Genomic DNA, 57,671 nt, shown 5'->3' with positions numbered 1-57,671 from the left:
GCTTCATCGTCGAGCGCAAGCTGCGCGAGCGGCTGAAGATTCCGGTGTTCCACGACGACCAGCACGGCACCGCGATCATCGTGGGCGCTGCGATCGTCAACGCCCTGGAAGTGGCCGGCAAGCGCATCGAGGATGTCAAGCTGGCGACCACCGGCGCCGGCGCGGCCGGCATCGCCTGCCTGGACATGCTCGTCGCCCTGGGCCTGAAGCCCGAGAACATCCTCGCCTTCGATCGCGACGGCGTGATCCACACCGGCCGCGACAACCTCGATGAGGCCAAGGCCCGCTACGCCCGCGACACCCCGGCGCGCACGCTGGCCGAGATCGTCGCCGGCGCCGACGTGTTCCTGGGCCTGTCGGCCGGCGGCATCCTCAAGCCCGAGATGGTCGCCACGATGGCGCCGCGCCCGGTGATCCTGGCGCTGGCCAACCCGTACCCGGAGATCATGCCCGAGGACGCCAAGCGCGCCCGCCCGGACGCGATCATCGCCACCGGCCGTTCGGACTACCCCAACCAGGTCAACAACGCGGTCTGCTTCCCCTACATCTTCCGCGGCGCGCTGGACGTGGGCGCCACCGGCATCAACGAGGCGATGAAGCTCGCCTGCGTGCACGCCATCGCGCAGCTCGCCAAGGAAGAAGCCAGCGACCTGGGCACCGCCTATGGCGAGGAAATCCCCAGCTTCGGCGCCGAGTACATCATCCCGCGCCCGTTCGACCCGCGGCTGCTGACCATCGTCGCCCCGGCCGTCGCCCAGGCCGCGATGGCCTCGGGCATCGCGCTGCGCCCGATCGAGGACATGGGGGCCTACCGCGAGAAACTCGGCCAGTTCATCCACCGCACCGGCCTGGTCATGAAGCCGGTCTACGACCGCGCCCGCGGCGACCGCCAGCGCGTGGTCTACGCCGAGGGCGAGGAAGAAATCGTGCTGCGCGCCGTGCAGACCGTGGTCGACGAAGGCCTGGCGACCCCGATCCTGATCGGCCGCCCCGACGTCATCGACATGCGCATCAAGCGCCTGGGCCTGCGCCTGGTTGCCGGCCGCGACTTCGAACTGACCAACATCAATGACGACCCGCGCTTCAACGAATACTGGCAGCACTACCACGCCATGACCGCGCGCCGCGGCGTCACCCCCGACTCGGCCAAGAACCTGCTGCGCTCGCGCCCGACGCTGATCGCCGCGATCATGGTCGACCGCGGCGAAGCCGACGCGATGATCACCGGCATCGTCGGCCGCTTCCACAAGAAGCTCGGCTACGTGCGCAGCGTGCTGGCGCTCGACCCCGGCCTGCAGAGCACCTCGGCGATGACCGGCGTGGTCAACGACCAGGGCCTGTGGTTCTTCGTCGACACCCACGTCCAGCCCGACCCGACCGCCGAGCAGATCGCCGAGAGCACCATCCAGGCCGCCTACCGCCTGAAGCTGTTCGGCATCGAACCGAAGATCGCCCTGCTCTCGCACTCCAACTTCGGCAGTCACGACGACCCCAGCGCCCGCAAGATGCGCGAAGTGCGCGAGATCCTCGTGCGCCGCGCGCCCCGGCTCGAATTCGACGGCGAGATGATGGGCGACACCGCCTGGGACGAATCCCTGCGCCGCCGCATGCTGCCCGACACCACACTGAGCGGCCGCGCCAACCTGTTCGTGTTCCCGAACATCGACGCGGCCAACATCACCTACAACATGATCCGCGTGATGACCGGCGGCGTGGCCCTGGGGCCGATCCTGATGGGCGTCAACAAGCCCGCCCACATCCTGACGCCCTCGGCCACCCCGCGCCGCGTGATCAACATGACCGCCATCGCCGCCGTCGACGCCCAGATCCGCAAGGCCCAACAACAAGGCGCCTGACCGGCAGTCCACCTCTCCCGCACCGCGGAGGAGGTGCGCGATCGCGCGATTCAGCCACCTCCCCGCACCGTGACGGAGATCGGCACGCATCGCGCAACCAGATCACCTCCCCCGCATCGCGGGGGAGGTCGACACGCGTAGCGTGTCGGGTGGGGGCGGGGCTTTTGAGCGGAATGCCGCTTCGTCCAGTACGGCGCGAAAAGCACCCCCATCCCAACCTTCCCCCGCAGGCGGGGGAAGGAGACAAGCGCCCCGCGCGCGCGTCGTTGCACTCGCGCCGAGAACAACCGAATCGCGCAACCAGATCACCTCCCCCGCATCGCGGGGGAGGTCGACACGCGTAGCGTGTCGGGTGGGGGCAGGGGCTTTTGAGCGGAATGCCGCTTCGTCTAATAGGGCGCGAAAAGCGCCCCCATCCCAACCTTCCACCCGTAAAGGGCGCAATGCCCCGCAAGCGGGGGAAGGAGACAAGCATCAATCACCTCCCCCGCACCGCGGGGGAGGTCGGCACGCATCGCGTGCCGGGTGGGGGCAGGGGCTTTGAGCGGGATACCGCTTCGTCCAGCACCACGCGTAAAGCCGCCCCCATCCCAACCTTCCCCCCGCAAGCGGGGGAAGGAGCGAAGCGCATCGCGCGCTGATCATGCATCGCGCGAGCAGTCGCATCCTCGGAGCAGGAGAGCCAACCCCATCACGCAATCCGCCACCTCCCCCGCCTCGCGGGGGAGGTCGACACGCACAGCGTGTCGGGTGGGGGCAGGGGCTTTGAGCGAGATATCGCCTCGTCCAGCGTCGCGCAGAAAGCGCCCCCATCCCAACCTTCCCCCGCAAGCGGGGGAAGGAGACAAGCATCAATCACCTCCCCCGCATCGCGGGGGAGGTCGGCACGAGTCGCGTGCCGGGTGGGGGCAGGGGCTTTGAGCGGGATACCGATTCATCCAGCGCCGCGCAGAAAAAGCGCCCCCATCCCAGCCTTCCCCCGCAAGCGGGGGAAGGAGACAAGCATCCGTCACCTCCCCTGCACCGCGGGGGAGGTCGGCACGCGTAGCGTGTCGGGTGGGGGCCGGGGCTGTCAGCACACCCCCACCGCCCTCACTCCGCCTTGCCGTCCTCCGCCGCCAGCACCTCGGCCAGCGCCGCCGGCAGGCGGTCGAGTTGGTCCTTGTGGACCAACGCATCGCCCTCGGGCATCACGTCGCCCGGCAGGCCGTAGGCCGAGCCGGTCATGAACACCACCGGCACCCCAGGACGCAGCCGGCGGGTGAGCGCCAGCGCTTCGGCACCTGAGAACCCCGGCAGGTTGACGTCCGACAGCACCACGCGCGGCGCAAAGGCTTCCAGCGCCTCCACCAGCCCCGCCTCGCTGTGGACCCGTCGTGTCTCGACCGCCAGCCCCGCATCGCGCAGGGCCAGTTCGGCGAGCTCGGCATCGTCGCGCGAATCGTCGACGATCAGCACGCGCAGGCGTCCAGCCCGCGCGCCATGGCCTTCATCGTCCCCCATGCGGGCTCACTCTTCCTCGGGCACTTCGTTGAGCACGGCCCAGAACTTGCCCAGGGTGCGCACCGCGTCGAAGAACTGGTCGACGTCCACCGGCTTGACCACATACGCGTTCACGCCCAGGTCCCAGCTGCGCGCCAGGTCGCTTTCCTCGCGCGAGGACGACAGGATCACCACCGGCATGCGCTTGAGCGTCTCGTGGTCGCGCAACTGCTTGAGCACTTCCAGGCCGTCCATGCGCGGCATCTTGATGTCGAGCAGCAGCACCGCCGGGTCGCCCTCGGCGCGGTCGGCGTACTTGCCGCGACGGAACAGGTAGTCCACCGCCTCGACGCCGTCCTCGACATGCACGATCGGGTTGGCGAGATTGGCCTCGCGCAGCGCATCGATCGCCATCTCGGCATCGTGCGGGCTGTCCTCGGCGAGAAGGATGGTGCGGATTTCGCTCATTGCTGTTTTCCTGGTGAGGACAGAAGACCCGGCTCCTGGGCGGAGGCGGGAAGGGTGAAGAAGAACGTGGCGCCCTGGCCGGGCGCCGACTCGGCCCAGATCCGCCCGCCGTGGCGGCCGAGCACGCGACGCACGCTGGCCAGCCCGACGCCGGTGCCGGGGAACTCGCTGGCCGAGTGCAGGCGCTGGAACACGCCGAACAGCTTGCCCGCGTACTGCATGTCGAAGCCCGCGCCGTTGTCGCGCACCGAGAACTCGTAACCGCCGTCGTCCAGCCGCCGGCAGGTGACCTCGATCGTCGACGGCTCGCTGCCGCTGCTGTACTTGACCGCATTGCCCAGCAGGTTCAGCCACACCTGCCGCAGCATGTTCTCGTCGCCGACCACGATTGGCAGCGGCGCGATCGTCCACTCGATCCGGTGGTCGGGCTTCTCGGCCTTCGCATTGCTGTCGAGCATCGCGCGCGCATCGGACACCATCGTCTGCAGGTCCACGCTCTGCAGCCGCAGCGCACTGCGACCCAGGCGCGAGTACACCAGCAGGTCGTCGATCAGCGTGGACATGCGCCGCGCCGAACTGCCGATGACATTGAGGTAGTGGCTGCTCTTCTCGTCGATGTTCTCGCCCAGATGGCGGCCCAGCTTGTCGGCAAACCCGGCGATGTGCCGCAGCGGCGCGCGCAGGTCGTGGGAGACCGAATAACTGAAGGCCTCCAGCTCGCGGTTGACGTCGGAGACCTGCTCGATCTTGCCCTCGAGCTGCTGGTTGAGCTCGCGGATCTGCCGCTCGCTGATGCTCTGCGCGGTCACGTCGGAGGCGGTGATCAGCGCCACCGCATCGTCGCGGTCGGGCAGCGGCATGCGCCGGGCGTTGAGCAGCATCGTGCGCTCCACGCCGTCGACGGTGGACTGGCTCAGGCGGTAGTCCCACAGCTCGCGGTTGCGCGCCAGCACGTCGTGCAGCCGGCGCAACGTCTCGGCATCGTGCCAGGCGCCGTCGCCGATCTCGGCCAGCGCATGCCCGCGCGCATCATCGTCCACGCCGTAGAGCTCGGCGAATGCGGCGTTGTGCATCACCACCCGCTGCTGGTTGTCGACCAGCACGATCGGCTCGCGCACGCTGTCGAGCACCGCCAGCGCCCGGCTGCTGGCGCTCAGCGCCTGCCGCTCGGCGGCCACGCGGCCGGTCTGCTGGCGCAGCGCGAAGTAGCTCGCCGCCGCCAGCAGCAGCAACTGCACCACCATCGCCGCCCAGCTCGACAGCTCGGCATTGCGGTTGGCACGTGCAGCCACCGCCTTGCGGTCCAGCAGCAGCGCCTCTTCCTCGGCCACCACGTCCATCACCAGCCGCTGGATCGGGTAGAGCACGATCATCTCGTCGATCTGCCGGTTGGTCGCCGCCTCCTCGGCGGCGATCACCTGGTCGATCCGCGCCAGGCGCTGCTCGAGCATGTTGCGCAGCGCGCCCAGCCGCGCCTGCTGCGCCGGGTTGTCCCGGGTCAGTTCCAGCACCGCCTCGACATTGGGCAGGATCCGCTCGCGCGCATCGCGGATCCGCTCGCGCAGCAGCGGCGAATCGATCCCGCGGGTCAGCGCGATCGCCGCCGCCTCCAGGCTCCGGGCGTCGGCCGAAACCGACTGCACCAGGGTCTGGATCTCGCGCGTGTGCACCACCTCGAGCGTCGCCTCGTCGGCCTCGCCGATCGCCGCGCGCATGATCAGGAACGGCCCGACCACGATCAGCACGATCGCCACCCCGAGCGCGGGCAGCTGCCAACGGCTGGAACGCGAGGCGGTATGGGGCATCGGGATGGGCTCGGGCGCGGGCGGGGGGCGCAATCATGCCGCATCCTCCCCTGAACACGGGATCATGGCGGACGGCCGGGCCGCCCGCAATCGGGCAATGGCTGCCGGACCCGGTCGGCGAGCCGGACCTGGGCAGACGCACCGCTGGAACGCGCTGTCCCTCCCCCGCGGCCGGCGCGCCCGGCAGAACGCGCCTGTTAGAATCGACCGTTCGACAACGACCCCTTGCACGCGGCCGCGCGCGCCGCGCTGGAGCACATCTGATGAACTGGTTGAACGACGTCCTGCAGAACGACCCCGATCCGACCGAGACCCGCGAGTGGATCGAGTCGCTCAAGGCGGTCATCGACGTCGGCGGCCCCGAGCGCGCGCACCAACTGCTCGAGAACATGGTCGAGCTGACCCGCCGCGCCGGTGCCCACCTGCCGTTCGCGCCGACCACCGAGTACGTCAACACCATCCCGGCCCACCTCGAGCCGAAGATGCCGGGCAACAGCGACCTGGAATGGCGCATCCGCTCGATCATCCGCTGGAACGCGATGGCGATGGTCGTACGCGCCAACCGCAAGCCCGGCGACCTGGGCGGCCACCTGGCCAGCTTCGCCTCCAGCGCCACGCTCTACGACGTGGGCTTCAACCACTTCTTCCGCGCCCCTTCCGCCGACCACCCGGGCGACCTGATCTGCACCCAGGGCCACAGCTCGCCGGGCATCTACGCCCGCTCGTTCCTGGAAGGCCGCATCAGCGAAGAGCAGATCGACAACTTCCGCATGGAAGTCGACGGCAAGGGCGTCTCGTCCTACCCGCATCCCTGGCTGATGCCCGACTACTGGCAGCTGCCGACCGTCTCGATGGGTCTGGGCCCGATCGCGGCCATCTACCAGGCCCGCAACTGGAAGTACCTCGAAGCCCGCGGTCTGATGCCCAAGACCGATCGCAAGGTGTGGTGCTTCCTGGGCGACGGCGAGACCGACGAGCCCGAGAGCCTGGGCGCGATCTCGGTGGCCGGCCGCGAAGGCCTGGACAACCTGGTGTTCGTGATCAACTGCAACCTGCAGCGCCTGGACGGCCCGGTGCGCGGCAACGGCAAGATCATCCAGGAGCTGGAAGGCCAGTTCCGCGGTGCCGGCTGGAACGTCGTCAAGACGATCTGGGGCAGCTACTGGGACCCGCTGCTGGCCAAGGACAAGGACGGCATGCTCAAGAAGCTGATGATGGAGACCGTCGACGGCGAGTACCAGAACTGCAAGGCCTTCGGCGGCGCGTACACGCGCGAGCACTTCTTCGGCAAGTACCCCGAGACCGCCAACCTCGTCGCCAACCTCAGCGACGACGACATCTGGCGCCTCAACCGCGGCGGCCACGACCCGCACAAGGTCTTCGCCGCCTACCAGAACGCGATGGACACCAAGGGCCAGCCCACGGTGATCCTGGCCAAGACCGTCAAGGGCTACGGCCTGGGCAGCGCCGGCGAGGCGCTCAACCCCACCCACAACACCAAGAAGCTCGACGACGACGCGGTGCGCACGTTCCGCGACCGCTTCAAGATCCCGGTCTCCGATGCCGCGCTCAAGGACGGCGACGTGCCGTTCTACCACCCCGGCAAGGATTCGGAGGAAGTGCAGTACCTGCTCGAGCGCCGCGAAAAGCTGGGCGGCTTTTTGCCCCAGCGCCGCCGCAAGAGCACCGAAAGCCTCAAGGCCCCCGAACTCAAGGTGTTCGACCGCCTGATGCAGGACACCGGCGAGCGCGAGATCAGCACCACGATGGCCTTCGTGCAGTCGCTCTCGGTGATCCTGCGCGACAAGCAGGTGGGCCCGCGCGTGGTGCCGATCGTCGCCGACGAGGCGCGCACCTTCGGCATGGAAGGCCTGTTCCGCCAGCTGGGCATCTATGCCCCGCAGGGCCAGAAGTACAAGCCGGTGGACCGCGACCAGCTGATGTACTACCGCGAAGACGCGGCCGGCCAGGTGCTGGAAGAAGGCATCACCGAAGCCGGCGCGTTCGCCAGCTGGATGGCCGCGGCCACCAGCTACAGCACCAACGACCTGCCGATGCTGCCGTTCTACATCTACTACTCGATGTTCGGCTTCCAGCGCATCGGCGACGCCGCCTGGCAGGCGGCCGACATGCGCGCCCGTGGCTTCCTGCTCGGCGCCACAGCGGGGCGCACCACGCTCAACGGTGAAGGCCTGCAGCACGAAGACGGCCACAGCCACCTGCTCTCGGGCGCCATTCCCAACTGCCGCAGCTACGACCCCACCTTCGCCGGTGAGGTCGCAGTGATCCTGCAGTACGGCATGCAGCGCATGCTCGACGAACAGCAGGACGAGTACTTCTACATCACCCTGATGAACGAGAACTACCCGCACCCGGCCGTCACCCCCGAGGCCGCCGAGGGCATCATCAAGGGCATGTACCTGCTCTCCAGCACCACCGACGCGGCCACCTCCCCCGCCAGCAAGTCGGACACCTCCCCCGCAAGCGGGGGAGGTCGAAGCGGCACCGCCGCTTCGGGTGGGGGCAAGAAGAAAGCCTCCAACCTCCCCCACGTCCAACTCCTGGGCTCGGGCACCATCCTGCGCGAAGTCATCGCCGCGGCCGAACTGCTGGACAAGGACTTCGGCGTGACCGCCGACATCTGGTCCTGCCCCAGCTTCACCGAGCTGCGCCGCGACGGCTTCGACGCCGAGCGCTGGAACCGCTTCAACCCCGAAGCCAAGACCCGCCGCAAGCCCTACGTGACAGAACAGCTCGAAGGGCGCCCCGGCCCGGTGATCGCCGCGACCGACTACGTGCGCGCCTTCGCCGACCAGATCCGCGCCTTCGTGCCGCACACCTACACCGTGCTCGGCACCGACGGCTTCGGCCGCTCCGACACCCGCGCCAACCTGCGCCGCCACTTCGAGGTGGACCGCTACTACATCGCCCAGGCGGCGATCGACGCGCTGGCGAAGGACGGCAAGATGACCGGCAAGGATGTGGCCAGGGCGATCAAGCTGTACAAGATCGATCCGGAGAAGGCGAATCCGGTTGGGGTCTGATTTGCGATAATCCAGCCTCCGCCGATCTAGATACCTTACGCGCATTTGACTCAGGGAAGAGTTATGAGGGGCTTGGGAAAGTACGGGTCTGGTCTGCTTGCTTTAGCCAACGTGTGGTTAGCGCTGGCTTCTACCGCCAGCGTTCAGACAAAGCTTGCTGTGAGTTCTGTCGGTAAGAATCTGACTGAGCATTGGTTAGAATATTACGGCGTGCTTGTGTTGTTGGGCTTTGGGCTGTTGCTGTTGAAGTGCCGCGAGCAGCGCCTGCAGAAGAAGCAGCTTCTCAAGTACATATTGGATACGGCTGTCGAGCATGATCTTCCGGATGGCCAGTATGATGATCACGAGTGCAAGGCGACGCTCTACCGCTATCGTCGCTTCAGCCCTCTGGCCACTCTTCGGTACCGATTGTGTTGGGGGCGATGGCGGCATCCGTGGTCCGGCTGGTTGATTCCAGTGCTTCGTTCAGGGCAAAGCCGTTTGCGTCCAGCGAGTGCCACCGTGTTTAGAGCGGACACCGTCGGCGCGTCGGTTCACGGCATTACGGGTGGCGCATGGGCAAAAGGTTTCTACTACTTCAGGGCTGGCGAGAAGCCAGCTGACGGAAGAAAGCATGGGGCTTACGAAAGAAATTTGCCCAAAATGATGCTGCTCACGCAGCAAGAGTACGAGGCTCGCAAGCGTAGCGGGCACTCGTTGTCTCGTTACATCTATGGCGGACGGATAGAAGTTGGAAATCGCATTCGCTGGGGCGTACTTGTGGTTGATACCTCGGTAGAACCGGCAATTGCAAAAGGCAACAAGCCAACACGCACAGACCTTCTTATGCTAGGAATGCTATCTCGCGCCATTGAATGGGGTGAACTATGAAATGGAAGATCCTGAGCCAAACTGACCTTTTTTCCATCTATAAGCTTCCACAAAAGATCGGTTTCGAGATCGATGATAAAAAGCGGGCGCATTACCTATTCTCTTATCTGACTCCCCAAAATGGCGGAACTCGGAAAGAGATTTTCCCTGACGCTCACCTGCTCTTTGAGCCAAATTCGAACCGTGTGACTGCGGTGCATCTCAGAAGTCCTTTTAATACTGAAAGCGATGCTAACGCTGCAATGCGTTGCGCTCTCCGTGCGCACTTTGAGCGCGACGGAAGTATAGACAGCGATGAACGGCGCTTCCTCGAGCTAATCGACGCTGAAGTTGTACGTGCGAAGGCTTTTGGATAGCTCTTAGGGGGCAACTTTGCGACAGCATTGATGCTCGCTGCTTTGAGAAATTCCCTTTTCTATAGAGTGCAAGTGCAAGTGCAAGTGCTCTAGTTGCATTTTGATCGCGCCGTGGCGGGGCTCGATGCCTTTTGTGGTGAGATATGCGGCTTGGTATGCCGCTTCTCCAGAAGCGGCGCTAGAGCTATCTTTGAAAGGGATCATTGAAAGTTTCGAGCTAGGCGGGGTCTTGTGTTCGGAGTTCAAAATCCTGCAAAGATTTGAGAACGCTGAAGGCGCTGCGAGGAATGGCAATCTGCTCACGCACCCCTCCTCGCTGGCCACTATCCAGGCCTGTCGTTTGGAGTACTTTTTTAAAGCGATCTTGAGAGTTCGGTTCAATAAGAAGAACAAGCCATTCGAAGTTAGGTCCGTTGATGCCTTCCTCCAGCAGTGCGCAAGTAGGATCATTACCTTTTCCGCCTCTGCCTCGACGATCTAGTAGTACGAAATGGTGCAGCGGACATATGTCTTCAAGCAGTCGAGGGAGGATTAGCAGGTGTTGGTCAATGCCCAGGAATCCATGACGCGACGGGTACTTGCGTTTGAACTCGGTTGCGAAAATCTGGCCCGACCGATTGCGGCAGATCGCGTCTACGTCGAAGGGACGGCCTCCTGCTAGCTCTAAAAAGCAGTTGATGAAGACTCTGCTCCGTATCAGTTGGTCAATGCTAGGCTTTCCGGCTTCTTCAAGCATCCGGAGAGCGTTCATAGGGAGCTCGTCCGCTGCGAGCATGTTTCGTACCTCTCCTCGATGTACTGGCATGTCGCAAGGATTCAGTTCAATAAATTCGCGGGCGCTGACGGCCGCATTTTCGTTATCGGCGGGTGCAAGAAAAAGCTGATTGCCCTTATACCAAGATTTCCATACATGCACGTCGCGCGATATAAGTCGTTGAGAGAACGATTCGTCTAAGTCGCTCCAGCCTCTGTCGTCGGACAATAACTTGAACCAGATAGATGGGGCGCTTGGATTTCGAGGCTGGCATACATGCCAGCTCTCTGAGACTTCGTTGCTCAGCCGCAACTCGCGTACAAATAGACTTTCGAACACGAATGCTGGTACTCGTCTCGAACCCTCGGCTGCCATAAAAGCAGCTAGCGGCGCAGTGTTGCTGGGGTGTTGGCAGTCAATCAAGCCCTGATAGAAAGCGGCGGCAATGCTGCGTTGAGTGGCCTTGCCATTGACTCGAAGATCTCTGGCGTTTGCTGTCAGAAGGCGGTGCAGATCACGGTTCTGAGGGCTTTGCATCGAGCTCGCGGGAGAACAGTAGGTAGCGGGCACGCAAGATCTAGTAGCGTGTTCGGTATATCAAATTAGCAGAAGAAGATAGGTTCTGCGAAATGCACTTGGCGTAGGCGCAGGTCACCTCCAAGAACTGCATGCACGTCTTCTTTGACCTTCTAGAAGGCGAATCGGACACCCCTTGCCTCCAGACTGCGCGGTCAGCGGGAGGCCTGATCACACACGTCCACAAGTCTGCTGGATTCGTAGAGCGAGGGGAGATTTCTGCTAGCCACACGAAACTGGCTACGCTTTTTGGGCTTCGGACTGTCCGTATTGACGCCTTCCAACTTGATGCCCGGATCGTAATAGACCTTTCCCGAGTACATGGCATCGAGGAGAAGACCGAACTCCGCCCCCTCGCCCAGCAAAACCTGACGGCCGAAGCGGTATTGCTGTTCCGGTTCATTCTTTTTCTGCACCGGCACAAAGGCTGCGGCCGCGTGCTTGACTTTCCAGTGGTCCATCAGTTTGGCGAAGGACCAGGATGCGGCAACATGGTCATGTGCATCGATCAGCTGAACGGAACCGTCGGGTGCGAACTTCTTCGGTGAGACATACCCGCTCACAACGAGTCGAAGACCGGTACGTGAATGGGGAGCCCGGCCCGAGCGATGAAGACCACCGAAGTTGAGACGATCCTCTCGACCTTTCGTGTCCGGGTAGCCGTAGCGCTTCAGAAAGGTTGCAAGCCCGTCCGCCATGTATACACCGCCTGTCGGTTCGGGAGTGAACAGGGTAACGGTGCTCGCACCGGGACTGTCCACGTTGGTAACCTGTCGAGCCTTGACCTCCCAACCGCGGAAGTCGGGCAGCGAGTATCCGTTCGAACGGATTCCGAGGAGAGACTCCAGCGTATTGCCGTTGCAGTTCGATCCGCTGCAAGGAACAAGTGCGCCGCTCGGATCCAGACGTGTAGAGGGGACCCACAGAAGCCGATGGATCCTGCACAGCTCGCGCATGAGGTCGCGAAAACCATCGATGTGCGCCTCGCCAGGCATGCGCAGCACGTATAGCGCACCGTAGGGATCGTGCGGCTCCGTTGCCCGAATCTCTCTCGCAGCTGGTGATTCTGGTGGCAGAGTGAGGGCGATGATCTTGCGGTCATCTCCGATTCCCAGCACGAGGATGCGGTCCGGCTCCTGACCCCGCTTTTCCTTCACCCAAAGCGAGCTGGGAGCTGTTCTGCAGCCCCTCAGGAAGCCGGAGAACCTCACCTCGGGATACTGTGGATAGAAGATCAGCTGTGCATTCGGCGCGAGTTGCGGCAGGCCCTCGGCGTTGAGCCAATAGAACTCCAGCGGGGCACGAAAGACTGCTTCCTGTTTGCCACTCTTCTCGGAGACAGACAGATGTGCTGTCACTTCACCGGAAGGAAGCTTGCCGAGCTGCGAAAGATCCGTTCCCAAGTAGACCTGGTTCTTGCTGTTCGCATTGCGCGGCAGCACCTTGTACACGGCCTCGGTAACTCCATTGTCCCGGAGCATTTCGAAGACTGTGGAAAGCTCGAGTTCGGACAGCCATCGGTCCGTTGCATCAATCGTCATCCTTGAGTCCCCCTGATTCGTTGTTCCTGATTCTGTCTGCCAGATCCGAAAGCTCTGGCTCGCTCAGTTGGCAGGCCCACACAGTCTCGACCTGCCAGTCCATTTCCTCAAGCTGTCGCTTCACCCTCTCGTCCCGTTGCACGTTGTCGGTGAACTTCTTCTGCCAGAACTCCGGATTGCTTGCAGGCGTGGTCGCATAGCGGCAGTTTTCGTGTCGGTGCCAGAAGCAGCCGTGCACGAATACCACGGTTCGGTACTTCGGCAGGACCAGATCGGGTTTGCCGGGCAGCTTCGCATGCAGGCGAAATCGCAGCCCCACGCGATGCAGGTAGGTGCGAACCATCATCTCCGGCTTGGTGTCCTTCCCGCGGATGCCGGACATCATCCTGCTACGCGTGGCGCGGTCAACGATATCCATCGGTTCAGGCAGCGAGCTGGGTCTTCCGCTCTGCTAGCTCCGGTGTCGTCAGTTCCATCATTCGCGGCTTCATCACGCGCGCCACTTCCCGCATGACGGGCATGACCACGCTGTTTCCGAACTGCTTGTAAGCCTGCGTGTCGCTGACGGGGATGATGAAACTATCGGGAAAGCCCATAAGTCGTGCACATTCGCGAGGTGTGAGGCGCCGCGGCCGCCTGCGTGGCCCTTGGGAGACGAGGATTTCCGACCCGTCCTTGTAATAGCGGGCCGACAGTGTGCGCGAGACGCTGTCCGGGCCAACCAGACCGAAGCCGAAGCCGTTGCCCGCGGCCCGGTGTTTCGCTGCGTAAGCCTGCAGATAGGCCCACAGGTTCGGGGTGAGGGTGTAGCGGTCGGCAACCTTGGCCTTCGGGCCCACGGTGTAGTGCGACTCGGGTTCCTCGCTTCCGTCCTCGGGATGCAGGATGTCCTTCATCGTTCGCTTGTCAGACGGCAAGTTCAGATCGTCGAAGCTGAAATCCGTCTTCTCGCGGAATCCCACGATCAGAATGCGCTCCCGGTGCTGAGGCACGAAGTGCGCACCATCAACCACCTTGTAGGTGATGTGATAGCCCAGCTCTTCCTCCAAGACTTTCCTGATGACTCGGAAGGTGTTGCCCTTGTCATGGCTGACCAGATTCTTGACGTTCTCCAGCAGAAAGGCCGTAGGCCGCTTCGTCGAAATGATGCGTGCCACATCGAAGAACAGGGTCCCTTGTGTTTCGTCCGCAAAGCCGTGCGCGCGCCCCAGTGCGTTCTTCTTGGAGACTCCGGCAATGCTGAAGGGCTGACAGGGGAAGCCGGCGAGCAGGATGTCGTGGTCGGGAATCTCCGCCGCATCCACTTCGGTGATGTCGCCTGCTAGGGTGTGCGCCGACTCCGGGAAGTTGGCCAGATAGGTCTTCTGGGCCCACGAGTTCCACTCGCTGGTGAACACGCAACGTCCGCCATGTGCCTCGAAAGCCAAACGAATGCCGCCGATGCCGGCAAAAAGGTCGACGAAGCGGAAGTCGGAATCCTGCTGTGCCTGCCGACCGGCCAGCGGCATCAGCCGCTGGCGAATAGCGTCGGCGGCATAGGAGGGTGGCTCGGTTTCACCTGCTTCCCACCGGCGAAGTGTGCGGGTGGTGATTCCCAAGGCTTGGGCCAGCTCCGTCTGGTTGTACCGGCCTCGGAGCGTGGTAAGAAGCTGGCGAACATCTTGCATGGAACAGGCCTCACGGGGGGATCGAATTCGGACATTGTGTCCGATTTCCGTCTCAGCTGCTGAGATCAGTAGCATTCCCGCTTGGCTCTACGACATCCCCGCATCGTAGGGGGACAGGAGGACCTGCCGACATAGGTGCGGCAGAGTTTCGTGGAAGTAACGACCGCTCGATGTCGCCCAAGGATCCGAGTGGAGGCGCCAGCAGCCGGGGTGCTCCGTTCCCTGGCCCGCGTGTCTGGCGACCCGCCCGTGGACGGGGATCACGCGTTGCTGGCGTGAGTAGAGGATGCTCCTTCCATGCATATGCCGCCATCGGTGTCCTCCGCAATGGCATGTCGGAATTTTCCTACCTAGGTACCTAGGCCGGCTCTAGTCTTCAAATGAAGCCAGATAGCCCGAGCTGCGACTCTCTGGCTAGTGACATGCTGGGATGCTACATTTCATGAAGAGACTGCCGCGCAGGAGAGGAGCAAGGCATGCTGATAGCCCCTGTTCCAAGCATCAGATCACGTGTCGAAGGCTTCTCCCCGCGCTATCTTCTCCGCTCGCATCAAGCAGGCGCGGAAGCTGCGTGGCATCGAGAGCCAGCGAGCATTGGGTTTAATGATGGGGCTAGATAGGGAGCGCGCCAGCAGTCGAATCAACCGCTACGAGAGAGAGTCAAGCGGGGTCGACTTAGACGGGCTCGCCAAGCTTGCGGAAGCATTGCAAGTACCAATGGCTTATCTGGTAGCAGAAGACGATGCTACGGCCGATATCGTTCTGTCCCTCTCGTCGCTTTCAGCCAAGCAGCGCAGGGATCTCGCTGACTGGATTAAAGGAAAGCTCGGCGAGGATTAAGTCAGTACGCTGCAGCTCAGCTCTTGCCCTTTGACTTCAATTCCGCAGCGAGCTTCTTCTGCTCTCTTGGCGGCAGGCTTGCTGCTGCGAGGATGATGTCCGCCAGCACATCGTTGTCCGCTAGGAGATAGGCCAACGGGACGCCGAGTACCTTGGCCATCTTGCTAGTTGTCTCAAAGTCGGGCTCGGAGGTTCCGCGCTCATATCTTGTGACTCTGTTGGCCACGACATCCTCCGACAGACCAATTCGTCTTCCAAGTTCTCTTTGTGAGAGTCCCGAGGCCAAGCGCGCCTCTTTCAGCCGCTTGGTAAACATGAGTTTGATGCGAGGCGCCATGAGCCATCGAAGCCGTTCCTGTACCAATGACAGGATGGCTTCTGTACCCGCAGCATGTATGCTACAGTAAATGTAGCAGGCAAGTTATAGCTGGGCAGCCTGCTCTCGAGGAAGGCAAACCAGAACTTAGAAGGGATGTGTGCCGATGATGCGGACGCTGAGCTTTCGTCTTTTGTGCTACATTAAATGTAGCAACGCGCTTTGGTTCGATACCAATGGATGCGCCCATGCGCAGTGCGGCAGCTGCCCGTTCCGGAGAAGTAATCTGGACGGCGACGCTCTTGTACTGTCGACGTTGGAGAGACGCCCCAATGAGGGAAGCTACTTGCCGGCGAAGGCTGATACGAGTGCCGTGCCTGCACCTCGCACGAAAGTGGTTTGGCATCCTGATATGGGATTGGCGTTAGCGTGTTTGGGCGTCGCTGCTCTTTCGCTGTCGGCGCCTAACGCTTTAGCGCAGGAGACGGACGCGGCGGGTGGGTCCGATGCACCCGCAGACACCCGGGAGACCGACACCGCCGCCACCCAGCTCGACACCGTCCAGGTCACCGGCACCCGCATCCGGGGCGGCACCACGCCGTCGCCGGTGATCGCCTTTGGTGCCGAGCGGATCCAGGAAGAGGGCTTTCGGGACCTGGGCGAGGTGATTCGCAGCGTGCCGCAGAACTTCGGGGGCGGGCAGAACCCCGGGGCGGGCAGTGGCGGCTTCTCGGGAGCCGGGTTCGCCAACCAGAACGTCACCGGCGGCTCGGCGCTGAACCTTCGCGGCCTGGGGCCGGACGCCACGCTGACGCTGCTCAATGGGCGGCGCATGGCCTACAGCGGCTTCGCGCAGGCGGTGGACATCACCGCGATCCCGGTGGAGGCGGTCGAGCGCATCGACATCGTGGCCGACGGCGCGTCGGCCATCTACGGCTCGGATGCGGTGGGTGGCGTGGGCAATGTGATCCTGCGCCGCGACTACGACGGTGCAACGCTCGGTGCCCGCTATGGCGCTGCCAGCGGCGGCGGCCTCGAGACCCGCGAGTACACGGCCACGGCCGGCACGTACTGGGCCAGCGGTGGCGTCATCGCCACGTTCAAGGACGCATCCGTCGATCCGATCTATGCGGCCGATCGCGCCTACACCCGGCACCTGGGGCCGCCGACCACGCTCTATCCCGGCAGCGACCTGCGCAGTGGTCTGCTGAGTGCGTACCAGGGGCTGGGAGAGGGCGTGGAACTGCGCCTGGATGTGCTGCGGAGCCGGCGCCACCAGCAGACCTTATACGAGTACATGGGCATCAACCGCCTGACGCCGGTCACCACGACCTCGCTGGTGTCGCCGGGGGTCGAGTTCCGGCTGCCGCGCGATTGGACGCTGGCGCTGAGTGGGGCGTGGGCCAAGGACGAGCATCACGAGCGTCAGGTGCGGGAAGCCCCGGCAACAGGGGCCACCACGCCGGTCGTCAACGACTGCTTCTGCAACGAAAGCCGCAGTTACGAGGCGAGCGTGGAGGGGCCGCTGTTGACGTTGCCTGCGGGCGAGATGCGGCTGGCGGCGGGCGTGGGCTACCGCAGCAATGCGTTTCGCCAGTTCGCGTTGGGCACCGGCTTGGTCGCGACCCAAGGCGAGGAACGGGCGCGCTTTGGCTATGCGGAAATCAGCGTGCCGGTGGTCGCTGCGGGGCAGGGCGTGCCGGGTGTGCAACGGCTGGAGGCCACCGCGGCCGTGCGCAGTGAGGACTACAGCAGCTTCGGCGGTGTGACCACGCCCAAGCTCGGGCTGATCTACAGCCCCAATGCCGACTTCACGGCCAAGGCCTCGTGGGGGCGCTCGTTCAAGGCGCCGACGTTGCTGCAGGTCAACCAGGGGCAATTCGCCCAGCTGGGCTTTGCGCGCGACTACGGCGGCACGCCGGAGGCCGGGCGCGACATGGCGGTCCGCGTGGGCGGCGGCAATCCGGACTTGCAGCCCGAGCGTGCGCGTACGCTCTCCGCCTCGCTGGCGTATCACCCCGAAGCGTTGCCCGCGCTGCAGCTGGAGCTCACGGCATTCCGGATCGACTACACCGACCGTGTGGTCCAGCCGATCACCGACTACTCGCAGGTGCTGGCCAATCCTGCGTTTGCCCAGGTGATCGACCGGCAGCCCACGCTGGAGGAACTGACCCGCATCGCCAGCCTGGCGCGCTTCTTCAACTTCACCGGCCAGTCCTTCGATCCGGACCGCATCGCTGCGGTGATCTACGGCAACTACGTCAACGTCGCCCGGCAGGAGATCACCGGGGCCGATCTGTCGAGCTCGTATCGGTTAGCGTTGGGCGATGACAGGCTGACGCTGCGCGGCTCAGCCGCATGGTTGGACAGCCGGCAGCAGAACACCGGCGCGCAGGACTTCTTCGATCTGTCGGGCACGCTGTTCAACCCGCCCAAGCTGTCCGGCCGGGCAGGGGTTGTGTGGGAGCGGGGCGCCTTCACCACGTCTGCGTTCGCCAACTACCGCGGCGGCGTGACCAACACCGTGGATGGCCGGAAGACGGCCTCGTTCACCACCGTCGATGCGGCGTTGCGCTACCGGCATGCCGGCAGCGAAGGCGCGTGGTCCGGCCTGGAAATCTCGCTGTCGGCGCAGAACCTGCTCGACCGCGCGCCGCCGCTCTACACGCCGACGTCGTTCGCCGAGTACGCGCCGCCCTACGACGGCACCAACTACTCGGCGATCGGGCGCTTCATCAGCCTCGCCATCTCCAAGACGTTCTGAGGTGGCCATGGAGACGTCAGGTCGGTGTGGATGTGCGGTACGGCGTCCGGGCGTTTCGGCGCGGTGGATGCGTGCGCTGGTGGTGGGCGGTTTGCTGATGCAGGCCGGCATCGCTGCGCATGCGCGGTCCATTCCGCCGCGTCAGTTGCTGGAGGTCGTGGACTTCGGCCCGCCGGTCGTCTCGCCCGATGGCCGGCAGGTGGCCTTCCGGGTGGAGCAGGCGTCCATCGAGCGAAACAGCTACGACTCGGCGTGGTACGTGCAGGCGATGGCGGGCGGGCAACCGCCGCGCCGCGTGGCGGACGGCGGTGTCCCGTTGCGCGATGTGGCCGGGGTGGCGGTGCCGGTTGCGGCGAGTTGGTCGCCCGATGGGCGTTGGCTGTACTACACGGCGTTGCTGGAGGGCAGGATCGATGTCTGGCGTGCGGCGGCAGATGGGTCGCTCGCCGAGCGCGTCACCCATGACGCGGCCGATGTGCGCGGCTACGTGCTGGATGCGGATGGCCGGCGCCTGTTCTACCGTGTCGGTGCGACGCGCGAGGCGGTTGCCGACGCCGAACAGCTTGAGTACGACCGCGGCATTCGCATCGATGGCGATGTGCCCATTGGCCAGGGGCTGTTCCGCTCCATCAATATCGAGGGGCGGTGGGCCACGCAGCGCTATGCCGGCATGTGGTTCGGTCGCGCGCCGCTGCTGGCGGATGCGCCGGATCGCTGGAAGGTGGTGGATCTCGTCACCCTGGAGGTCCGTGACGCACCGGCGGCAGAGCGGCCGCCGATGCCGCCTGCGATCTCCGACCTGGACGCTGCGTTGCCACCGCCCTGGGCCTTGGCGGCCGAGCCGAACGGCAAGCGCTTGGCGATATTGACGCGCTCGGCGCCGCCGCCCGGCTTCCGCCACGGGCTCCATAGCGCCATGGCGATGTTGCCCGGACAGGCCGCACGTCGGGCTGTGCCTTGTACGGCTGGCGCGTGCGTGGACAAGGCGATTGGCGCGTTGCAGTGGCGGCCGCAGAGCGACGAGGTGTTGTTTACCGTCACCGATCCGCTGCAGGGGCTGGCGCAGTCCATCCATCGCTGGAATGTGCGCACTGGCGCTGTCGATCCCGTGGTAACCACGCGCGGCACCATCGGTGGTGGCCGTAGCGGGCGCCCTTGCGGCGTGTCGGCCGACGCGATGGCCTGCGTCATCGCCGAGCCCGACCGCCCGCCACGGCTGGAGCGCGTCGACCTGGAGAGCGGGCGGCGCGAGGTGCTGTTCGAACCGAATGTGGCCCTGGCGGACGCGTTGTCCGCAGTGCCGCCGGCCGAGTTGCTGCGCTGGGAGAGTGCGGACGGGCAGACGTACACAGGGCAGTTCCTCCCGCCCCGCGCCATCGGCGGAGCCCCGCCGCCGCTGTTCGTCACCTACTACAACTGCGCCGGCTTCCTGCGCGGTGGCGTAGGGGACGAGTGGCCGTTGGCCAGCCTGGCGGAGCGAGGGATTGCCGCGTTGTGCATCAACGACCCGCCGGGCTACGTGTTCGACGCGGTGCAACGGTACGGCCGCGGCGTCGCCGGTGTGACCGCGGCGGTAGCGCAGCTTGCTGCGGCGGGCCGGATCGATCCGGCCAAGGTGGGCATGGGCGGGTTGAGCTTCGGCAGCGAGGTCGCGCTGTGGGCGGCCATCCAGACCGATGTGCTGGCGGCGGTCTCGGTGACATCGCCGACGGTGGAGCCCAACTACCACCTGTTCAACGCACTGCGCAGCGATGCGTTCTTCGCGGAAATGAAGAATGCCTGGGGCCTGGGCGCGCCGGACGAGACGCCCGAACGCTGGCGCTTGCTGTCGCCGGCCTATCAGGTCGAGCGCATCCGGGCGCCGGTGCTGTTCCAGATGCCCGAGCAGGAATACCTCTATGCCTTGGGCGTTTCGCTGCCGCTGGTCCGGCAGGGGCGCGCGGACCTGTATGTGTTTCCCAACGAAACGCACCAGAAGTTCCAGCCGCGGCACAAGCTGGCCGCCTATGAGCGCAATCTCGACTGGTTCCGCTTCTGGCTGCAGGGGCACGAGGACGGGCACCCGTCCAAGGTGGGGCAGTACGCGAGTTGGCGAGCGATGCGTGCCGGCTTGGCTGGCGCAGAGCCCGAAGGTGGGACTCGCTAACGCGGGTGCCGCAGCCAGTTTTCGACCATACACAGGTCGAAGATCCGCATGAACGCGGTGTCGCGCGGATGCAGGTTCGTCGCGAAGAACGCCTCCAGGACGCGGGCGTCCAGCAGACCTTGGCGGCGTAGGTGGCCCTCCATCAGGTAGGCACGCATTTCGCGCCTTTTGCGCTGGTAGATCGCGCCGGAGTAGCTGACGAAGGTGCCCTTGCTGCGGCGCTCCAGCACCGCACGCGGTAGCCGGTCGGCAAACGCGTCGCGCGCCAGGGCGCGGTTCCTGCCGCCGGCGATCCACATCCATGTCGGTGCCTGGAGGCAGGCTTCGACGACTGGCTGGGAGAGCAGGGGAAGCCGGAGCCAGCGGGTCGCACCGCGCGGGGCGCCTTCGCGGAAGACCTGCGTGCCCGCGAGTTCGGCGATGCGCTCCAGGTCGCCGGGCAACGCGCCATTGGGCCGTGCGAACCAGGGATGGACCGGCGGTGAGGGTGACACCGCGGATGCATCCAGGAACATGGGGTTCGGCTTGCATGGCGTGCGTGCGCCACGCGCCAGCTTCTTGAGGGTCAATCGGCCGGCCTTCCAATAGGTACAGTCGTGCAACGCGGACAAATCGCGGATAGCGCGCACGCCTGCCCGGACGCCGCGCTCCTTGAAAGCATCGGCTGCGGGCACCGCGCCCGACGAGTAGCAGAACACGGTGTCGCCGCCACCACCGGAGAAGAAGCTGTTGGCGCCTTGGCTGGTCGCCACCGCGGTCATGGCCGTGTTCGCTGCCTGCTGCAGGACCGAGACGCGCGGCCTTGCGGTCTGGACTGGCAGGTCGAAGTCGATGCTGACTTCATCGATGTCGAGCATGGTGGTATGCAGTTGCGTACCGAGCATGTCCGCGACGGGCTGCGCGTATCGGCGCTCGTCGGCGCCGGGCACCGGCGTCACCAAGGTGCTGCAGGTGACGTTTGCCGAGTCGCCCTTCAGGCACGCAGCCACGATGGACGAGTCCAGGCCGCCGGACAATTCCATGAGCACGGCCTTGTCGATGCGGGCCCAGGTCTCGACTACGGTGCGGACGGCGGTGCCGATCGCCGAAGCTGCACGCTCGGGGCTGTGATGCCGATGCGGCGCCTGCGCGAATCGCCAGGGCGACCAAGCGGGCACCACGGTGGCAGTCCGGTCATGGAGCGTGAGTGCGCATCCTGGCAATAGCTCCTTGACCCCGTCGAGGGGCGTTTCCGCTGTGTTGACGTGGGTATACGCCAGCAGCCATGCGATGACGTTCCAGTCGATCTGCCGGCGGTAGAGCCCAAGACTGCTGGCGAGCGAGACATCGGATGTCACGACTGTCACGCGTTCCCCGCTGAAGTAGAAGCAGGGCACGCCGCCGGATGGTTCGCGCAACAGCGTCACCCCTTGTGCAGGCGGCGCGGCGCGGCGGATCAGCAGGTACTCGCCCCAGCACTGAGTCAGCAGGTGGTCGTCGAGCGTGCGCGGGCCGGCGGTGCTGGCGAATGTGTTTGCTTCGAGCTGGGCGCCGTCGCGCGAGAACACGTGGCCGACCACGACGCCGGCTGGTACAGGGAGGGCGGGGGTTTCCTCGCCGACGAAGAGTGTCATCGGCCAGGGGGCATCGACCTGTCGCATGCCTTGGGCACATAGGGAAGCGGACTGCTCGGGCGATAGCGCGATCCCGTTCCGTGAAGGCTCGATCGGCAGGAGGCCCAGGTAGCGGTAGCCCATCAGATCACCCGGATCGGCGTGTGCGCGAGCGCATTGCCCACGGTGTCGTTGAGCACCCAGTCGCCGTTCTGGACCCAACAGTGGGCCGCGAACGGCCTGTTCGTCACGCCGAAAACGAGGGACGCCCGGAGTCGGCGCCGGGCGAGGAAGAAGACCAGAGAGACGGAATCCAGCAGGCAGCAGGTGTTGATCGGGACGTATGGCCGCGTGCGCCGGAAGCGTTGCACTGCCTGCACCATGTCGGGATCCGACGCCTGGTCATGGTCTCCGGGCGCGCTCGAGACTCGGCGATCGCGATAGGTGGCCATGTCACCCAGCAGGCGACCGAGCGCGCGCGTCTTCAGCTGCACCTGCACGCGACAGACGATGGCGAGGACTTCCAGCAGTGCCGTCTGCTTGCCGCCGGATAAGGCCGGGGTGTGTTCGACAAGGCTTTGCGAGGGCGCTGTCACGGCTGCTTCGAGCGTGGCGTCTGCGCCTATGTGTGCGGGCACCAGAATGTTGCGCTGAAGAAGCGCTTCCAGGCCGGTGGCGCAATGGCTGCTGCCCTCCAGATGCTGGAGAAGCGCCTGCTCGAGCCGAGAACCCAGCCGGAAGTAGCGATCGGCTTCGAGGTCCAGGAAGATAAGGCCATCGTCGACGCGGCAGAACGACAGGCCTTCGCGGAGTCCGTAGCGCATGACGGCACCTCGGGGTGCGAGGCGCGCCTTTCGGCGCGCCCCGGCTGCTCACTCCTCGGAGATTCCCGGCGTGATGTTCAGCCCCATCACTTCGCCGGGGTTGAACGCGCCGCCCTGCGTCTCGACGCTCGCAACGCCGAGCTCGATCACATCGTCCTGCACCTGGGTGCGGGTGTTGTCGGTGGTGCTCATGACGGTCTCCTTGCTAAGCCATGGACATCCATGGCGGCTTCAAGCTAGGAGCCCAATGCGGTGATGCTCAAATAATATTTGATTGATGCAGAGTTGATACTTCCCGCTTTGTGACAGCGGTCGCGAACGCTGCTGTGGTGCATGACGCAAGGGCCGCAGTCAGTCAGTGCGTCTTGGCCCGTTTCTGACTCAGATGCGAGACGATCCTCGGCACCATGGCGATGCGACGCTGGTGGTAGGCGCGCACGCCGGCCTTGAGGGAGGCGACGTCCCGCGCTGCCCAATGCCGGTACAACGCGCTCAGTTCGTCGTGGGCATCGTCGAGCAAGGCGTGTTTGGCATGGCGCACTGGCGCGAGCTGGTCGTTGGTGCGTTTGAGCGCCGTGCACAGCTCTTCGTAGTCGGTGGCGTCTGCGATCGCATTGAATAGCGCCCAGGCTGCGTCCGGAATGGCGGTGGGATCAGGAGCGGCGGGCAGTTCGGCGGCTGTGCGCGCTGCGCTGCCTCCGTCGATGGCATCGAGGAGCAGGCGTTCCAGCCACGCGTAGCGTCCCTCCAGGGCGGACTCGAAGAGCATCGGCACATGGAAGCCACCGCGCGGATGCATCTCGATCAGATCCGCGCCCGCCAGTTGATGGAGCGCATAGCGGACAGGCGTCACGCTGGTCTTGAACTCGCGTGCCAGTGCAAGCGGCTCGATGTGCTGGCCTGGCAGGTAGCGGCCTTCCCGCAGCACGCGTCGGATGCGTTCGAACAGAAACGCGCTCTTGGTGTGCATCGCGTTCATCGCAGAACTCCATGTCGGCGTAGAACTGTGTTCCTGTGAGGAAATTACTACAGCCTGGTGATGCGTGCGATCTGTGACCGGGGCCGCGGATTCGAAAGGCAGTGCGTTGCGGCGTGCGCCTGCGACAGATCGCTGCGTAGTGTGATGCGGCAGGCCGAGACGCTGTCGGCCTGCCGCTGGCCTGTCATGCCGCGCTTACCGACGGGGGGGCCGGCGCTGCGGCAGGTCAGTGTCGGGCTCTGGTTCGCGCGTCTGTATCCACGCGACGAACTGGTTGAACCACAGATCGCTGGTCGTTCCCTGGGCATGCAGGTCAAAGCCGTGTCCGCCCCGCGCATACAGATGCAACTCTGCGGGGGCGCCTGCGCGTCGCCATGCGCTGTAGAGCAGGAGCGGGTCGTCTGGTTGGTAGGCATCGTCGGCGGCGCCGGCGATGAACGCGGGCGCGGCATCGGCAGGTACAGGCAGGCGCAGACCGCCGTACATCAAGCCGACGAAGTCCGGGCGCGATGATGCGGGGCCGATGGCCAGGTCCGCGGCGAGATAGGCGCCGCTGGAAAAGCCCAGCACGCCCACCTTGTCGGGTGCGATCCCCCACGCATGTGCGCGTTGCCGCACCAGTGTCATGGCGCGTTCGCCATCCTCCACGGCCTTGGGTTCGCCGGCAAACGGGGGCAGTTCGATGGGAATGCCCGTGCTGGCCCGCGACATCACCCGTGCCATCTCTTCCATATGCACCGCTGGCATACGCATCGGGCCCTCCCCGCTGCGCACCGTGCGGTGCTTGAGCACGAAGGCCGTGATCCCGCGCGCGGCCAGCGCGCGGGCCACTTCCGTGCCGGTTCGGACGTAGCCCAGGGCGACGAAGCCTCCGCCGGGCACCACGATCACGGCTGTTCCATTCCGTCGCTCGGGCGCGGGGCGGTACATCTCCAGCGTGGGTTCGCTTACGTCATAGATCAGCGTCTCGCCGGTCTCGAGCGTGTCGCGCAGCTCCTGCACGTCCAGCGGTTGCAGGCTTCCGGGCGGGTACAGCGGGATGATCTCGCCCCCCGCGCTGGGCGCCTGTGCGGCAGCGGGCTGGCACACCCATGTGGCGGCTGCGATCAGGCCCGCCGCGGCCAGTCGGTGTTTCAGTGTGGCCATCATCACAGCTCCATGCTGAGGGTGACGAACGCCGAGCGTGGCTGGTTGGGCGCCACCACCGGATAGCCCATGTAGGAATGCGGATCCCATGCCTTCCGGCCGGTGAGGTTCACCAGCGAGAGCCCGAGCGTGACCTGTCCAAAATCGTACGACGCCTGTGCGTCGAACACGGCATAGCCGGGCACAGCCACGGTGTTGGGCAGTGTCAGCTCCCGCGCGCTGACAGCGGTCACGCCCGCGCCGAAGGCCAATCCCTTGGCGGGGCCGTCCAGCAGGCGATAACGTGCGGCAACACGCCCGCTGTGGTCGGGCACGCGGGCCACGCGGTCGCCCGGCGCGAGCCCGTCATCGCGGGTGCTGGTGTGCGCGTAATTGGCCAGAAGGGAGAACGCGGGGGTCGGCTCCCACACCATGTCCACCTCCAGGCCGCGGGCGCGCTGGCGCCCGCTCTGGATGGAGAAGCCGACGTTGTCCGGGTCGGAGACCGCCACCTCTTCGCGCGTCTGCCGGAACACCGCGATGGTGCCCGACAGGCCGCTGGTGGGCAGTGCGAGCTTCAGGCCGCCTTCCACATTGGTGGAGGTTTCCGGCTCGGGCGTGGCAAGGCCCATGAAGCCGAAGGGCGCGCGGAAGGCCGTGGCATAGCCTGCAAACAGGGCGATGCCGGGCGCAAGGTCGTACGTGGCTCCGACGTGCGGCGACAGGTGACGGAAGGTCTTGTCGTTGGCGACCCCGATGTTGCTGTTCTCCACGAACTTCAGTGAGGTCAGTCGCAGCGCGCCGGTCAGGTGCAGGCGGCCGTAGGTGGCCTGATCCTGGAGGTAGCCGGCCACCGTCGTGAAGCGGTCATCGGTGTAGGCGTTGACCGGCAGCTGCGCGGTGTAGCGCAGGGTGTAGCGGGGATCGGCGAGGTTGATCGTGCCGGCGGGGCTGTCGCTGACGAACAGCCCCATGCCGCTGTAGAAACGGGTCCGGTCGTAATTGAGACCAGCCAGCAGCGTGTGCTCGCCGCCGAGCATGTCCGCCTTGACCGCGAGGTTGGCATCGAGCGTCGCTTCCTTCGTGCGGTTCACCATGGTGATCGGGAAGACGTCGTATTCGGGGGCCATCGTGGCCGTTGGCGCTAGCCCGGGGAAGACGAAACTGCCGCTTTCATCGACCTTGCCGCGAAAGTAGCGGGCTGTGACGGTCAGGTCCACGCGGTCGGTGAACGCGTGCCGCAAGGTGGCCGTGCCCATCTTGCTGTCGTTGCTGGTCAGTGGCTGGCCTTCCGGCGAGCCGGGGAAGGCGTTGCGGTCCAGCATGCCAGCCAGTGCCGCGTCGGCAGGCAGGCCCGAGTATTCAAGCCCGCGGCGGCGGTTGAACTGGCCCTGCAGCAGCAGTTCGGTGTCCTCGCCCGTCCGTATCGCAAGGCTGGGCTGCAGCGACCCGTGCTCGCCGTGGACTTGATCGATCCAGCTGTCGTTCTTCTGGTATTCGGCGCTGATCCGTGCGGCGATGCTGGGCGACAGCGGGAGGTTGATGTCCGCATAGGGGTTCCAGGTGGAGAAACTGCCCCCGCGCAGGGCGACGCTGCCGCCTGCCGCTGTTGGTTCGGGGCGCTTGCTCTCGATGCCGATGACGCCGCCCAGCGGGGTGCCCAGGCCGCCGCCGTAGCGCGTTGCGCTCGGGCCCTTGAGCACACTGATCGTGGAAACCCCCACCAGGCCCGGCGGGTCGTAGGCCTGCTGGTTGCCTGCAAACAGCGGCAGGCCATCGAGATAGACCTCGGCCGGAAAGCCGCGCACGATCGGCGGAATGAACAGGGTCTCGTCCGAGCGTGTGGGTGTGACCCCCGAGACGTTGACCAGCGCATCGCCGAGCGTACGCCGGTCCTGTTCGCGCAGCAGGGTGCTGGTGATGATCTGCACCGATTGCGGCACTTCGGTGAGGGGCGTTTCGGTGCGGGTGGCTGCGGAGGTGGAGGGGGCGGTATAGCCGCCGCGATTGGCAGTCACCTGCACGGGGGGCAGCGTCCAGCTGGGCGCATCGTCCGGTGCACGCGGCGCAAGTGGCGCTTCATCGCCTTCGGCGAAGGCCGCCGGCGCCGCGCACGCCAGTGCCAGTGCAATGGCGGCGCGGCTCAGGGTCTTGTGGGTCATGGCAAGTTTCCAGATTCGATGAAGGTGAGGAAGTCCGCGCGCATCAGGAGGCCGGCGGCGAGCGCCAGCCCCGAGTGGCGAGGGCATCGAGAAGTCCCACCAGCAGCAGGGATGCGCCCACCAGCGGAAAGAGCAGGCCGCCGAGGCACAGCAGTGCGAACACGCAGGCAACGCTGCGGCCCTGTCGTGGCAGTGGAGGCACCCCCAGGCCGCCCCGTGGACGTCGCTTCCACCACATCACCGCGCCACTGACGCACAGCAGCACGATCGCCATGCAGGCGATCAGGAGGACCAGACGGTTGGCCGTGCCGTACTCCTGCCCGAGGTGCACGTTGATGCCCCATTCCAGCGCCCGTCCCAGTGGGCCGTAGTCCGCGTAGTGCATGTCCAGCAGGACCTTGCCGCTGTACTGGTCCAGATGCACGACGCGCTGCTGGGCCAGTGCTTCGGGATAGACCGATGCGCTGTAGACCCCGAGCGCGCCGCGGGGCAGGCTGACGCTGTAGCCGGGCGCCAGGCCCAGGCGCTCGAATGTCTGGATGGCGGCATCGATGCCGATGGCACCCGGCTGCGGTGTCAGTTCCCCCAGAGCGTTGACGTCGTGCCCCGCATGTCCCTCGTGGCCGTCATTGCCGGGCCGCGCCGTGTGCTGGGCATGCGATGCATCGGAGACGGGCAAGTGGGCCTGCTGCATCGACCAGGTAGGGACGGTGGTGTCGGCCAGACGCTGGTGCGACATCGGCACGTCCACGCGCACACCCGCTGGATAACCGTTGTCGTGTCCATTGGCCCAGATGTTGACCTGCTTGCCCCATACCACCGACCACGGCATGCCGGTCAGCGCGAGGAACAGCAGCACCAGGCCCACCCCTACGCCGGTCAGCGCGTGCAGGTCCCGCCAGAAGAGGCGTTGGCCCGGCTGCCCGCGCACGGTGGTCACGCCGCCCTTCTGCCCGCGCGGCCACCACAGGTAGACGCCGGTCACCACGAGCAGGATGGCCCAGCCGGCGGCGATTTCGATCAGTGCGCTGGCGTAGCGGCCCAGCAGATCCAGGCTGTGCAGACGCCGGACGACACCGGAGAACGTCCCCTTCTCAGGCAGGTGACCCAGCACCTGCGATGTCGCAGGCGCCACGTAGTACACCGCTCGGCGTCCATCCGCCTCGATGACGCCGATCTCCGCACTGCTGTCGGCACGCTCCGGGGTGCTGTAGCGAAAGACCTCGCCTTGGGTCGCCGTGCGCACGGCGGCGATATGGGCGCTGGGCAGCGCCCTGCTCACGCTGCCCGCCTCCACCACTTTCAATCCGTGGTGAATCCAGCGATCGATCGGCTTCTGGTAGAGGTAGACCGCGCCGGTCAGCGCCAGCCAGGCGATGAAAGGCAGGACGAACAGCCCCGCGTAGAAATGCCACCGCCACACCGCACGGTAGAAGCGCAGGCGGTCCACAGGGGGCGGTGTGGCAGTGGCCGTCATCTCACAGCTCCCGGGTCCAGGTCAGGTAGAGCGCGCGGCCATCGCCGGGTGAGTAGCCCGATGCGCCGCTGTCGTACCAGGCGTACAGATAGGCGCGATCGGTGGCGTTCTTCAGCTGCAGCGCCAGTTGGTTGCGCGTGTCGAGCCGGTACGCGGCGCTCAGGTTGAGCAGTGCATAGCCGCCGTAACGCCCCAGCGTGTTGGTGCGCTCCACGTAGTAATCGCCTTGGCCGTTGCCCCAGGCGCTGAAGCTCCAGTCGTCGGTTGGAGTGAATTCCACGCCTGCGCTGGCCAGCCAGTTGGGCACGTTCTCGATCTGCCGTCCGGCCGTCGCCGGTGCGCTGGGATCGGGTACTTCGATGGTCGCCTTTTGCCGCGAGTACGAGGCCCAGGCGCGCCAGTACGCGGCAGGTTGCCAGTTGGCCTGCAGATCCCAGCCGCGGCGCCGGGTCTGGCCGACATTGCCGACCTCGTTGCTGCCGACCGTTCCGTTGACGCCCAGGATGGTCGCCACTTCGTCCGACGCGGTCTGTTCCCAGATCGCGATGCGGGTCTGCAGATGCGCAGCCGGGGACCACTTCAGTCCTGCTTCCCAGCCTTCGTTGATGGACGGCGCCAGGTTGCCTGTCTGTGTGCGATAGGCGGCATTGCCGGCGCCGATCTGGAACGTGCGCCCCCAGTTGGCATAGGCCACCACCGCTTCGCTGAGGGCATACGAGGCACTGAACTTGGGTTGCTTGATCAGCCCGTAGTCGTAGACCGGTGCCGTGGTGCCGGCCGCCACGTCGGTGAAGTGACCGTAGATGCGGTCCACGCGGTAGGCGGGCACCAGCTTCAGCCGGTCGATCGGGCGGATCACGGCCTGCACGTAAGCCCCCCGGGTATCGAGGTCGAACTCCCAGTCGCGCAGCGTGGTTTGCCGCTGTCGCCGCACGGTGCGGAAGCGCTGGGCAGTGTTGTCCTGCCATTGGCCGTCCATGCCGATGTCCATCACCAACTCGGCAAGCGCGGTGTCCGGGCGCCAGGTGGCATTGAGGATCAGGCCGCGATGGGTTTCGTCGTTGCGCCGTTCTTGCTGCGCGCCACCCTCGGTGAAGGTGACCCAGCGCTGGTTGCGGTAGTCGTTCTGATAGGCCTTGCCGGCCCAGGTCCACGCCGCGCCGATGCGGCCGTCGGCGTGCAGCGCGGTCTGCCGGGTCTCGCGTTCGCTGCGGTCATCCTTGGCGTAGTCAGGGGACTGCTTCGGATCGGAGCGGATCTCCGGATAGCTCAGGTAGCCGGCCTCCAGCGCCGCATTCTTGTAGTAGCGGGTCGTCAGACCGGCGCGCCAGGCGTCGTCGGTGGCGGTATAGAACCATTTGCCCGCGAAGCTGCGCTGGGTCGCATCGGCATGATCGCGCTCGCCATCCGACTGACGCCAACCCACGAAGTAGTTCTGCGTCCAGGGGCCCTGCTCGAACCCCTTGGCCAACTGCACATCCAGCGTGCCGAAGCTGCCCGCGGTCACGCTGAGCTGGCCGTCATTCCCGCCCTCGCGGGTAAAGACATTGACGTCGCCGGCAATGGCATTGAGCCCATAACGCGCATCGTTGGTGCCGCGCACGATCTGCACGGCGGTGATGTCCAGGGGCCACACCGCATCCAGGTAGGGCATGCCGCCCGCGTTGTCGTTGCTGGGGATGCCATCGATCAGAAGTTTGACGGCGTTGATGCGGCCTTCTCCGTTGAAGCCACGAAACGAGAACCGTCCGGCATCGGTGCCCATCTTGAACTGGGTCACCTGCACGCCGGGGGCGTTCATCAACAGTTCCCAGCTGTGTTCAACGCGCTGGGATTGCAGCAGGTCGCCGCCGATGACGTCGACAGAGCTGAATATCGAGTGGGCATTGCGCTCTCGGGCGCCTTCGGTCGTCACCTGGACGGTGCCGAGGGTGAGTGCGGTGCCGTCCTGCGCATACGCGCTGGTGGGCAGACAGGACAGGAAGCCAAGCGCAGTGGCCAGGCTGAGGAAGAGCGAGGTGTGGGTCGGTTTCTGGGTCATGGTCACGGCAAGCGGCACCATCCGGTGCATGCCGGTTGGTGCGGAATTGAGGAACGTCGGCACGCCCGCGCAAGTACGCGCGGGCATGGGGCGATATCAGGAGGCCATCCGCGCTGTGGCGCGGACCATCAGGCGCGCAGTGGCGGCCCGCGGGCTCCGAGGTGCCCGACGGTGATGCCGGCGCCCCCATGCAGCGACCAGACGCGCGCGTAGCGTGGTGGGCGCCAGCCGATCAATGCGATCAGCAGCGCCACCAGCAGAATGACCATGCGCGCTGCGATCAGGCAGTACTCGCAGCAGTCAACGCCCATGTCATGGTCGGCATGGCGGTCCTTGTCGGTCGGACTGCTGTCGTCGTGCGGGCCGTGGGCGGCGGGCGTTTCGGCCATCGCATGCTGGGGGCGGCCGCCCGACCCTGCCATTTCATGCGCGTTGCCACCGCCGTGGCGGTGATGCTTGCCGCTGTGATCGTCCTGCATCACCGCGTTGTGCTCGACCGCGTGCACCTGTTGGCCGTGCGTGCCGGCCCCGCAGTGCGCGATCCACCGGCTCACGAATGGGGCGACCACAATGAGCAGCATGGCGATGATCGCCAAGATGGTGAAGCTGCGGTGCAAGGGCAAAGGGCGCACCCGGTGCATTGTAGGGCGCGCCGGCTGACGGCCCCAGTGCGACCTTGTGTCGCACCGGGGGCGTGCGCAATCGCGAGCGCTTCGCCGCCGGAAGCGCGGATATGCACGGGGAGGCCTGCGGGCCGCAGCCTAGTGGCAGGACGTCAGGGGCGACGACGGATCGCGATGCGTGCCGAGTCGATCCACGATCGATTCGCTGGCCGCGTTGAGCCCAACGATCTCCACATCGGCGCCATGCCGTCTGAGCTTCAGGACGACCCGGTCCAGTGCGGCCACGGCGCTCGGGTCCCAGAAGTGGCTATGCGTCAGATCGATGGTCACCTTGGGCTTGGTATGCAGGTAATCGAAGCTGTTGACGAACTGCACCGCCGATGCGAAGAACACCTGCCCGGACACGCGATAGCGCTGCCCGCCGTCTGCAGTCTCCTCCTTGCTGACCGAGAGCAGGGCGCTGACGCGGCGGGTGAAGTTGAGCGCGGTGAGCAGCACACCGGTCAGCACGCCCTTGGCCAGGTCGTGCGTGGCCACGGTGACGATGACCGTCCCGATCATCACCAGATTCGCGCCCTTCGGGTGCGTCTTGAGCTCCGAAAAGCTCTTCCAGTGGAACGTGCCGATACTCACCATGATCATGACCGCGACCAGCGCGGCCATGGGGATCATCGAGACCCACGGCGAGGCGTAGACGACCAGCACCAGCAGCACCACGCCCGCGACCAGACACGACAGCCGGCCTCGGCCGCCGGATGTGATGTTGATCACCGACTGGCCGATCATGGCGCACCCGGCCATGCCGCCCAGGAAACCCGTCGCCACGTTCGCCAGGCCCTGGCCGGCGCACTCGCGCCGCCTGTCGGTGGGCGTGTCGGTCATGTCCTCGACGATCTGGGCGGTCATCAGCGATTCCAGCAACCCCACCACGGCCAGCGTGGCGGAGACGGGAAGCAGGATCTGCAACGTTGCCCACGACCACGGGATGTCGGGCACGAAGAAGGTCGGCAGGCTGTCGGGCAGCTTGCCCATGTCGCCCACTGTGCGGATGTCCACGCCCAGCCATGCGCACACGAAAGTGAGCACCACGATGGCCACCAGCGGTGAGGGGACGGCCCGCGTCAGACGCGGCAGCAGATAGATGATGGCCAGGCCGGCGGCACAGACGGCGAAGACGGGCCAAGGCATCCCGATCAACTCCGGCAGCTGCGCGAGGAAGATCAGGATCGCCAGCGCATTGACGAAGCCGATCACGACCGACCGCGACACGAAGCGCATCAGCGTGTTCAGGCGAAGGGCCGCTGCCAGCAGCTGGAGCAGGCCGGCCAGGATGGTCGCCGCGAACAGATACTGCAGGCCGTGGTCCTTCACCAGGTCCACCATGAGCAGCGCCATGGCGCCGGTTGCGGCGGAAATCATGCCCGGCCGCCCACCTGCGATGGCGGTTACCAGTGCAATGCAGAACGATGCATACAGGCCGATCTTCGGATCGACGCCGGCAATGAGGGAGAACGCGATGGCTTCGGGAATGAGCGCAAGCGCGACAAGCAGGCCCGAGAGGATGTCGCCGCGGACATTGCCGAACCACTGCTCGCGCAGGGAATAGGACGCAGACATGAATGGCTCCGCACGCATCGGCAATGGCCGGCGCGCGCCTGGATCAAAAGGATTGGCACAAGACCCTCCAGCCGCGTGGCGGCTGCGATGCAAAGCTCGAACGAGGTGTCAGGGCGGAGTCATTCGCGGGGATCGCGTCGCAGGAAAGCGCGCGCAGTCTACTGCTGGGCGCGCAAGTGCGGCAAGCGCGTCATGCGTGCAGCAGCGGCCCGGCGGTAGTTTCAGCGCGTGCGGTCGTTCGCCGCCAGCACCGCTCCGGGCCGTTCGTACCAAGCCTTGCTCCGGTTGACGATGCGCACCACCGAGAGCATGACCGGCACTTCGATCAACACGCCGACCACCGTGGCCAGGGTCGCGCCGGAATGCACCCCGAAGACGCTCACTGCCGTGGCCACGGCCAGTTCGAAGAAGTTGCTCGCGCCGATCAGCGCCGACGGCCCGGCGACGCAGTGGGCCACGCCGAGCCGGCGATTGAGCAGGTAGGCCAACCCCGAGTTGAAGTACACCTGGATCAGGATCGGCACTGCCAGCATCGCAATGATCAGAGGCTGCGCCAGGATCTGTTCGCCCTGATAGCCGAACAACAGCACCAGCATCAGCAGCAGTGCGGCAAGCGAGAGGGGCCCCAGCTTGGCCAGCCAAGTGTCCAGACGGGCTTGGCCGCCGCGGTGCATCAACCACGCGCGCAGCGCTGTGGCCATGACCACCGGCACGATGATGTACAAGCCGACCGAGATCGCCAGCGTGGCCCAGGGCACCGTGATCGAGGAGATGCCTAGCAGAAGCGCGACCAGCGGCGCGAACGCCACGACCATGATGGCGTCGTTCAAGGCCACCTGGCTCAGTGTGAAGGCGGCATCGCCGCGGCACAGGTTGCTCCAGACGAAGACCATCGCCGTGCATGGCGCCGCAGCCAGCAGGATCAGGCCGGCAATATAGGCGTCCACCTGGTCGGCTGGCAGCGACGGGGCGAAGACGTGGCGCAGGAAGAACCAGCCCAGCAGCGCCATCGAAAAGGGCTTGATCGCCCAGTTGATGAACAGCGTGACACCGATACCGCGCCAGTGCTGACCGACCTGCCGCAGCGCGCCGAAGTCGATCTTCATCAGCATCGGCACGATCATCACCCAGATGAGCAATGCGACCGGCAGGTTCACCTGGGCCCACTCGACGCGCCCCAGCTGGGCGAATCCGGCCGGGAACTGATGCCCCAGCAAGGTACCCACCACAATGCACAGGGCAACCCACAGGGTCAGGTAGCGCTCGAAGAGGCCCATGCGCGGCGCGGCGTCACGCATGGCCCGCCTCGTCCGCGTCGACGAAACCGATCTTGTCCAGGGCTGTCTTGAGCTGGTTTCGGTCCTGCCATACCGCAGCGGGCAGGGCCAGGAACGCCATCAGGCGCGCCTGGATGGTCCGATGCGCTTGCCGGAACGCCGCCGCGCGGTCCGCATCGCTGCCTTCGACCGCCGCAGGGTCCGGCAGCCCCCAGTGCGTCCGCAGGAAATCTCCGAATACCACCGGGCAGGCCTCGGCCGCGGCCGAGTCGCATACGGTTACGACCAGATCCATGGGCGGCGCGTCGGGCGTGGTGAATTCGTCCCAGGACTTGCTGCGAAGCCCAGCGGTGGACATGCCTTCGGCCTGCAGTTGTGCCAGGGCGAAGGGGTTGACGGTGCCGGTCGGCTGGCTGCCGGCGCTGAACACCTTGAATCGGTTGCCGGCCCATGCGCGCAGCGTGGCTTCGGCCAGGACGCTGCGGGCACTGTTGCCGGTGCACAGGAAAAGGACGTTGTGGGTCATGGTGGCGGGGTCGTTGGCGGGAAGGCGGTGGGCGACAGGGAGGTGGCCGCCTGGTCAGCAGCCGCATGCGGGATCGGAGGGCGGCGTGCACGCGGCGCTGGTCGAACCGGCGCAGCAGTTGTGGGTGAGGTACTCGACCAAGCCGTTCATGGCCTGGAAGTTCGCGCGATAGCAGACGTAGCGCCCTTGGTTTTCGCTCTCCACCAGGCCGGCATGCACCAGCTCCTTCAAGTGGAAGGACAGCGTGGCGCCGGGGACGCCCAGGGCCTCGCCGATCTCGCCTGCCATGCGGCCGGCCGGACCGGCCTCGACCAGCAAACGGAATGCGGCAAGCCGGGTCGCGTGGCCCAGGGCGGTCAAGGAGGCGATTGCATCTTTTGTTTCCATTTTTCTAGAATAGTGGAATGAATGAGCCCGAGCAATCCCCGTTCGATCTTCCTGACCATCTGGACGTTGGCCTGCTGCCGCCCCCCCGGCACAAGGTGCTGGGCGCCGACAGCACGCACCCACCCCGCATCCTGATCCTGTACGGCTCGCTCCGACCGCAGTCGTTCAGCCGAAAGCTCGCGTTGGAGGCTGAGCGGATCCTGCAGCACCTTGGTGCCGAAACCCGTGTGTTCGACCCGCATGATCTGCCAATCCTGGACGGCGTCGACAGCCTCCACCCCAAGGTGCAGCAGCTTCGCGCGTGGTCGCAATGGTCGGAGGGCCACGTCTGGGTCTCGCCTGAGCGCCACGGGACCGTCACCGGGGTATTCAAGAACCAGATCGATTGGTTGCCGCTGGAGGACGGCAGTGTGCGCCCCACGCAAGGTCGGACACTGGCGGTGATGCAGGTCTGTGGCGGGTCCCAGTCCTTCAATGTCGTCAACACGCTGCGCGTGCTGGGCCGATGGATGCGGATGGTCGCCATTCCCAACCAGTCCTCGGTGGCCAAGGCCTGGCAAGAGTTCGACGAGCGCGGACGCATGAAGCCCTCGCCCTATTACGACCGCGTTGTCGATGTAATGGAAGAACTGATGAAGTTCACCCTGCTCGTCCGCGGGCGCAGCGATTACCTGGTGGACCGTTACAGCGAGCGAAAGGGAGCCGCAGAGGCGCGTCGTATCGCAGCTGCGGCGGGCGTGGTGGAGTAGTCGCGGCGTCGACGCCGCCGAGGCGCCGATCGACTGGCCCAGCAAACGACTGGGCATGCGGCGGTGCGCCGACGCTTGGCTGAAGCAGCACGCAAGGTGCGACAAACTGTCGCGCGAAGGCGCGAGACGGGTGGCCTAAAATACGACCTTGCGATGCCACCGCGCCGCTGACGCGGCAAGACGAGGCGCGAATCCGCGCCTTACCCAGGTGGCATCGAGACCTGGACATCCTCCCATGTACGACTGGTTCCCCATCGTCTTCATCATCTTCAAGGTCGTCGTCCTCGGTGTCGGCATGTTCTACGCCATCAAGTGGCACCACGACCAGGCGAAGAAGGACGAGCAGGAGAAGAAGGATGCGCTGGAGCGGCAGCGGGAGGCGGGCGAGGGGTGACGCGCCAGTTGGCACCACCTCGGTCGTGATCCTTGTTCCGGCCTGGGTCAGGCTGAGGTGCAGCTTGAGTGGCGGCGGTGATATGACCGGCCAAGCGCGCTGGGTTGGCGTCGACAATGACGCTGATTCAAATGCAATCCCGCGCGCCATAGCTGTGGCTGCACTTCCTTAAGTCTGTGTTGCCTCGTTGTCGCGTGCGTGTTGCAGCCAAGCTGCATCCGTACGGGCCTCCGCAGCATGAGGAAGTCGGGTGAGCGGCAAGTAGGGGGGTAGGAATTTACCTACAGCCGATTAGGGGAATTCCTACAACGCCGCCCAGTTCAGCGGCGTGAAGATCTGTTAATGTTCATGTGCATGGCGCTGCCAGAAGTTCGCGTCGCCTGCCGTCCGGATGCTGGAGAGCATTCTTCGGGCCTGGCTACTTGCGTTACAGGGGGAATAAGAATGTGTATTGAATTCGGGCGCACGCGTGTCCGGACAGTTCCGTCTTGCGCTTTGGTTTCCGCCGGAGCGCTCGTGGAGAAGGGCGTGCACGGGATTGACACTACTTGTCAGCCTATCGCTGTCGCCTATGCGCCCAACTGCGATCACTCGCGTCAGCAGCCCACGTCCTCTGGGTCGCGCGCCCGGTAGCCTGGGATTTGTGGGATTCCCCTAATCCAGCTTGGTCTGATTGCCGGTGACGATCACCAGCGATGCCATGCCGCCGCGCGTAATTCTAGGATTATGCGGTTACGGCAATGGGGCGGAACTTGAGTTCCGATTTCGCACGAGTCGTTTCGACAGATCCTAATGTTCTGTCCATCATAAAATCGCATAGATCAGGGAAGGGGAAATGGAGTTCAAGCATCTGTCGCGCGCCCGTGTTTTTTCAATCCGCGAGAACGGATACTGCAATACCATCGCACACTCTCATTGTCGTGGACTGATCCTTGGGCGCAGGATCCGGGTCGATTCGCTTTCTCGTCGCTTCTGTCATGCAGTGGTCTTGAGCCTGGGCTTGGTACCTATCGCAGGGTTGGCACAGCAAGGCGCCGTCACGCCGTACCAGGAGTACTCGAAGCTTGTGAATTCCGCCGAGATGGTGGCGCCGCTGGGCGGAGATATTTTCGGTGACAGTACCAGTCTCTATAACGGAGAAAGCGAGTTCTCTGCCGTCGATATCGATATTCCAGGCAACAGTGCGCTGCCGGTGAGGCTGGGCAGGCGCTTGAAGATCGAGTCTCGAGAATGGATGGAGAGCGTTGGTGGATTCGGCATTTGGGATCTCGACATCCCGCATATGTCGGGCGTGTTCGATGTCAATTTCAAATGGAACGTGGCTGCCAACGGTAGCACTGCAAGATGCTCGCAAGCCTGGTATCCGCGTACAGATCCAGCTGCAGAGATTCTGGAGGTTTGGTCTGGCAACCACCTCTATATTCCGGGCGTCGGACAGCAGGAGGTCCTCTGGCTTAGCGATGTCCATCCGGTTCCCCAAGGAGCCAGCAGGACCTGGGGGACGCGGGAGGGCTATCGATTTGCCTGCCTGCCATCGATGAAGAACGGCTACGCTGGCGAGGCGTTCGTCGCAATCTCGCCAGAGGGCGTTCGTTACACATTTGACATCGGCTTGGAGCGCTTAGCGCCCATCATGGACGGAGGCAGGGCGTACTACGTAATGCGGGTCAAGGTACTTCTTCTTCCCAGTAGGATCGAAGATGTGCATGGGAACTGGGTGGCCTTCGACTATGCATCTGGGAAACTGAGCTCGATCACCGCGAGTGACGGGCGAAAGATTGATCTCTTCTACGATGGCAAGGAGATCGTTCGCGCCACTGCGAATGGCCGGTCTTGGCAGTATCACTATCTCAAGCCAGAGCCAGGGCAGGGATTCAACAATCTGCGGGAGGCGCTGCTGACAAGCGTGGTGCTTCCTGATGGGTCGAGTTGGCGCATGAGCTATCTGGGCAGCCTGGAGTCGCCCAAGCTCGCTGGAACGGCTAATGTCAATCCAAACTGTCCAGCGCCGTTGCTGAGATCTAACAACGACGTTGGGCTTGACCTTGTGCATCCGTCGGGTGCCACGGGGAGCTTTCGATTCAGGTATCTCCGGCATCTCCGAAGTGGCGTTCCAGACACCTGTTATGCGCTGGTACCAAATTGGCAGGAAATCCCAATTCAGGTGGGGGGCGGGAGGACACACGCGCTCGCTGTCCCAAACTACTTCGATAACCTGAGCTTGCTCAGTAAGCGTATCGAGGGCCCCGGACTGTCTTCGATGACATGGCAGTATGACTACGGCAGTGTCACGGGTGGCCGACTGCCTTGGAACGCGGTGCTCCCGTGTAGCAACTGCCAAAGCTTCAAGACAGTTTCCGTTACGCGACCCGACGGCCATGTCGAGGAGAGCCTGTTCGGTGTGCTCTATCAGTCCAACGATGGCCGTCTTCTGGGAACAAGGGTGCGCGATGGCGCGGGTTCGGTGTATCAGGCCCAGGAGATTGATTATGTGACAGACGCCGAGCAGCAGTCGATGCCGTTCCCAAGTGTCTACGGGGAAACATCGATTTTGGGTGCTGATCCGTCGTCTTTGAAGAATCGGCCCGTGCGGGAGAGGCGCACAACGCAGGGAGGAGTCACCTTTTCCTGGCGCGCAAATGCGTTCGATCATTTCGCTCGCCCACTCAGTGTCACCAAGTCGAGTGGCCCAATCGCGAGCTCATCTATGCAGCAAGCGGGGTCGACACCGGCCGCTCAGCCTCCCGGCCAAACGATAGATGAAAACTAAGGTTGCGGTGCAGTTGGTCAATGGTGCTGGGCGCTCAATCGCTGCCGGCGTTGAACGGAAAGGGAGTTCTATGGGAAGTATCAGTAGGTGCTGCTTGCGAATCTGGCTGGGAGCCCTGATCTGCTTGCCCTGCTTGGCGCATGCTCAGAGCTTCACGCGTACCGAGTCCATCAGTTATCGCGACGATACTGCCAAGTGGATCCTGGGGCGGGTGGCTAAGGAAGAAGTCAATGGCATCGTCGTGTCGGAAACAAGTTACGACTCGAATGCACGCCCTGTACATGTCAAGAGTTTTGGCCGGACGCTCCATGTCCTGGGGTATCACGGAGACGGGACCGTGGCCACGGTTGAGGATGGGAACGGGCACCTCACGTCGCTTAGCGGATGGCATCGCGGCATTCCGGGAAGGATCGCTCATCCGGACGGTGCAACGCAGTCGGCAACTATCAGCAATGACGGCTGGATCACGCGGGTCACCGACGAGAACGGCTTCGCCACAAGCTATAGTTACGACGCGATGGGCAGGATCTCCGGCATTGCCTATCCATCCTCAAGTGGTGGCGTGGCTTGGCACCGCACCACGCAGACGTTCCAGCAGGTCGGTAGTGCCGAGTATGGGATCCCCGCAGGCCACTGGCGGCAGGCTGTCTCAAGAGGAAACGCCCGAAAGCTGACCTACTTTGACGCCCTGTGGCGGCCGCTGCTGGTGCGTGAGTATGACGCCACCAACGAGGCGGGAACGCAGCGTTTCCAGCGATATGCGTACGACCATGCGGGCAGAACGACATTCGCGTCCTATCCCGGCGCCGTCAGTCATCCGGCGACTGGTACTTGGACAGAGTACGACCCATTGGGGCGGGTCACGTCCGTGTCGGACGACAGCGAGAACGGGCTGCTGACGACAAGGACGGAATATCTCGGAGGCCTGCTTACCAGGGCCACGAGCCCGAAAGGGACTCAGACGTTGACGCGGTACCAAGCCTGGGACGAGCCCAGCTACGATCTTCCGATCATTATCGACCAGGCAGCTGGACGACCGGAGCAATCGTCGCTCGATATCGAGCGCGATGTCTTCGGCAAGGTCCGGCTCATTCGTAAGCGCAATGCGTCGGGCAGCATCTCTGCCGTGCGTCGCTATGTGTATGACGCCCATCAGCAGCTTTGTAAGAGTATCGAGCCGGAAGTCGGTGCAACGGTCATGGCGTATGACGGCGCCGGCAATCTCGCTTGGTCCGCAGCCGGGCATCACGAACTGACGGATCCCGGGCAATGCAACCTGGCGCAAGCGCAGAGCGGTGGGCGACGTGTCGACCGTACCTACGACGCACGGAATCGTGTGTTGTCCGTTCGGTTCCCGGACGGGCTTGGCAACACCGACAACTGGTACACGCCGACGGGCCTACTGGCGCAGACGCTGGTGCGAAACGCCGAGGGGAGCCTGGCAACCACGGTGTATACGCATAACGAACTCGGCATGGTCGTTGGCGAAGCTGTGGGTGTCGGTGATATCCAGTGGGGCATTGGCTATGGGTTCGATCCTCACGGGCATCTCGCGACCAGCACGCACTCGTTGACAGGTCGCAGCATCGAATACGCGCCGAACGCATTGGGCCAGGCCACTCGCGCCGGTGCCTTTGCGCTCGGTGCGAGCTATTACCCGAACGGTGGGCTGAAGCAGTTCGCCTACGGAAATGGCGCCACGCATACATCGACGCAGAATGCGCGCGGGCTTCCCGAGCGTAGCCGGGACGTGATCGCGGGAACGACCTTGCACGACGACAGCCTGGATTACGACGGCCACGGAAACGTCGCGGCGATCAGCGACGGCCGGCCGGGAGGCCGCGGTGACCGCACCATGCAGTACGACGCCTTGGACCGCCTTGTTCAAACCGTCTCGCCGATGTTCGGGACGGCGAAGTACGCCTACGACGCACTCGAGAACATCACCTCGATGAGTGTCAGTGCCGGACCTCGAAGCCGCCAGCTGACCTATGCCTACGATGCGAAGAATAGGCTGAGTGCGCTACGTGGCCCAGGCGGTGGCGTGGTCTCTTCCCTGGCTTACGATGCCCAGGGCAACCTCGCATCGAAGGATGGTCGGACGTATCAGTTCGACTATGGCAATCGGTTGCGATCCGTGGCGGGCGTCGAGGACTACCGGTATGACGGCCATGGCCGTCGCGTGCAGTCCATCCGCGGCGGCAAGGGCATCTACTCGATCTATGGACATGACGGGGTGCTGCGCTACCAGAGGGACGAGCATCGTGGCGTCACCAACGAGTACGTCTATCTTGCCGGTAGCCAGGTTGCACGCATCGAGACCCACATTCCGCCGAGCACGCCACAGCTGGCGGTGCCGGCGAACAGCTCGAGCGGGCAGTTCACTGTGAGCTGGAGCTCGGTCCCGCTTGCATCGCGCTATGAGCTCGAGGAGTGGAAGGGGAACGGGCCGTGGACCAAGATCGCCGACAGTGCTGCCCTGAGTGTTGACCTCAGCCGGTCGGCGGGCACGTACGGCTATCGCGTGCGTGCCTGCGCGGCTGTCTGTGGGCAGTGGTCGAACGAGGGCTGGCTTGAGATCGCGCTTCCCCCGCCGGCCGCTCCAATACTGACTGTTCCGGCGACTAGCAGTACTGGGAACTACGCGGTCAGCTGGAGCACGACGGCACGCGTCCAGCGCTATGAGCTCCAGGAGCGCATTGGCTCGGGCAGTTGGGCTCAGATCTACTCGGGAACCAGCACCAGTCAGGCGCGCTCCGGCCGTGCGAATGGCACGTACACCTACCGCGTGCGGGGCTGCGCGGAGGCGTGTGGATCTTGGTCTGCGGAAGGCACGATTACAGTGCTGCTCCCGCCGCCTGCGCCCACCCTGACAGTGCCGGCCACCAGTAACAGTGGCAGCTACTCGGTGAGTTGGACCGCATCAACAGCGGCGGCCCGCTATGAGCTGCAAGAGCGTGTTGGCTCGGGGAACTGGGCGCAGATCTATTCGGGAACCAATACCAGCCAAACGCGTTCCGGCCGCGCTAACGGCGCGTACGCGTACCGGGTGCGTGGCTGTGCTACGGAGTGCGGGGCCTGGTCTGCGGAGGGCGCGATCACTGTGCTGCTTCCGCCGCCTGCGCCCACGTTGACCGTGCCAGCCTCCAGCAACACGGGCACTTACTCGGTGAGTTGGACCGCATCGGCGGCTGCAACGCGGTACGAACTGCAAGAGCGCGTGGGCTTGGGCAACTGGGCTCAGATCTATTCGGGAGCCGGCACCAGCCAAACGCGTTCCGGTCGCGCTAACGGCACGTACGCGTACCGCGTGCGTGGCTGTTCTACGGAGTGCGGGGCCTGGTCTGCGGAAGGCACGATCACCGTGCTGCGTCCGCCGCCTGCGCCCACGTTGACCGTGCCAGCCTCCAGCAACACGGGCACTTACTCGGTGAGTTGGACCGCGTCGACGGCGGCGACGCGGTATGAGCTGCAAGAGCGGGTTGGCTCGGGAAGCTGGGCGCAGCTTTACTCGGGAACCAATACCAGCCAAACGCGTTCCGGTCGCGCTAACGGCACGTACGCGTACCGCGTGCGTGGCTGTGCTGCGGAGTGCGGGGCCTGGTCTGCGGAAGGCGCGATCACCGTGCTGTTGCCGCCGCCCGCGCCCACGCTGGCAGTGCCGAGCACCAGCAACACTGGCGCCTACTCAGTGAGCTGGACCGCATCGACAGGGGCGACCCGGTACGAGTTGCAAGAGCGCGTTGGCTCGGACAGCTGGACGCAGATCTATTCGGGAGCCGACACCAGCCAAACCCATTCCGGTCGCGCTAACGGCACCTATGCCTACCGGGTGCGTGGCTGCGCTACGGAGTGTGGAGCCTGGTCTGCGGAAGGCACAATCACCGTGCTGCTGCCGCCGCCCGCGCCCACGCTGACTGTGCCGGCCACCAGTAACACTGGCAGCTACTCTGTGAGTTGGACCGCATCGACAGGGGCGACGCGGTACCAGCTTGAAGAGCAGACAGATACTTCTGGCTGGACTGCAATCTACGAGGGGGGGCTGCGACAGAAGTCCCTCAGTGGAAAGGACAGTGGCACATACCGATACCGCGCTCGTGCATGCAGTGCTCATGGGTGCGGTGATTGGTCGAGCACGAAGGTCGTCACGGTTCTGACATTTGATAGTCCCGTTGTGAGCGCACCGGAAGTGCGTAGTGCGACGCCATTTATTGTTACCTGGACTTCGATAGCGAGCGGGAGCTCCGGCTTCAACTATGAGCTGGAGGAGCAGGTCGCTGGTGGCAGCTGGAGCAGCATCTACCGAGGCACGCAGAACAGCTATACGGTTTCAGGTCGCAGCCCATACGGCGATATCCGGTATCGAGTTCGCTACTGCAACCCCGCCGGGTGCGCCCCGTGGTCGGAGCCGGCGACTGTGCAGGGAATGACGCCCTCACCAACGGATCCAGGCAGTCCAGGCGGGCCTAGGGCGTCATTGGGGACAGATGGAGAAACTTCGGAGGGATCGTCATGAGCGCACGCAAGTTCTGGAGCCGCTTCCACGGCGTTTGGCTGCTCGGATTGCTCTGCTTATGTCACGCGGCAGCCGCACAGACGATCTACTACGTGCATACCGATGCGCTGGGCAGCATCGTCGCCGAGAGCGACTCCGCAGGTCAGGTGGTGTCGCGACGCGAGTACGAGCCGTACGGCCAGCAGCTCGCCCCGACTGTTCAAGATGGGCCGGGCTACACCGGGCATGTTCAGGATGCTGCGACCGGGCTGACGTACATGCAGCAGCGCTATTACGATCCGGGGATCGGAAGGTTCTTGAGCGCTGATCCGGTGACGGCGCACAGCAGCCCTGTTGCGATGTTTAATCGCTATCAGTACGCCAAGAACAATCCGTACAGATTCACCGATCCTGACGGGCGTGAATCAGCGGATCGCGTCTATGGCGCAGCAGTCGCGTACATGCTGCGGAATGATCCGGACAAGCTACGCATCTGGGCTGGTGGTGAGGCAGCTGCGACAACGGAAGGAAGTATCGCAGAGCAAGGCGCTGCGATGGGGTTGGCGGCAGGGGAGTTCGTTGACACAGGCGACTACTCCGGCGCAGCAGTTGCTGGCGCAGCCGCTAATGCGATGGTCGGCGTTGTAACCAAAGGCAGATACACGCCTAGTGGAAGGTTCTCTCGTTCAACGAAGCGATTTGCAGCAGATCGTGCTGAACGCAAGTGTGAGTATTGCGGTGTTGACACCGTTCAGGCTAAAAGGTCCGAGCGTGGCGTTACTCCGCCCAAGAACGAGGGCGTTACAGACCATATTGAACCTCGCTCTCGTGGGGGAGACAACTCGCCTGATAACGCAGCACATGCTTGCCGGGAATGTAATGGGAGATTCTCTGATGCACCAAAGCCACATCCGCGCGATGAAACAAGAAGGTGAATGAAATGACGGGTCATAAAAAGATTGTATTCCGTTTGGAGCGCGATGAGGACGGTTATCCGCCCTCTGACTACGAGCGCTTGTGGGCTACGCCACTGCCCAGCGGTAACTATCTTATCGACAATATTCCGTTCTTTGTTATGGGGTTAAGCGCCGGCGATGAGGTCTCGGTTAAGAATGAAGGTGATGAGCTATTCTTTGATCGATTGATAAAGCCTTCCGGCGCATCCACTTTTAGAATCATCCCCGTCGACCCATCGGATAGCGAAAATTTGCGAGATGACATAAAGGCGCTGGGATGTAGCTCTGAGTACAATCAGCACGTAGGCTTGATTGCAGCTGAAGTGCCGGCATCTAGATCGATTCAGCCGTTCTTGGACTACATTGTTGAACGGCAGGAGAGGGGGATTATAGATGTTGAAGAGGGCGCGTTGCGGCACGAACTAAATTTTTAGCAAGAACGCCATTTAGTAGAATCTGAATTATGGTTCCTTGATTTTTTAGCCGAGACCGGCATGAGTTCGATGCCATTTTTGGTGGTGCGGCCTGCCATCGAAAGCGGTTATGCGTTGCTCGGAGCTGGCATGGCCTTTGAGTAGGCTCGTGCAGGCTAGAGTGCTGGGCGGCAGGAGTTACTGCGCTGCTCCATACTGCAGCCTGGATTCCGGCAAGGCGAGGGGGCGAGGGGGACGCATGCTGGGCGCTGCTTGGGCGCGGAGGCGATTGCGGCCACATTTGAGATGGCGATTGGCCTGACGCCGCCGGCTTAGATCACAGGTATCGGGCCGGCTGTGGCAGCACGAGAAAGAACGGACCTTCGCACAGCGCCCTGTCCTCGGCGGGTACAGTTCGTGCTGCCGGCTCAGAGTCAAGCAATGCGCCGCCGATCTCCACCGGGCGACCAGCGACCAGAACCGATTCGCCGTCTGCGTCGAGCACGCTCAATCCTCCGTCAACCGTACCCATACGGTAGTCGTGCGGATAGACGAGTACGACAGTGCCCCGATCGGTGGATTCCAGGCTCAGGCATCCTCGCTCCACAGTCACCGTGCCGCGAAGGGGCGCCAGTCCATATGTGATGGCGTTATCCGAAGGCGCGGTGCGTGCGAGCCGCACCTGGGCAGGATCGATCGCAGATTCAGTTCGGCATCCGGCCACCATTGCCACCACGCACGATGCGATCGTCAGGCGGTTGCCGACCAGCTGGAAGCCCATCATGGCGCTCCCGCATGCCGTTCTTGGCCGCCGTGTCTGATCATATGGACGCCTTGCCCGCCGATTGCCTGCCAGAGATGATATCGAGTTCGCCGACGTGGCCGCATACGCTCGATCCTGTAGTCGCACGCTGACGAACGTTCATGAAGATGCCTGATCGCCGTGTCTCAAGAATCATGACCGCCGCGGCGCTGGCGGTCGGCGCGGCAGCATTGCTGTACTTCAGCTTCACGGCACCCAGGTCGGTGAATGCCGCCGAGGCTGCTCAGGCATCAGTGTCTACAGGGGCCGGCCTCGCGGCCCACGACCGCCGACAAGGCGCTGAAACGACGTCTTCGCTGTCGCCGAACGCGGCGCATCTCCGTCCCGATACCGCGTTGCTTCAGCTTAGACGCTCTGCCGCGAAGGATTTCCAAGACGCGAATCAATGCGTGATGGCGATGCGGAAGATTGCGTTGGCTGAGCACCAGCTTGGGATGTGTAACAGTGTGGGGGCGGAGGGCGATGCGGATCTGAAGGCGTTCTGCGAACGGCGCAAAGCCCTTATCCTGGGGTCAGCAGCTGCCGACAACGCGCGACTGTCGTCATGCAGCTCGCTGGACCCAGGCGAGGCGGAGCAGAAGAATTTCGAGTACACCTCACGAGCTGCAGCGTTGGGGGATGTCGACGCTCAGCTTTGCTACGTCAATGCGGACTTCAAGTTGCCAAGGCCTTGGACAGCGCAAGAGCACACGGACTACGCGGACCGCGCGCCGCAGTACGTGGAGGCCGCCTTGTCGAGAGGCGATTGGCGGGTCGTTGAAATCCTGAGAGTGGCCAGCCGAGGCGTCGCCGAAGAACGAGGTCTTGTTTACCAGCTGACGACGGTTGACCAGCTCACGATCTACAGGATGAATCGCCTTCTGAGGATGGGTGCGGTTGGCAACTACGCCCGCTACTTGGATAACGTCATGGAACGGCCGGTCTTTCCCCATGACGAGGAAGAGATCGCCCAGGCCGATCGTTGGGTGAGGACGGTCTTTGATGATCACTTCAGGACTTCGCCCAGCCTGAGGACCGCGCCCAATACCTGTCTGCAGAATAGGCCTTAAGGCTGTCTGCGTTCATGCAGGAAGCGAAACTGCCTGGCTCGCACGTCGCCTCTTCCGTTTCTTGCATCTGGCAGACGACATCTATTCAGCGCATCAAACATGACGTAATTGATATCGGCTTCTGAGTCGCGGTCATGGCGCTGCGCAGGCAACGCTCGCTACAGCCTCACCGTCACCGACACAAACGCACTCCGCCCCGCCGACGGCGAGAACATGGGCCGGGCCTCTTCCCAGAAGAAGCTGTCGTACCAGGCGTAGACGTACTCGCGTCCGGTGACGTTGCGCAGTTGCACGTCCACGCTGGTCCTCGGGGTGAGGCGGAGCTTGGCGCTCAGGTCGAGCACTGCGAAGTCGCCGAACTTGTCGGTGAGGTTCCGCTCTTCGAGGTAGTAGTCGCCTTGCGCCCGGCCTTGCAGCCCGAACTGCAGGGCATCGGTGGCGCGGTAGTCGAGGCCGAGGTTGCTGATGGTGCGGGGGGTTGCGGCGACTTCATTGCCTTCGATCGACACGCCCGGCGCACGGCCGTCACGTTCGATCTTCGCCTCCTGGTAGGCGTGCGAGGCCCACAGCGTCCAGCGCTCGCCGATCTGCGCATCGAACTGCAGGTCCACGCCGCGGCGGCGGGTCTTGCCCAGCACCACGGTCGTGCCGGTGGCGGGCATATTGGAGACTTCGTTCTCGGCATCCTGCTGCCACACCGCCACGCGTCCGCGGGTGCCGGCGAACGGGCTGAAGCGCAGGCCTGCTTCCATGCCGGTGTTGGTGGAGGGGCGCATCGCTGCCTGCCCGGGCGTGAGGTAGGCCGGTGGCGTGCTGCCGGTGAGCACCTGGAAGGTGCGGCCCCAGTTGGCATAGAGGTTAGTGTCGGCATCGAGCCCGTAGACCACGCTGAGCTTGGGCTGGCCGATCGTGCCGTAGTCCTGCAATGGGGCGCGCACGCCGCCGGGCAGTTGGGTGGCGCCGTCGAAGCGGTCGATGCGATAGGCCGGCACGATCTTCAAGGACGCGGTCGGTTGCCAGATCGCCTGCAGGTACGCGCCTGCGTTGTTGAAGGTGTGGTGGTCGTCGTTCTGGATGCGTGCGGGCGTGGCATCGAAATCGGTCGGCACGCTGTAGGCGAAGCGTTCGCGCACGTAGCCGTTGTGCTGCTGCTCGTAGTTCGCGCCGGCTTCGAGGGTGAGGGCCGGGTGGGCCGCCCAGGTGAGTGTGGCGAGCAGGCCCGACTGCGCCTCGTCCCAGACGCGGCGTTGGCGCGGGGCGTTGCCGGTGGGCATGTCGCTGAAGGTGATGCGGCGGTCGTCGTGGTAGCGGTTGTGGTAGAGCTTGGTGCCCAGCATCAGCTGTTCGGTGAGCGCCAGGTCCATGTGCAGGCCGAACTGACGCATGCTGCGGTCGTCGCCATCGTGAGCATTGCGCGGCGCCGAGCGCCGACGGCCGGCCTGCAGTTCTTCGGCGGTCATGAAGCCGGGTTCGTCGGCCTGGTGTCGGTAGGCGCGTGCGGTGAGGCCGATGCGCATGCCGTCCTCGAGGCTGCCGTAGAACCATTTGCCGCCCAATGCGTACTTCTCCGAGCGGTCGTGGTCGCGGTATCCGTCCGAGGTCTGGACGCCGACGAAGTAGTTCTGCGCGAAGTCGCCGTGTTCGCGGCCCACGGCCAGTTGTGCCTGGCGGGTAGCGAAGCTGCCGTAGGTCAGCCGGCCATCGGTGTAGGTGCCGCCCTGGCGCGTGCCGAAGTTGATGTTGCCGCCGATGTTGTGCAGGCCGTAGCGCGGGTCGTTGGTGCCGCGCACGACTTCGATGTAGTCGATCTCCAGCGGAAACAGCATGTCGATGAAGCGCTGGTTGCCGCTGTTGACGTTGCTGGGAATGCCGTCGATCAGGGTCTTGATGGCGTTGAGATAGCCCTCGCCATTGAACGCACGGAAGCTGACCTTGCCCGACTCGGCGCCCTGGCGGGTCTCGGTGAGCTGCATGCCCGGCATCTGGCCGAGCAGTTCCCAGCTCTGTGCCACGGTCTGGTCCTCGATGCGTTCGGCCCCGAGCACGTCGACCGAGGTCAGCACTTCGTGTGCGGTCAGCTGGCCGCGGGCCTGGTGCACATGCAGGGTGCCCATCGTGGTGTCGACCGATTGGGCGTGGGCGGCGCCGCTCGTCAGGGCGGCGATCAGGGCGAGATGCAGGGGGTGGGCGGGCATGGGAATGGCGTGGGGATGGGGGAGATGCCGACCTCGGGGCCGGCGCGGGCGCGCAATCTATCATGTAATAACATTACATTTCACGCGCATCCAGGCCGTAGGTGCGCGCTCACGGCCTGGTAGCGCGCACTCACTGCAACCACCGCAACAGGGCCACACGCGGCCGCACCCAGCGGTCGAACGCCAGCACCACCAGCAGCAAGGCAGCGAGCAGCGGCAGCGCGATGGCCGAGACCAGCGGCAGTGCGAGCAGGGCGCGGGTTGGCATGCGTGTGCTGCCGGGTGCGCCGATGCGGCCAACTGGGCGTCGGCGCCACCTTCAGTCTCCCGGACGCCGTCCCAAGGCAGATGTCCGCCGCAGGACTGCGAAGCCGGCGAGGCTGACCGTGGGCATGACCAGGCCGTACGCCACCAGCGGCCAGGGCGTCGCGCCATTGAACATCAGCACCGACAGGGTCCCCACGCCGCTGACGATCAGGCTCTGGATGGCGTAGTACAGTGCGACGGCGGTGCCGGCAGCATCCGCGAAATCGGCAAGGGCGCCGTTCGCGGTGACGGACACGATCATCACGATGCCCACGCACATCAGCCACATCGGCATGACGAAGGTGACGAAGCTGGGCGCAGTGCACGCGGATAATGCGGCCAGCACCATCGCGCCGGCGGCCAGGGTGCCGCTTCCCCGCACAAAGCAGCCCTGGATGCCCCACCGCTTGACGCAGTGCGGGATGACGCGCGTGGTGAGGATCATCGCCAGTGCCGCCGAGGCGAAGGCCAGGCTGAACTCGATCTGGCCCCAGCCTGCGCCGTCGATCAGCACACGCGGCGCGATGGAGAAGAACACGAAGAAGCTGCCCATCGCGGTGCCAAAGCCGATCGTGTAGACCCAGAACGCCCCGTTACGCAGGATCGATGCAAGGCGCGGCCCCGGCTTTGATGCGGCCTTGGGGCGGGTTTCATGCCAGCGTGGCCATGCACGGACGAGCGCAATCACCGCGATCACGCCAAGCAGGGCGAAGATCGCCCGCCAGCCCAGGGTCAGCGCCACCACTGCGCCCAGGATCGGGCCCAGCGCCGGCACGAACGCCAGGATCGCGCTGAACAACCCGTAGATCGTCGTGCTCTCGGGCCGGTCGGCATACACGTCGCGCACGGTGGCGAACGTGCCGACAAGCGCGGCGGAGGCGCCCAGAGCCTGAATCACGCGCAGCACGAGGAACTGGCCGCCACTGCTGGTAATGGCCACCAGCAAGGAGGCCAGCGCAAAGACGCCTGCACCGCCCAGCACGACGGGGCGTCGCCCGATCCGGTCGGAGAGTGGGCCGAAGATCAGTTGGCCCAGGCCGAGGATCAGCATGTAGGCGCTGAGCGTGAGTTGGATGATCGTCGGCGAGGTGGCCAGCGCGGCCGGCATCTGCGGCACCACCGGCAGATAGACATCCATCGCCAGTGAGGCGAGCAGATCGAAGGGGACCATCAACAGCAATGTCGATGGCAGGGAGTAAGCCCAGTTGGGAGATTTAGTTTCGGACATGGCAAAGCACCCGCGCAGAATGGAATCTGGCGGCGATCTGCCTGCTCGGTGATTCGAGATCGAGGAAAGACCGCCGCAACGACTGGTGGAACACGTCGCTGCGGCTTAGCGATCTGTGGACGGGCCTGCTGCCATGTCGGAATGCTGGAACGCACGGTTGATCTGCAGACTCTAGTCAACCTCGGCTGCGAACGCCAGGCAGGCGCAAAGCCGTGTCGCCAGCCGCCTGTCGAGGACAACGGTGGAATGGTGGTGATTCAACGCCGCGGTCGGTGTGAGGCAATTCCACTAGAGTGAGCGTCAGGTATCGCGCGACGCGGTGGACACGTGAAGAGAGTATCCAAGTGGGCTCGACTACTGCCGGTGCTACTCCTGGTGCAATCGTGCTCGGAGGTCGCACTTGAAGACGTCAGTGATGAGCCTGCGTATAGAGCTCTGGTCGTAGTCGATACGAAATCGTGGGCGCCATCGATGCGTACGGGGTCAGGGCGCACTCCGGCGCTGCTACGAGTTATGTCACCCTGATTCCCCCGCCCGGCATCGGCGGCTCGGAGGTGGCATATCGGCGGCGGCTGACGCTTGGCTCGCAGATCCAAGTTGAAAAGATCCTCGAGACGAATCGTTGGTTCGATTGCGGAGTTGCTCTGCGCGTGCGTCTCCAGGAGGGGCCGGACTTTAGCGAAGGGGTCAGGGTCGAGTTGAACCGGGGCAATGAAAGCGGGTCATGCCGAGACCTCAATCCTGCGATTTACAGGAAGTTGGGTTGACCGCGTCGGGGTCGCGGGTGGCCTGGTACTCAGAAGACGTCGCCCCGTCCGCCCCCAACAACGGCCATCGTCTCCCGGGTGAAATCGAACAGGCGACTGGGCGCCGTCGGCTGGCCCCGACGCGCATGCTGCTGATGCAGCATGCGACATTGGAGGATGCAGGCGCCAAGCAGCGCCTGCCTTAACCGAGTCATGCAGCGGTCTTCATTTTCCGGACTTTGGCGGGCTGCACTGTCCCTGGTGCAGTTCGGCTGTGTCTCGGCGGGCATTGCGCCAGGGATCGATCACACACCCGCCTCCGCGGTTCGGTGCTCGCGTCGATGCGCCCAGCGGTACAGCACGGGCAGTACCAGCAGCGTCAGCAGGGTCGAGGAGACGATGCCGCCGATGACGACGGTGGCCAGCGGGCGTTGCACTTCCGCGCCGGCGCCGACGTTGAAGGCCATCGGCACGAAGCCGAGCGAGGCGACGAGGGCGGTCATCAGCACCGGGCGCAGGCGGGTCAGGGCGCCGTCGTGGATCGCGGCCGCGAGCGGCAGGCTGTCGGCGCGCAGCCGGCGGATGAAGCCCACCAGCACCAGGCCGTTGAGCACGGCCACGCCCGACAGCGCGATGAAGCCGACGCCGGCCGAGATCGACAGCGGGATGCCGCGCGCCGCCAGCGCCAGCACACCGCCGGTCAGCGCCAGCGGCACGCCGCTGAACACCACCAGCGCATCGCGCAGCGAGCCGAACGCCAGAAACAGCAGCACCAGAATCGCGGCCAGCGTCGCCGGCACCACCAGGCGCAGGCGCTGGCCGGCCGAGACCAGTTGCTCGAAGGTGCCGCCGTAGTCGATCCAGGTGCCGGTCGGCAGGGGCACGCGCGCGCGCACCTGTGCCTGCAGGTCTTCGACGAAGCCGCCGAGGTCGCGGCCGCGCACGTTGGCGGTGACGACGATGCGGCGCTTGCCGTTCTCGCGCGTGATCTGGTTCGGGGCCAGCCGGGTCTGGATCTCGGCGACCTCGCGCAGCGGCACCGTGCGCGGAGCGCCTGCGGTCCAGGTGTCGTCGCGGCCGGCCTCGTCGGGCGAGGGCGCCGTACCGAGCGGAATCGGCAGGTCGGCGAGCGCGGCCGGGTCGGTACGCCGGTCCTCAGGGAGGCGCACGACGATGTCGAAGCGGCGGTCGCCTTCGAACAACTGCCCGGCGGTCTGGCCACCGATCGCGGCGGCGACCACGCGCTGCACGTCGCCGGGGTTGAGGCCGTAGCGGGCCATTGCGCGCGGGTCGGGGGCGATCTCCAGCAGCGGCAGGCCGTCGACGGCTTCGGTGCGTACGTCGGCGGCGCCGTCGATGCTGCGCAGCACGGTCTCGACCTGCCCGGCCAGGCGTTGCAGCACGTCGAGGTCGTCGCCCTGGATGCGCACGGCCACGTCGCTGCGCACGCCGGAGATCAGCTCGTTGAAGCGCATCTGGATCGGCTGGGTGAACTCGTAGTTGCTGCCGGGCATCGCTTGCGCCAGCGCTTCGATCTCGGCCACCAGCGTGGCGCGCGGTTTGCGCGGCTGTGACCAGTCGCTACGCGGATGCAGGATGACGAAGGTGTCGGCGACCGAGGGCGGCATCGGGTCATTGGCGACTTCGGCGGTGCCGATGCGCGAGAACACGTGCGCGACCTCGGGCGCTTGCAACAGGCGCCGTTCGAGCGCGCGCTGCATCGCCACCGATTGCTCGATGCCGGTGCCGGGGATGCGCATCGCATGCAGCGCGATGTCGCCCTCGTCCAGACTCGGCACGAACTCGCTGCCCAGGCGGGTGGCCAGCCAGCCGCAACCCAGCACCAGCGCCGCGGCGCCGGCGACCAGCCAGCGGCCATGGCGCAGGGCGGCGTCGAGCAGCGGCGCATAGCCGCGACGCGCGGCGCGCATCGCGCGGTTCTCGTGCTCGGCCACACGGCCGCGCAGCAGCAGGGCGATCGACGCTGGTACGAAGGTCAACGACAGCAACATCGCGCCGGTCAGCGCCAGCACCACGGTGATCGCCATCGGGTGGAACATCTTGCCTTCGACGCCGTCGAGCGCGAACACCGGCACGTAGACCGCGGCGATGATGCCCAGGCCGAACAGGCTTGGGCGGATGACCTCGGCGGTGGCGCTGGCCGCCAGGGCATGGCGCTCGTCGGTGTCGAGCAGGCGGCCCAGACGCTGTTGTGCCTGGCCGAAGCGGCGCAGGCAGTTCTCGACGATGATCACCGCGCCGTCGACGATCAGCCCGAAGTCGAGCGCGCCCAGGCTCATCAGGTTGCCCGAGACCCCGCCCTGGCGCATGCCGATGACGGTGAACAGCATCGTCAGCGGAATCACCAATGCGGTGAGCAGGGCGGCGCGTGCGTTGCCCAGCAGCAGGAACAGCACCACGATCACCAGCAGCGCGCCTTCGATCAGGTTGCGGGCCACGGTGCGGACCGTGCGGTCGACCAGGGCCGTGCGGTCGTACACCGCGGTGGCGTGCACGCCGTCCGGCAGGCTGGCATTGGCGGCCTCCAGCCGCGCGGCCGCGGCGCGTGCGACGGTGCGGCTGTTCTCGCCGACCAGCATGAACACCGTGCCCAGCACGACCTCGCCGCCGTCCTTGGTCGCAGCGCCCGTGCGCAGTTCGCGGCCTTCGCCGACCTCGGCGACATCGCGCACGCGCAGCGGCACGCCGTCGCGCCGGACCAGCACGATGTTGCCGATCGCCTCGAGGTCGGCGACCTGCCCGGGCACGCGTACCAGCAACTGTTGGCCGTTGCGTTCGATGTAGCCGGCGCCGACGTTGCGGGTGTTGGCCTCGATGGCGGCGACGATGTCGTCGAAGCGCACGTCGAGCGCGACCAGCCGCGCCGAGTCGGGCGTGACGTGGATCTGCCGCTCGAAACCGCCGACGGTGTCGACCTCGGTGATCCCGGGCACGGTGCGCAGCTGCGGACGGATCACCCAGTCCTGCAGCGTGCGCAGGTCGGTCGCGGTGTAGGCGCTGCCGTCGGGCTTGCGCGCGCCGGCCTCGGCCTCGACGGTGTACATGAAGATCTCGCCAAGACCCGTGGCTGCGGGGCCGAGCGTGGGCTCGATGCCGTCGGGCACCTGGCCGCGCACCTGTTGCAGCCGTTCGGCCACCTGCTGACGTGCGAAGTACAGGTCGGTGCCGTCCTCGAACACAACGGTCACCTGCGACAGGCCGTAGGCCGACAGCGAGCGGGTGTGGTCCAGCCGCGGCAGACCGGCCAGTGCGGTCTCGATCGGGAAAGTGATGCGTTGCTCGGTCTCCAGCGGCGCGTAGCCGGGCGCGGCGGTGGTGACCTGCACCTGCACGTTGGTGATGTCGGGCGTGGCGTCGATCGGCAATCGCAGGAAGCTCCAGACGCCGGCGGCGATCAACGCGAGCGTGGCCAGCAGCACCAGCCAGCGATGGCGGATGGCCAGGCGGATCATCGACTCAAGCATCCGGGCATCCTCCGTGCGGCGCGGGTGCGGCGGCGTGCGGTCCTGTGCATGCGCACAAGGCGGCCGCAGGCGCGCGATGGGCATGTCCGCGGGCGCGGCACAGCGTGGGGAACGTCATGTCAGTGCGCATGGGTCGCGCCCGCTTTCTCGAGTTCGGCCTTGAGCGTGTAGCTCTGCGCGATCACCACGTCGTCGCCAGCGGCGATCCCATCGAGGATCTCGACCTGCTGCGCATCGCGGCGGCCCAGCGACACCGGCCGCGCTTCGTAGCGCTCGCCTTTGCGCACGAACACCACATCGCGCTCGTCCATGCGCTGCAGCGCGCTCAGCGGGACCACGAGGGCGGCCTGCTGCAGCGAAACGGTGACCTGCGCGCGGACCGCGGCGCCGGGGCGCCATTGGCCATCGGCGTTGTCCAGGCGCGCGCGCGACACCGTGCTCTGGCTGGCGGTCGCGGTCGCGGGCAGCACGCGCTCGATGCGCGTCTGCGCGGTGGCGCCATCGCCCAGGCGGGTGATCGTGACCGGCGAGCCGGGCGCCAGATGCTCGGCATCGCGGCCGTAGACGTGCAGGTCCACCCAGAGCGTCGACAGGTCGGCGATCTCGTAGAGCACCGCGCCTTCGCCGGCGACCTGGCCGACTGCGGCGTCGCGCGCGAGCACGGTGCCTTTGATCGGCGCGGTCACGGTGTAGGCCGACAGACTGAGATTGCTGTCGATGGTCGCCAGCGGCTGGCCGGCCCGCACGACATCGCCCAGTTCGGCATGCAGGCGGCGGATCGGCCCGGGAAAACGGGCGGTCACGCGGGCATTGCCGGTCTCGAGCGTGGTCAGCAGACCCTGCACTTCGTGCTGGTCGGCGATCGTGCCCGGCCCGGCGGGCGCGGTGCGCAGGCCGATGTCGCGCGCGATCGCGTCGGGCACGACGACCGCGGTGTCGTGGCCGTGTGCGTCTTCGTCGCTGTCGGCATGTTGATCGCGCTGGTCTGCCGTGGCAGGCGTGCTGTCGGGCGCGCCGCAGGCGGCCAGCGCCGTCAACAGCAGCAGGGCCAGCGCGCGGGCGGGGAGGTGGATCGTCATGGGGTGTCTCCGGTCGTGGTGGACCGCGCGAGCGGCTCGCCGGTCAGGCGTTGCAGTTCGATCAGCGCGCGCTGGGCGGCTTCGGCGGCGTCGAGCTGCTGGCGCAGCGCGTCGCGGCGGGCGTCGAGCAGTTGCGCCCATTCCAGGTAGGTCGCGGCGCCGGCGGACCAGGCGCGTTCGGTCTGGGTCAGCGCGCGTGCCAGCTGCGGCAGCACGTCGGCCTGCAAGCGCTGCACCTGCGCGCGCTCGACCAGATAGCGGCCGTGCGCCTCGGCGAGTGTGGCCTGCAGTGCGAGATCACCGGCCTCGCGTTCGACCGAGAGCAGCGCCAGTTCGGCTTCGGCGGCGCGGATCTCGGGCTGCGCGCGCGCGCGGCTGCCCAGCGGCACGGTGATGCCGCCCAGCAGCGAGACATCGCGGCTGTCCTGGTCGTGGCGAACGCCCAGTCGCCAGCCGATATCGGGGGTGCGTGCGCTGCGTGCCAACTGCACACGGGCCTCGGCGATGCGGCGCTGGTCGCCGAAGCGGCGCAGTTCGGGGGTGCGCTCGAGCAGCGCGCGCAGTTCGGCGAATGTGGCGATCTCCGGCAGGGCCAGCGGGTCGGCGTCGGTCACCGCGAAGTCGGTTGCGGGCGTGCCCCAGAGCATCGCCAGGCTGCGTCGTGCGGCCTCGCCTTCGGCCTGTGCGCGCGCGCGGCGCAGTTCGGCCTGGGCCTGCATCGCTTGGGCGGCGAGCGCGACCGCTTCGGGCGCGGCGCCGGCCTCGAAGCGACGGCGCGCGGCCGCGACCACGCGGGCCTGCTCGGCGATCTCGTCGTCGGCGAGACGCTGGTGTCGCGCGGCGACCACGGCGTCCAGGTAGCGGCGTGCGGTTTCGGCGAGCAGGTCCACACGCGCGGCTTCGCGCTCGAGTGCGAGCGCATCGATCCGGGTCTGCGCCAGCGCGCGACGTGCGTCCGGCTTGCCGCCGCGCTCGAACACGCCGGCCAGCGACAGGGTCGCTTCCAGCGTGCGTCCGGGCGCGTCGGGCACCAGGTTCTCGAGCTCGAAGCCGGCTTCCAGCGGCGGGCGCAGCGCGGCGAGGTCGCGCTCGGCGGCGAGCACCGCGCCGCGGCCATCGACCAGGCGCAGGCCGGGGTGGGCCTGCGCAACGCGCACGAACGCCGCGTCCAGGGTCAGGACCTGCGCTGCCGTCGGGGCGGGCGACATCGGCACAACGGGCACAGCAGGGGGCGCCGCCTGCGCCGGCACGAGGCACGGCGCGACGGCGAGGGCGGCACAGGCCGCCAGTCGCAACAGCATGGGACACACTCCGATCGTGGTCGCCGCCGGCGATCGGCCGGCAGCAGTGCGAGGGTCAGGACCGGCTCCGCGCGGACGCGCGCCGGGCCTCAGCAGCGCTGGTGGGCGCGTCGGGCGCGTGTCGGGACCGGGACGGGTGCGGACGGATGCTCAGCTCGGCACCGTGTGCGTGCGCACGGTGAGCTGCGATGGCGCGGCCTGGCGTCGGTCGTGGCCTGGCCTGTCGGCCTGCCTCACGACGCCGGACGGCGACGTGTGTCGGGCACCTGCGACCGTCCGGCACGCGATGCGCGCGGACGCCAGCGGGCTCAGGCGGCGATCGGGGGACGCAGCAGGCGTTCGTGCCGGCGGGTCGGGGCGTCGCCGGGGTGCGGATAGGCGGGCCGGACCAGGACCAGTGGCGCCAGTGCCGGCAGCACCGGCGGCAGCGCCGGGGTGTGCGCGCCGCAGCCGGCGCAGTGGGCGACCGCATGCAGCAGGTCGCCATCGTCGGCGTGCGCATGCGCCGTCGCGTCGTGCTCGGCGGCAGTCTCGCCGCGAACGAGTTCGTAGGTGTTGCCCATCGCC

General features: G+C 65.4%; 44 protein-coding genes (2 of these 44 cut by a window edge). 15 read left to right on the top strand and 29 right to left on the bottom strand.

Annotated elements, in window-relative coordinates; genetic code table 11:
* A protein-coding gene (locus tag WAF18_RS08415) for an NADP-dependent malic enzyme (RefSeq protein WP_337244698.1) crosses the window boundary here: on the top strand, window positions 1-1,856 show its 3' portion. The gene continues 430 nt to the left of window position 1, outside the view; only the last 1,856 of its 2,286 coding nucleotides appear in the window; its start codon lies off the left edge, out of view; the stop codon is at window positions 1,854-1,856.
* Between the two features lie 1,092 nt (window positions 1,857-2,948).
* Here WAF18_RS08415 and WAF18_RS08410 read toward each other — a convergent pair.
* From WAF18_RS08410 to WAF18_RS08400, 3 genes are read right to left on the bottom strand one after another with little or no spacing between them, the layout of a single operon-like run.
* The gene (locus WAF18_RS08410) at window positions 2,949-3,359 is read right to left on the bottom strand and encodes a response regulator (RefSeq protein WP_337244697.1); all 411 of its coding nucleotides are present in this window, start codon (window positions 3,357-3,359) and stop codon (window positions 2,949-2,951) included.
* A gap of 6 nt (window positions 3,360-3,365) precedes the next feature.
* Window positions 3,366-3,806, bottom strand: coding sequence for a response regulator (locus WAF18_RS08405; RefSeq protein ID WP_183427208.1), 441 nt, complete (start codon window positions 3,804-3,806; stop codon window positions 3,366-3,368).
* Window positions 3,803-5,611, bottom strand: a complete 1,809-nt coding sequence (locus WAF18_RS08400; protein WP_337244696.1) for an ATP-binding protein — start codon at window positions 5,609-5,611, stop codon at window positions 3,803-3,805. Before WAF18_RS08400 ends, WAF18_RS08405 begins: the two co-directional genes overlap by 4 nt.
* Before the next feature lie 263 nt (window positions 5,612-5,874).
* On the opposite strand from WAF18_RS08400, the gene aceE reads away from it, so the two are divergent.
* The 3 genes from aceE (at window position 5,875) to WAF18_RS08385 (ending at window position 9,881) form a co-directional block, all read left to right on the top strand.
* The gene (gene aceE, locus WAF18_RS08395; protein WP_337244695.1) at window positions 5,875-8,655 is read left to right on the top strand and encodes a pyruvate dehydrogenase (acetyl-transferring), homodimeric type; all 2,781 of its coding nucleotides are present in this window, start codon (window positions 5,875-5,877) and stop codon (window positions 8,653-8,655) included.
* Between the two features lie 72 nt (window positions 8,656-8,727).
* On the top strand, window positions 8,728-9,525 hold the full coding sequence (locus WAF18_RS08390) for a hypothetical protein (RefSeq protein ID WP_337244694.1): 798 nt from the start codon (window positions 8,728-8,730) through the stop codon (window positions 9,523-9,525).
* On the top strand, window positions 9,522-9,881 hold the full coding sequence (locus WAF18_RS08385; protein ID WP_337244693.1) for a hypothetical protein: 360 nt from the start codon (window positions 9,522-9,524) through the stop codon (window positions 9,879-9,881). Before WAF18_RS08390 ends, WAF18_RS08385 begins: the two co-directional genes overlap by 4 nt.
* Before the next feature lie 217 nt (window positions 9,882-10,098).
* Here the strand turns inward: WAF18_RS08385 and WAF18_RS08380 are convergent, their stop codons facing one another.
* From WAF18_RS08380 to dcm, 4 genes are all read right to left on the bottom strand, one after another.
* Entirely contained in the window at window positions 10,099-11,205 is a 1,107-nt protein-coding gene (locus tag WAF18_RS08380) for a hypothetical protein (protein WP_337244692.1), read from the bottom strand.
* Between the two features lie 161 nt (window positions 11,206-11,366).
* Window positions 11,367-12,752: an MvaI/BcnI family restriction endonuclease gene (locus tag WAF18_RS08375; RefSeq protein ID WP_337244691.1), complete on the bottom strand. Its 1,386-nt coding sequence runs from the start codon at window positions 12,750-12,752 to the stop codon at window positions 11,367-11,369.
* A complete protein-coding gene (gene vsr, locus WAF18_RS08370; RefSeq protein ID WP_337244690.1) occupies window positions 12,742-13,170 on the bottom strand; it encodes a DNA mismatch endonuclease Vsr in 429 nt (142 codons plus the stop codon). Before vsr ends, WAF18_RS08375 begins: the two co-directional genes overlap by 11 nt.
* A gap of 4 nt (window positions 13,171-13,174) precedes the next feature.
* The gene (gene dcm, locus WAF18_RS08365; protein ID WP_337244689.1) at window positions 13,175-14,419 is read right to left on the bottom strand and encodes a DNA (cytosine-5-)-methyltransferase; all 1,245 of its coding nucleotides are present in this window, start codon (window positions 14,417-14,419) and stop codon (window positions 13,175-13,177) included.
* A gap of 534 nt (window positions 14,420-14,953) precedes the next feature.
* Between dcm and WAF18_RS08360 the strand changes: the two genes are divergently transcribed.
* The gene (locus WAF18_RS08360) at window positions 14,954-15,259 is read left to right on the top strand and encodes a helix-turn-helix transcriptional regulator (protein WP_337244748.1); all 306 of its coding nucleotides are present in this window, start codon (window positions 14,954-14,956) and stop codon (window positions 15,257-15,259) included.
* Window positions 15,260-15,275: 16 nt separating this feature from the next.
* Here WAF18_RS08360 and WAF18_RS08355 read toward each other — a convergent pair whose 3' ends face one another.
* Window positions 15,276-15,596 carry a helix-turn-helix transcriptional regulator gene (locus WAF18_RS08355; RefSeq protein ID WP_337244688.1) on the bottom strand — a complete coding sequence of 107 codons (321 nt, stop codon included), beginning with the start codon at window positions 15,594-15,596 and terminating at the stop codon, window positions 15,276-15,278.
* 412 nt (window positions 15,597-16,008) lie between these two features.
* On the opposite strand from WAF18_RS08355, the gene WAF18_RS08350 reads away from it, so the two are divergent.
* Window positions 16,009-18,339 (top strand): TonB-dependent receptor, encoded by a 2,331-nt coding sequence (locus WAF18_RS08350; protein WP_337244687.1) that lies wholly within the window; start codon window positions 16,009-16,011, stop codon window positions 18,337-18,339.
* A gap of 67 nt (window positions 18,340-18,406) precedes the next feature.
* A complete protein-coding gene (locus tag WAF18_RS08345) occupies window positions 18,407-20,485 on the top strand; it encodes an Atxe2 family lasso peptide isopeptidase (RefSeq protein WP_337244686.1) in 2,079 nt (692 codons plus the stop codon).
* On the opposite strand, the gene WAF18_RS08340 is transcribed toward WAF18_RS08345, so the two are convergent.
* The 13 genes from WAF18_RS08340 to WAF18_RS08280 all read right to left on the bottom strand — a co-directional run bounded on the left by WAF18_RS08340 (window position 20,482) and on the right by WAF18_RS08280 (window position 35,115).
* Entirely contained in the window at window positions 20,482-22,221 is a 1,740-nt protein-coding gene (locus WAF18_RS08340) for an asparagine synthase C-terminal domain-containing protein (RefSeq protein ID WP_337244685.1), read from the bottom strand. The genes WAF18_RS08345 and WAF18_RS08340 overlap by 4 nt on opposite strands.
* On the bottom strand, window positions 22,221-22,901 hold the full coding sequence (locus tag WAF18_RS08335) for a lasso peptide biosynthesis B2 protein (RefSeq protein WP_337244684.1): 681 nt from the start codon (window positions 22,899-22,901) through the stop codon (window positions 22,221-22,223). Before WAF18_RS08335 ends, WAF18_RS08340 begins: the two co-directional genes overlap by 1 nt.
* 48 nt (window positions 22,902-22,949) lie before the next feature.
* Window positions 22,950-23,093, bottom strand: coding sequence for a benenodin family lasso peptide (locus WAF18_RS08330; protein ID WP_337244683.1), 144 nt, complete (start codon window positions 23,091-23,093; stop codon window positions 22,950-22,952).
* Between the two features lie 163 nt (window positions 23,094-23,256).
* Window positions 23,257-23,880 carry a GntR family transcriptional regulator gene (locus WAF18_RS08325; RefSeq protein WP_337244682.1) on the bottom strand — a complete coding sequence of 208 codons (624 nt, stop codon included), beginning with the start codon at window positions 23,878-23,880 and terminating at the stop codon, window positions 23,257-23,259.
* 195 nt (window positions 23,881-24,075) lie between these two features.
* The gene (locus WAF18_RS08320) at window positions 24,076-25,026 is read right to left on the bottom strand and encodes an alpha/beta hydrolase (protein ID WP_337244681.1); all 951 of its coding nucleotides are present in this window, start codon (window positions 25,024-25,026) and stop codon (window positions 24,076-24,078) included.
* A 2-nt stretch (window positions 25,027-25,028) separates the two neighbouring features.
* Complete coding sequence (locus tag WAF18_RS08315) at window positions 25,029-27,254, bottom strand: TonB-dependent siderophore receptor (RefSeq protein ID WP_337244680.1); 2,226 nt, start codon at window positions 27,252-27,254, stop codon at window positions 25,029-25,031.
* Entirely contained in the window at window positions 27,211-28,644 is a 1,434-nt protein-coding gene (locus WAF18_RS08310) for a PepSY domain-containing protein (protein ID WP_337244679.1), read from the bottom strand. The genes WAF18_RS08315 and WAF18_RS08310 overlap by 44 nt, the downstream gene beginning before the upstream one ends.
* A 1-nt stretch (window position 28,645) precedes the next feature.
* Window positions 28,646-30,772: a TonB-dependent receptor gene (locus WAF18_RS08305; RefSeq protein WP_337244678.1), complete on the bottom strand. Its 2,127-nt coding sequence runs from the start codon at window positions 30,770-30,772 to the stop codon at window positions 28,646-28,648.
* A gap of 41 nt (window positions 30,773-30,813) precedes the next feature.
* Window positions 30,814-31,281: a DUF2946 family protein gene (locus tag WAF18_RS08300; RefSeq protein WP_337244677.1), complete on the bottom strand. Its 468-nt coding sequence runs from the start codon at window positions 31,279-31,281 to the stop codon at window positions 30,814-30,816.
* A gap of 165 nt (window positions 31,282-31,446) precedes the next feature.
* Entirely contained in the window at window positions 31,447-32,925 is a 1,479-nt protein-coding gene (locus WAF18_RS08295) for a SulP family inorganic anion transporter (RefSeq protein ID WP_337244676.1), read from the bottom strand.
* Between the two features lie 221 nt (window positions 32,926-33,146).
* On the bottom strand, window positions 33,147-34,202 hold the full coding sequence (gene arsB, locus WAF18_RS08290) for an ACR3 family arsenite efflux transporter (RefSeq protein WP_337244747.1): 1,056 nt from the start codon (window positions 34,200-34,202) through the stop codon (window positions 33,147-33,149).
* A gap of 13 nt (window positions 34,203-34,215) precedes the next feature.
* On the bottom strand, window positions 34,216-34,728 hold the full coding sequence (locus WAF18_RS08285; protein WP_337244675.1) for an arsenate reductase ArsC: 513 nt from the start codon (window positions 34,726-34,728) through the stop codon (window positions 34,216-34,218).
* A gap of 54 nt (window positions 34,729-34,782) precedes the next feature.
* Entirely contained in the window at window positions 34,783-35,115 is a 333-nt protein-coding gene (locus WAF18_RS08280) for a metalloregulator ArsR/SmtB family transcription factor (protein WP_337244674.1), read from the bottom strand.
* Between the two features lie 17 nt (window positions 35,116-35,132).
* On the opposite strand from WAF18_RS08280, the gene arsH reads away from it, so the two are divergent.
* From arsH to WAF18_RS08250, 6 genes are all read left to right on the top strand, one after another.
* Window positions 35,133-35,864, top strand: a complete 732-nt coding sequence (gene arsH / locus WAF18_RS08275; protein WP_337244673.1) for an arsenical resistance protein ArsH — start codon at window positions 35,133-35,135, stop codon at window positions 35,862-35,864.
* A 235-nt stretch (window positions 35,865-36,099) separates the two neighbouring features.
* The gene (locus tag WAF18_RS08270) at window positions 36,100-36,258 is read left to right on the top strand and encodes a hypothetical protein (RefSeq protein WP_337244672.1); all 159 of its coding nucleotides are present in this window, start codon (window positions 36,100-36,102) and stop codon (window positions 36,256-36,258) included.
* An 835-nt stretch (window positions 36,259-37,093) separates the two neighbouring features.
* The gene (locus tag WAF18_RS08265) at window positions 37,094-39,028 is read left to right on the top strand and encodes a hypothetical protein (RefSeq protein ID WP_337244671.1); all 1,935 of its coding nucleotides are present in this window, start codon (window positions 37,094-37,096) and stop codon (window positions 39,026-39,028) included.
* 94 nt (window positions 39,029-39,122) lie between these two features.
* On the top strand, window positions 39,123-43,544 hold the full coding sequence (locus WAF18_RS08260; protein ID WP_337244670.1) for a wall-associated protein: 4,422 nt from the start codon (window positions 39,123-39,125) through the stop codon (window positions 43,542-43,544).
* The gene (locus WAF18_RS08255; RefSeq protein ID WP_337244669.1) at window positions 43,541-44,458 is read left to right on the top strand and encodes an RHS repeat-associated core domain-containing protein; all 918 of its coding nucleotides are present in this window, start codon (window positions 43,541-43,543) and stop codon (window positions 44,456-44,458) included. The genes WAF18_RS08260 and WAF18_RS08255 overlap by 4 nt, the downstream gene beginning before the upstream one ends.
* 5 nt (window positions 44,459-44,463) lie before the next feature.
* Complete coding sequence (locus tag WAF18_RS08250; RefSeq protein WP_337244746.1) at window positions 44,464-44,913, top strand: DUF4265 domain-containing protein; 450 nt, start codon at window positions 44,464-44,466, stop codon at window positions 44,911-44,913.
* A gap of 316 nt (window positions 44,914-45,229) precedes the next feature.
* Here the strand turns inward: WAF18_RS08250 and WAF18_RS08245 are convergent, their stop codons facing one another.
* Window positions 45,230-45,673 carry a hypothetical protein gene (locus tag WAF18_RS08245; protein WP_337244668.1) on the bottom strand — a complete coding sequence of 148 codons (444 nt, stop codon included), beginning with the start codon at window positions 45,671-45,673 and terminating at the stop codon, window positions 45,230-45,232.
* Window positions 45,674-45,816: 143 nt separating this feature from the next.
* Between WAF18_RS08245 and WAF18_RS08240 the strand changes: the two genes are divergently transcribed.
* Window positions 45,817-46,764, top strand: coding sequence for a hypothetical protein (locus WAF18_RS08240; protein ID WP_337244667.1), 948 nt, complete (start codon window positions 45,817-45,819; stop codon window positions 46,762-46,764).
* A 158-nt stretch (window positions 46,765-46,922) separates the two neighbouring features.
* Here WAF18_RS08240 and WAF18_RS08235 read toward each other — a convergent pair whose 3' ends face one another.
* The 3 genes from WAF18_RS08235 to cml all read right to left on the bottom strand — a co-directional run bounded on the left by WAF18_RS08235 (window position 46,923) and on the right by cml (window position 50,493).
* A complete protein-coding gene (locus tag WAF18_RS08235) occupies window positions 46,923-48,959 on the bottom strand; it encodes a TonB-dependent receptor (protein ID WP_337244666.1) in 2,037 nt (678 codons plus the stop codon).
* Between the two features lie 130 nt (window positions 48,960-49,089).
* The gene (locus WAF18_RS08230) at window positions 49,090-49,227 is read right to left on the bottom strand and encodes a hypothetical protein (protein ID WP_337244665.1); all 138 of its coding nucleotides are present in this window, start codon (window positions 49,225-49,227) and stop codon (window positions 49,090-49,092) included.
* Between the two features lie 51 nt (window positions 49,228-49,278).
* The gene (gene cml / locus WAF18_RS08225; protein ID WP_337244664.1) at window positions 49,279-50,493 is read right to left on the bottom strand and encodes a CmlA/FloR family chloramphenicol efflux MFS transporter; all 1,215 of its coding nucleotides are present in this window, start codon (window positions 50,491-50,493) and stop codon (window positions 49,279-49,281) included.
* Between the two features lie 458 nt (window positions 50,494-50,951).
* On the opposite strand from cml, the gene WAF18_RS08220 reads away from it, so the two are divergent.
* Window positions 50,952-51,260, top strand: a complete 309-nt coding sequence (locus tag WAF18_RS08220; RefSeq protein ID WP_337244663.1) for a hypothetical protein — start codon at window positions 50,952-50,954, stop codon at window positions 51,258-51,260.
* 284 nt (window positions 51,261-51,544) lie between these two features.
* Here the strand turns inward: WAF18_RS08220 and WAF18_RS08215 are convergent, their stop codons facing one another.
* From WAF18_RS08215 to WAF18_RS08200, 4 genes are all read right to left on the bottom strand, one after another.
* Window positions 51,545-54,724 carry a CusA/CzcA family heavy metal efflux RND transporter gene (locus tag WAF18_RS08215; RefSeq protein ID WP_337244662.1) on the bottom strand — a complete coding sequence of 1,060 codons (3,180 nt, stop codon included), beginning with the start codon at window positions 54,722-54,724 and terminating at the stop codon, window positions 51,545-51,547.
* Between the two features lie 119 nt (window positions 54,725-54,843).
* Window positions 54,844-55,803: an efflux RND transporter periplasmic adaptor subunit gene (locus WAF18_RS08210; RefSeq protein ID WP_337244661.1), complete on the bottom strand. Its 960-nt coding sequence runs from the start codon at window positions 55,801-55,803 to the stop codon at window positions 54,844-54,846.
* Window positions 55,800-57,104, bottom strand: a complete 1,305-nt coding sequence (locus tag WAF18_RS08205; protein ID WP_337244660.1) for a TolC family protein — start codon at window positions 57,102-57,104, stop codon at window positions 55,800-55,802. The genes WAF18_RS08210 and WAF18_RS08205 overlap by 4 nt, the downstream gene beginning before the upstream one ends.
* Window positions 57,105-57,412: 308 nt before the next feature.
* On the bottom strand, window positions 57,413-57,671 hold the 3' portion of the coding sequence (locus WAF18_RS08200; RefSeq protein ID WP_337244659.1) for a DUF2946 family protein. Its footprint extends 89 nt past the window's final position; the window shows 259 of its 348 coding nt (coding positions 90-348); the start codon falls outside the window, past its right edge; the stop codon is at window positions 57,413-57,415.

This window comes from Luteimonas sp. gir (genome assembly GCF_037198055.1).
GTDB classification, from domain to species: domain Bacteria; phylum Pseudomonadota; class Gammaproteobacteria; order Xanthomonadales; family Xanthomonadaceae; genus Luteimonas; species Luteimonas citri_A.
This window is presented reverse-complemented; position numbering and strand designations above follow the sequence as displayed.

Excerpts from the sequence above, each read along its gene's own strand:
- WAF18_RS08410 (WP_337244697.1), bottom strand. The coding sequence starts at position 3,359 with ATGGGGGACGATGAAGGCCATGGCGCGCGGGCTGGACGCCTGCGCGTG.
- WAF18_RS08405 (WP_183427208.1), bottom strand. The coding sequence starts at position 3,806 with ATGAGCGAAATCCGCACCATCCTTCTCGCCGAGGACAGCCCGCACGAT.
- WAF18_RS08400 (WP_337244696.1), bottom strand. The coding sequence starts at position 5,611 with ATGCCCCATACCGCCTCGCGTTCCAGCCGTTGGCAGCTGCCCGCGCTC.
- aceE (WP_337244695.1), top strand. The coding sequence starts at position 5,875 with ATGAACTGGTTGAACGACGTCCTGCAGAACGACCCCGATCCGACCGAG.
- WAF18_RS08385 (WP_337244693.1), top strand. The coding sequence starts at position 9,522 with ATGAAATGGAAGATCCTGAGCCAAACTGACCTTTTTTCCATCTATAAG.
- WAF18_RS08375 (WP_337244691.1), bottom strand. The coding sequence starts at position 12,752 with ATGACGATTGATGCAACGGACCGATGGCTGTCCGAACTCGAGCTTTCC.
- vsr (WP_337244690.1), bottom strand. The coding sequence starts at position 13,170 with ATGGATATCGTTGACCGCGCCACGCGTAGCAGGATGATGTCCGGCATC.
- dcm (WP_337244689.1), bottom strand. The coding sequence starts at position 14,419 with ATGCAAGATGTTCGCCAGCTTCTTACCACGCTCCGAGGCCGGTACAAC.
- WAF18_RS08355 (WP_337244688.1), bottom strand. The coding sequence starts at position 15,596 with ATGGCGCCTCGCATCAAACTCATGTTTACCAAGCGGCTGAAAGAGGCG.
- WAF18_RS08345 (WP_337244686.1), top strand. The coding sequence starts at position 18,407 with ATGCGTGCGCTGGTGGTGGGCGGTTTGCTGATGCAGGCCGGCATCGCT.
- WAF18_RS08340 (WP_337244685.1), bottom strand. The coding sequence starts at position 22,221 with ATGGGCTACCGCTACCTGGGCCTCCTGCCGATCGAGCCTTCACGGAAC.
- WAF18_RS08335 (WP_337244684.1), bottom strand. The coding sequence starts at position 22,901 with ATGCGCTACGGACTCCGCGAAGGCCTGTCGTTCTGCCGCGTCGACGAT.
- WAF18_RS08330 (WP_337244683.1), bottom strand. The coding sequence starts at position 23,093 with ATGAGCACCACCGACAACACCCGCACCCAGGTGCAGGACGATGTGATC.
- WAF18_RS08325 (WP_337244682.1), bottom strand. The coding sequence starts at position 23,880 with ATGAACGCGATGCACACCAAGAGCGCGTTTCTGTTCGAACGCATCCGA.
- WAF18_RS08320 (WP_337244681.1), bottom strand. The coding sequence starts at position 25,026 with ATGGCCACACTGAAACACCGACTGGCCGCGGCGGGCCTGATCGCAGCC.
- WAF18_RS08315 (WP_337244680.1), bottom strand. The coding sequence starts at position 27,254 with ATGCCCTCGCCACTCGGGGCTGGCGCTCGCCGCCGGCCTCCTGATGCG.
- WAF18_RS08310 (WP_337244679.1), bottom strand. The coding sequence starts at position 28,644 with ATGACGGCCACTGCCACACCGCCCCCTGTGGACCGCCTGCGCTTCTAC.
- WAF18_RS08305 (WP_337244678.1), bottom strand. The coding sequence starts at position 30,772 with ATGCCCGCGCGTACTTGCGCGGGCGTGCCGACGTTCCTCAATTCCGCA.
- WAF18_RS08295 (WP_337244676.1), bottom strand. The coding sequence starts at position 32,925 with ATGTCTGCGTCCTATTCCCTGCGCGAGCAGTGGTTCGGCAATGTCCGC.
- arsB (WP_337244747.1), bottom strand. The coding sequence starts at position 34,202 with ATGGGCCTCTTCGAGCGCTACCTGACCCTGTGGGTTGCCCTGTGCATT.
- WAF18_RS08285 (WP_337244675.1), bottom strand. The coding sequence starts at position 34,728 with ATGACCCACAACGTCCTTTTCCTGTGCACCGGCAACAGTGCCCGCAGC.
- WAF18_RS08280 (WP_337244674.1), bottom strand. The coding sequence starts at position 35,115 with ATGGAAACAAAAGATGCAATCGCCTCCTTGACCGCCCTGGGCCACGCG.
- arsH (WP_337244673.1), top strand. The coding sequence starts at position 35,133 with ATGAATGAGCCCGAGCAATCCCCGTTCGATCTTCCTGACCATCTGGAC.
- WAF18_RS08270 (WP_337244672.1), top strand. The coding sequence starts at position 36,100 with ATGTACGACTGGTTCCCCATCGTCTTCATCATCTTCAAGGTCGTCGTC.
- WAF18_RS08265 (WP_337244671.1), top strand. The coding sequence starts at position 37,094 with ATGGAGTTCAAGCATCTGTCGCGCGCCCGTGTTTTTTCAATCCGCGAG.
- WAF18_RS08255 (WP_337244669.1), top strand. The coding sequence starts at position 43,541 with ATGAGCGCACGCAAGTTCTGGAGCCGCTTCCACGGCGTTTGGCTGCTC.
- WAF18_RS08250 (WP_337244746.1), top strand. The coding sequence starts at position 44,464 with ATGACGGGTCATAAAAAGATTGTATTCCGTTTGGAGCGCGATGAGGAC.
- WAF18_RS08245 (WP_337244668.1), bottom strand. The coding sequence starts at position 45,673 with ATGGGCTTCCAGCTGGTCGGCAACCGCCTGACGATCGCATCGTGCGTG.
- WAF18_RS08240 (WP_337244667.1), top strand. The coding sequence starts at position 45,817 with ATGAAGATGCCTGATCGCCGTGTCTCAAGAATCATGACCGCCGCGGCG.
- WAF18_RS08235 (WP_337244666.1), bottom strand. The coding sequence starts at position 48,959 with ATGCCCGCCCACCCCCTGCATCTCGCCCTGATCGCCGCCCTGACGAGC.
- WAF18_RS08230 (WP_337244665.1), bottom strand. The coding sequence starts at position 49,227 with ATGCCAACCCGCGCCCTGCTCGCACTGCCGCTGGTCTCGGCCATCGCG.
- cml (WP_337244664.1), bottom strand. The coding sequence starts at position 50,493 with ATGTCCGAAACTAAATCTCCCAACTGGGCTTACTCCCTGCCATCGACA.
- WAF18_RS08215 (WP_337244662.1), bottom strand. The coding sequence starts at position 54,724 with ATGCTTGAGTCGATGATCCGCCTGGCCATCCGCCATCGCTGGCTGGTG.
- WAF18_RS08210 (WP_337244661.1), bottom strand. The coding sequence starts at position 55,803 with ATGACGATCCACCTCCCCGCCCGCGCGCTGGCCCTGCTGCTGTTGACG.
- WAF18_RS08205 (WP_337244660.1), bottom strand. The coding sequence starts at position 57,104 with ATGCTGTTGCGACTGGCGGCCTGTGCCGCCCTCGCCGTCGCGCCGTGC.